47 protein-coding genes (2 of these 47 running past the window's edge) are annotated in these 57,207 nt (G+C 71.9%); 20 read left to right on the top strand and 27 right to left on the bottom strand.

Translation table 11 applies throughout. The features are described 5' to 3' along the window. From ACWCPF_RS14665 to ACWCPF_RS14640, 6 genes are all read right to left on the bottom strand, one after another. On the bottom strand, positions 1 to 366 hold the beginning of the coding sequence (locus ACWCPF_RS14665; protein ID WP_451045371.1) for a glucarate dehydratase family protein. 891 nt of this gene lie to the left of the window's left edge; 366 of the gene's 1,257 nt are visible here — the first part of the coding sequence; the start codon lies at positions 364 to 366; the stop codon falls past the left edge of the window. Beyond that, positions 363 to 1,268: a 5-dehydro-4-deoxyglucarate dehydratase gene (locus ACWCPF_RS14660; RefSeq protein WP_451045370.1), complete on the bottom strand. Its 906-nt coding sequence runs from the start codon at positions 1,266 to 1,268 to the stop codon at positions 363 to 365. The genes ACWCPF_RS14665 and ACWCPF_RS14660 overlap by 4 nt, the downstream gene beginning before the upstream one ends. Positions 1,269 to 1,305: 37 nt before the next feature. Continuing rightward, positions 1,306 to 2,253, bottom strand: a complete 948-nt coding sequence (locus ACWCPF_RS14655) for a carbohydrate ABC transporter permease (RefSeq protein WP_451045369.1) — start codon at positions 2,251 to 2,253, stop codon at positions 1,306 to 1,308. Beyond that, positions 2,250 to 3,158 (bottom strand): carbohydrate ABC transporter permease, encoded by a 909-nt coding sequence (locus ACWCPF_RS14650; protein WP_451045368.1) that lies wholly within the window; start codon positions 3,156 to 3,158, stop codon positions 2,250 to 2,252. The genes ACWCPF_RS14655 and ACWCPF_RS14650 overlap by 4 nt, the downstream gene beginning before the upstream one ends. Then, on the bottom strand, positions 3,155 to 4,486 hold the full coding sequence (locus tag ACWCPF_RS14645; protein ID WP_451045367.1) for an ABC transporter substrate-binding protein: 1,332 nt from the start codon (positions 4,484 to 4,486) through the stop codon (positions 3,155 to 3,157). Before ACWCPF_RS14645 ends, ACWCPF_RS14650 begins: the two co-directional genes overlap by 4 nt. A 210-nt stretch (positions 4,487 to 4,696) precedes the next feature. Continuing rightward, the gene (locus tag ACWCPF_RS14640) at positions 4,697 to 5,875 is read right to left on the bottom strand and encodes a MalY/PatB family protein (RefSeq protein ID WP_451045366.1); all 1,179 of its coding nucleotides are present in this window, start codon (positions 5,873 to 5,875) and stop codon (positions 4,697 to 4,699) included. Between the two features lie 40 nt (positions 5,876 to 5,915). Here ACWCPF_RS14640 and ACWCPF_RS14635 point away from each other — a divergent pair, with 40 nt between their 5' ends. The 3 genes from ACWCPF_RS14635 to ACWCPF_RS14625 all read left to right on the top strand — a co-directional run bounded on the left by ACWCPF_RS14635 (position 5,916) and on the right by ACWCPF_RS14625 (position 9,329). After that, positions 5,916 to 6,917, top strand: a complete 1,002-nt coding sequence (locus ACWCPF_RS14635; RefSeq protein ID WP_451045365.1) for a hypothetical protein — start codon at positions 5,916 to 5,918, stop codon at positions 6,915 to 6,917. Between the two features lie 89 nt (positions 6,918 to 7,006). After that, a complete protein-coding gene (locus ACWCPF_RS14630; RefSeq protein WP_451045364.1) occupies positions 7,007 to 7,804 on the top strand; it encodes an SAM-dependent methyltransferase in 798 nt (265 codons plus the stop codon). A 118-nt stretch (positions 7,805 to 7,922) separates the two neighbouring features. Then, positions 7,923 to 9,329, top strand: a complete 1,407-nt coding sequence (locus ACWCPF_RS14625) for a S1 family peptidase (protein ID WP_451045363.1) — start codon at positions 7,923 to 7,925, stop codon at positions 9,327 to 9,329. Between the two features lie 63 nt (positions 9,330 to 9,392). On the opposite strand, the gene ACWCPF_RS14620 is transcribed toward ACWCPF_RS14625, so the two are convergent. Both ACWCPF_RS14620 and ACWCPF_RS14615 read right to left on the bottom strand, forming a co-directional pair. After that, entirely contained in the window at positions 9,393 to 9,563 is a 171-nt protein-coding gene (locus ACWCPF_RS14620) for a hypothetical protein (RefSeq protein WP_451045362.1), read from the bottom strand. Positions 9,564 to 9,674: 111 nt separating this feature from the next. Next, the gene (locus ACWCPF_RS14615; protein WP_451045361.1) at positions 9,675 to 10,847 is read right to left on the bottom strand and encodes an ROK family protein; all 1,173 of its coding nucleotides are present in this window, start codon (positions 10,845 to 10,847) and stop codon (positions 9,675 to 9,677) included. 206 nt (positions 10,848 to 11,053) lie between these two features. Between ACWCPF_RS14615 and ACWCPF_RS14610 the strand changes: the two genes are divergently transcribed. The 4 genes from ACWCPF_RS14610 (at position 11,054) to ACWCPF_RS14595 (ending at position 15,570) form a co-directional block, all read left to right on the top strand. Then, a complete protein-coding gene (locus ACWCPF_RS14610; protein WP_451045360.1) occupies positions 11,054 to 11,959 on the top strand; it encodes a carbohydrate ABC transporter permease in 906 nt (301 codons plus the stop codon). 14 nt (positions 11,960 to 11,973) lie between these two features. Then, positions 11,974 to 12,915 carry a carbohydrate ABC transporter permease gene (locus tag ACWCPF_RS14605; RefSeq protein ID WP_451045359.1) on the top strand — a complete coding sequence of 314 codons (942 nt, stop codon included), beginning with the start codon at positions 11,974 to 11,976 and terminating at the stop codon, positions 12,913 to 12,915. A 10-nt stretch (positions 12,916 to 12,925) separates the two neighbouring features. Continuing rightward, complete coding sequence (locus ACWCPF_RS14600; RefSeq protein ID WP_451045358.1) at positions 12,926 to 14,281, top strand: ABC transporter substrate-binding protein; 1,356 nt, start codon at positions 12,926 to 12,928, stop codon at positions 14,279 to 14,281. Between the two features lie 86 nt (positions 14,282 to 14,367). After that, positions 14,368 to 15,570, top strand: coding sequence for a Gfo/Idh/MocA family protein (locus tag ACWCPF_RS14595; RefSeq protein WP_451045357.1), 1,203 nt, complete (start codon positions 14,368 to 14,370; stop codon positions 15,568 to 15,570). Between the two features lie 60 nt (positions 15,571 to 15,630). On the opposite strand, the gene ACWCPF_RS14590 is transcribed toward ACWCPF_RS14595, so the two are convergent. The 7 genes from ACWCPF_RS14590 to ACWCPF_RS14560 form a co-directional block, all read right to left on the bottom strand. After that, positions 15,631 to 16,326: a L,D-transpeptidase family protein gene (locus ACWCPF_RS14590; RefSeq protein ID WP_451045356.1), complete on the bottom strand. Its 696-nt coding sequence runs from the start codon at positions 16,324 to 16,326 to the stop codon at positions 15,631 to 15,633. 103 nt (positions 16,327 to 16,429) lie between these two features. Further along, entirely contained in the window at positions 16,430 to 17,737 is a 1,308-nt protein-coding gene (locus tag ACWCPF_RS14585) for an MFS transporter (RefSeq protein ID WP_451045355.1), read from the bottom strand. A 105-nt stretch (positions 17,738 to 17,842) separates the two neighbouring features. Continuing rightward, positions 17,843 to 18,805, bottom strand: a complete 963-nt coding sequence (locus ACWCPF_RS14580; protein WP_451045354.1) for an SDR family oxidoreductase — start codon at positions 18,803 to 18,805, stop codon at positions 17,843 to 17,845. A gap of 89 nt (positions 18,806 to 18,894) precedes the next feature. Beyond that, on the bottom strand, positions 18,895 to 19,266 hold the full coding sequence (locus ACWCPF_RS14575; protein ID WP_451045353.1) for a DUF4180 domain-containing protein: 372 nt from the start codon (positions 19,264 to 19,266) through the stop codon (positions 18,895 to 18,897). Between the two features lie 72 nt (positions 19,267 to 19,338). After that, on the bottom strand, positions 19,339 to 19,968 hold the full coding sequence (locus ACWCPF_RS14570; protein ID WP_451045352.1) for an MBL fold metallo-hydrolase: 630 nt from the start codon (positions 19,966 to 19,968) through the stop codon (positions 19,339 to 19,341). Beyond that, positions 19,968 to 21,053, bottom strand: coding sequence for an S-(hydroxymethyl)mycothiol dehydrogenase (locus ACWCPF_RS14565; RefSeq protein WP_451045351.1), 1,086 nt, complete (start codon positions 21,051 to 21,053; stop codon positions 19,968 to 19,970). Before ACWCPF_RS14565 ends, ACWCPF_RS14570 begins: the two co-directional genes overlap by 1 nt. Positions 21,054 to 21,196: 143 nt before the next feature. Continuing rightward, the gene (locus ACWCPF_RS14560) at positions 21,197 to 21,493 is read right to left on the bottom strand and encodes a hypothetical protein (RefSeq protein WP_451045350.1); all 297 of its coding nucleotides are present in this window, start codon (positions 21,491 to 21,493) and stop codon (positions 21,197 to 21,199) included. A 171-nt stretch (positions 21,494 to 21,664) separates the two neighbouring features. Between ACWCPF_RS14560 and ACWCPF_RS14555 the strand changes: the two genes are divergently transcribed. Beyond that, positions 21,665 to 22,030 (top strand): nuclear transport factor 2 family protein, encoded by a 366-nt coding sequence (locus ACWCPF_RS14555; protein ID WP_451045349.1) that lies wholly within the window; start codon positions 21,665 to 21,667, stop codon positions 22,028 to 22,030. 324 nt (positions 22,031 to 22,354) lie between these two features. Here ACWCPF_RS14555 and ACWCPF_RS14550 read toward each other — a convergent pair whose 3' ends face one another. Beyond that, the gene (locus tag ACWCPF_RS14550; protein WP_451045348.1) at positions 22,355 to 24,313 is read right to left on the bottom strand and encodes a ricin-type beta-trefoil lectin domain protein; all 1,959 of its coding nucleotides are present in this window, start codon (positions 24,311 to 24,313) and stop codon (positions 22,355 to 22,357) included. Positions 24,314 to 24,567: 254 nt separating this feature from the next. On the opposite strand from ACWCPF_RS14550, the gene ACWCPF_RS14545 reads away from it, so the two are divergent. Continuing rightward, positions 24,568 to 25,812, top strand: coding sequence for a glycosyltransferase (locus ACWCPF_RS14545; RefSeq protein ID WP_451045452.1), 1,245 nt, complete (start codon positions 24,568 to 24,570; stop codon positions 25,810 to 25,812). A 236-nt stretch (positions 25,813 to 26,048) separates the two neighbouring features. On the opposite strand, the gene ACWCPF_RS14540 is transcribed toward ACWCPF_RS14545, so the two are convergent. Continuing rightward, positions 26,049 to 26,762 carry a TetR/AcrR family transcriptional regulator gene (locus tag ACWCPF_RS14540; RefSeq protein WP_451045347.1) on the bottom strand — a complete coding sequence of 238 codons (714 nt, stop codon included), beginning with the start codon at positions 26,760 to 26,762 and terminating at the stop codon, positions 26,049 to 26,051. Positions 26,763 to 26,915: 153 nt separating this feature from the next. Further along, positions 26,916 to 28,778: a cellulase family glycosylhydrolase gene (locus ACWCPF_RS14535; protein ID WP_451045346.1), complete on the bottom strand. Its 1,863-nt coding sequence runs from the start codon at positions 28,776 to 28,778 to the stop codon at positions 26,916 to 26,918. Positions 28,779 to 29,015: 237 nt separating this feature from the next. On the opposite strand from ACWCPF_RS14535, the gene ACWCPF_RS14530 reads away from it, so the two are divergent. Further along, on the top strand, positions 29,016 to 30,110 hold the full coding sequence (locus ACWCPF_RS14530; protein ID WP_451045345.1) for an XdhC family protein: 1,095 nt from the start codon (positions 29,016 to 29,018) through the stop codon (positions 30,108 to 30,110). Positions 30,111 to 30,359: 249 nt separating this feature from the next. Here the strand turns inward: ACWCPF_RS14530 and ACWCPF_RS14525 are convergent, their stop codons facing one another. Then, positions 30,360 to 30,854 carry a metallophosphoesterase family protein gene (locus ACWCPF_RS14525; RefSeq protein WP_451045344.1) on the bottom strand — a complete coding sequence of 165 codons (495 nt, stop codon included), beginning with the start codon at positions 30,852 to 30,854 and terminating at the stop codon, positions 30,360 to 30,362. Positions 30,855 to 30,964: 110 nt separating this feature from the next. Here ACWCPF_RS14525 and ACWCPF_RS14520 point away from each other — a divergent pair, with 110 nt between their 5' ends. Then, positions 30,965 to 32,902 (top strand): glycosyltransferase family 2 protein, encoded by a 1,938-nt coding sequence (locus tag ACWCPF_RS14520; protein WP_451045343.1) that lies wholly within the window; start codon positions 30,965 to 30,967, stop codon positions 32,900 to 32,902. A gap of 39 nt (positions 32,903 to 32,941) precedes the next feature. On the opposite strand, the gene ACWCPF_RS14515 is transcribed toward ACWCPF_RS14520, so the two are convergent. Continuing rightward, a complete protein-coding gene (locus ACWCPF_RS14515) occupies positions 32,942 to 35,404 on the bottom strand; it encodes a SpoIIE family protein phosphatase (protein ID WP_451045342.1) in 2,463 nt (820 codons plus the stop codon). A gap of 182 nt (positions 35,405 to 35,586) precedes the next feature. On the opposite strand from ACWCPF_RS14515, the gene ACWCPF_RS14510 reads away from it, so the two are divergent. Then, entirely contained in the window at positions 35,587 to 37,725 is a 2,139-nt protein-coding gene (locus ACWCPF_RS14510; protein WP_451045341.1) for a SpoIIE family protein phosphatase, read from the top strand. 122 nt (positions 37,726 to 37,847) lie between these two features. Here ACWCPF_RS14510 and ACWCPF_RS14505 read toward each other — a convergent pair whose 3' ends face one another. Next, positions 37,848 to 39,353: a S1 family peptidase gene (locus tag ACWCPF_RS14505; RefSeq protein ID WP_451045340.1), complete on the bottom strand. Its 1,506-nt coding sequence runs from the start codon at positions 39,351 to 39,353 to the stop codon at positions 37,848 to 37,850. An 833-nt stretch (positions 39,354 to 40,186) separates the two neighbouring features. Between ACWCPF_RS14505 and ACWCPF_RS14500 the strand changes: the two genes are divergently transcribed. From ACWCPF_RS14500 to ACWCPF_RS14485, 4 genes are all read left to right on the top strand, one after another. Continuing rightward, complete coding sequence (locus tag ACWCPF_RS14500; protein WP_451045339.1) at positions 40,187 to 40,402, top strand: type A2 lantipeptide; 216 nt, start codon at positions 40,187 to 40,189, stop codon at positions 40,400 to 40,402. An 89-nt stretch (positions 40,403 to 40,491) separates the two neighbouring features. Further along, positions 40,492 to 41,298, top strand: coding sequence for an HlyD family efflux transporter periplasmic adaptor subunit (locus tag ACWCPF_RS14495; protein ID WP_451045338.1), 807 nt, complete (start codon positions 40,492 to 40,494; stop codon positions 41,296 to 41,298). After that, positions 41,295 to 43,517 carry an NHLP family bacteriocin export ABC transporter peptidase/permease/ATPase subunit gene (locus tag ACWCPF_RS14490; protein WP_451045337.1) on the top strand — a complete coding sequence of 741 codons (2,223 nt, stop codon included), beginning with the start codon at positions 41,295 to 41,297 and terminating at the stop codon, positions 43,515 to 43,517. Before ACWCPF_RS14495 ends, ACWCPF_RS14490 begins: the two co-directional genes overlap by 4 nt. Position 43,518: 1 nt before the next feature. After that, positions 43,519 to 46,377 carry an NHLP bacteriocin export ABC transporter permease/ATPase subunit gene (locus ACWCPF_RS14485; RefSeq protein ID WP_451045336.1) on the top strand — a complete coding sequence of 953 codons (2,859 nt, stop codon included), beginning with the start codon at positions 43,519 to 43,521 and terminating at the stop codon, positions 46,375 to 46,377. A gap of 101 nt (positions 46,378 to 46,478) precedes the next feature. Here the strand turns inward: ACWCPF_RS14485 and ACWCPF_RS14480 are convergent, their stop codons facing one another. Next, a complete protein-coding gene (locus ACWCPF_RS14480; protein ID WP_451045335.1) occupies positions 46,479 to 47,327 on the bottom strand; it encodes an alpha/beta fold hydrolase in 849 nt (282 codons plus the stop codon). 129 nt (positions 47,328 to 47,456) lie between these two features. Between ACWCPF_RS14480 and ACWCPF_RS14475 the strand changes: the two genes are divergently transcribed. After that, positions 47,457 to 48,959, top strand: a complete 1,503-nt coding sequence (locus tag ACWCPF_RS14475; RefSeq protein WP_451045334.1) for an MFS transporter — start codon at positions 47,457 to 47,459, stop codon at positions 48,957 to 48,959. A 210-nt stretch (positions 48,960 to 49,169) separates the two neighbouring features. Here ACWCPF_RS14475 and ACWCPF_RS14470 read toward each other — a convergent pair whose 3' ends face one another. Beyond that, positions 49,170 to 49,604, bottom strand: a complete 435-nt coding sequence (locus tag ACWCPF_RS14470; protein ID WP_451045333.1) for a protease inhibitor — start codon at positions 49,602 to 49,604, stop codon at positions 49,170 to 49,172. Positions 49,605 to 49,889: 285 nt separating this feature from the next. Between ACWCPF_RS14470 and ACWCPF_RS14465 the strand changes: the two genes are divergently transcribed. From ACWCPF_RS14465 to ACWCPF_RS14455, 3 genes are all read left to right on the top strand, one after another. Beyond that, positions 49,890 to 50,495, top strand: coding sequence for a hypothetical protein (locus tag ACWCPF_RS14465; protein ID WP_451045332.1), 606 nt, complete (start codon positions 49,890 to 49,892; stop codon positions 50,493 to 50,495). Between the two features lie 159 nt (positions 50,496 to 50,654). Then, on the top strand, positions 50,655 to 52,244 hold the full coding sequence (locus ACWCPF_RS14460) for a purine-cytosine permease family protein (protein WP_451045331.1): 1,590 nt from the start codon (positions 50,655 to 50,657) through the stop codon (positions 52,242 to 52,244). 89 nt (positions 52,245 to 52,333) lie between these two features. Then, a complete protein-coding gene (locus tag ACWCPF_RS14455) occupies positions 52,334 to 53,503 on the top strand; it encodes a lactate 2-monooxygenase (RefSeq protein WP_451045330.1) in 1,170 nt (389 codons plus the stop codon). Between the two features lie 27 nt (positions 53,504 to 53,530). Here the strand turns inward: ACWCPF_RS14455 and ACWCPF_RS14450 are convergent, their stop codons facing one another. The 4 genes from ACWCPF_RS14450 to ACWCPF_RS14435 form a co-directional block, all read right to left on the bottom strand. Beyond that, on the bottom strand, positions 53,531 to 55,186 hold the full coding sequence (locus ACWCPF_RS14450; RefSeq protein WP_451045329.1) for an RICIN domain-containing protein: 1,656 nt from the start codon (positions 55,184 to 55,186) through the stop codon (positions 53,531 to 53,533). Between the two features lie 440 nt (positions 55,187 to 55,626). Next, on the bottom strand, positions 55,627 to 56,004 hold the full coding sequence (locus ACWCPF_RS14445) for a toxin Doc (protein WP_319339066.1): 378 nt from the start codon (positions 56,002 to 56,004) through the stop codon (positions 55,627 to 55,629). A gap of 3 nt (positions 56,005 to 56,007) precedes the next feature. After that, positions 56,008 to 56,253, bottom strand: coding sequence for a hypothetical protein (locus ACWCPF_RS14440; protein ID WP_351917470.1), 246 nt, complete (start codon positions 56,251 to 56,253; stop codon positions 56,008 to 56,010). 116 nt (positions 56,254 to 56,369) lie between these two features. Then, positions 56,370 to 57,207 carry the end of a glycoside hydrolase family 9 protein gene (locus tag ACWCPF_RS14435; RefSeq protein ID WP_451045328.1) on the bottom strand. It continues 1,403 nt past the right edge of the window, so only the last 838 of its 2,241 coding nucleotides appear in the window; the start codon falls outside the window, past its right edge; the stop codon is at positions 56,370 to 56,372.

Here is a 57,207-nt window from a genome sequence, read left to right as displayed (position 1 = left end):
GACCGGGCGGCCGAGCAGCTTGCCCTGGGCGTCGAGGCAGGCGACCTCGACGGCGGAGACGGTCCAGCCGCGTTCGTGGGAGCTGGGCACGGTCGGCAGCAGGGCGTCGTCGATCGCGGCGCAGACGGCCGTCGAGTCGAAGACGTCCAGGCCGACGACGGTCCGGGCGGCGATCTCGAGTCGTTCGAGTCGCACCGCGCCGCCGGTCGACTCGCCGAGGCCCACCGTGCCGTCCTCCAGGACGAGTTGGAGGATCACGCGCAGCGCGAGGGGTTCGTGGACGCCGTTGGAGTTGAGCAGCGGCGGGTCGGAGAAGGCGATGGGGGTGACGACGAGTTCGCGGATGCGGGTGGCGGGGGTGTTCATGCGGCGACCGCCTCCAGTCCGCGGTCGATGAGCTCGGCCAGCCGGGCGAGGTGCTCGGGCGTGGGGTCGAGCAGGGGCGCCCGGACGCCGCCCACGTCCAGGCCGCGGATTCTCACCCCGGCCTTGACCAGGGCGACGGCGTATCCGGGCACCTCGTCGCGGAGTTCGACGAGCGGGCCGTAGAACGTGTCGAGGAGCCGGGTGACGAGGGCGTCGTCGCCGTCCGCCAGGGCGCGGTGGAAGGCGACGGCGATCTCGGGGGCGAAGGCGAAGACGGCCGAGGAGTAGAGGTCGACGCCGATGCCCTGGTAGGCGGGGGCGGTCAGCTCGGCGGTGGGCAGGCCGTTGAAGAACTGGAAGTCCTCCCCGGACCCGGCCCGTACGGCTCGCACGATGCGGTGCATCCGCTCCAGGTCGCCGAGGCCGTCCTTGAGGCCGACGACCTTGGGCAGGGCGGCGATCCGCGCGGCCGTCGCCGCGCTGAGGCGGGCGGTGCCGCGCTGGTAGAAGACGACGGGCAGGTCGGTGGCGGCGGTGACCTCCTCGACGTAGCGGACCAGGCCCTGCTGGGGCGCGGTCACCAGGTACGGCGGCAGCAGCAGGAGGCCGTCGGCGCCGGCGCGGGCGACCCGTACGGCGTGGTCGCGGGCGACGGGCACCGGGCCGCCGGCGGCCGCCAGGACGGGTACGCGTCCGGCGGTCGTCTCGACGGCGACCCGGGTGGCGCGTTCGAGCTCGTCCGGGGCGAGGGCGTGGAACTCGCCCGTCCCGCAGGCGACGAACACCCCGCCCGCGCCGGCGTCGACGCCCGCCGCGATGTGCTGAGCGAGTAGTTCCTCGTCCAGTGAGCCGTCCGCAGCGAACGGCGTGACCGGGAAGAACAGCACTCCTTGGAACTTCATGTCTCCCTCGTAACTACGGTGTGGGGGTCGGCCGGGGTCAGCCCTTGGTGGCGCCGGCGGCGATGCCGGTGACCAGCGAGCGCTGGAGGAGCAGGTAGACGATCAGACTGGGGACGAGGGCGATGACGGCGCCGGCCAGGACCACCCCGGAGCCGACCTCGGGGTCGGTGCGCAGGATGGACAGGGCGACGGTGACCGTGTAGTCGGTGGGGTCTTTGGAGGCGATCAGGGGCAGCAGGTACTGGTCCCAGATCATCACGAAGCCGAGGACGCCGGCCACGCCGAGCGCGGGCTTGCACAGCGGCAGGACGATCTGCCACAGCATGCGGAACTCGCCGACGCCGTCCAGCCGGGCGGCCTCCTCGATCTCGACGGGGATGTCCTTCATGAACTCGGTCAGCAGCATGACGGAGAAGCCCCACGCGCCGAGCGGCAGGATGACGCCCCACGCGGTGCCCTTGAGGTCGACGCCGACGACCGGCACATCGCCGAGGACCAGGGACAGCGGGATCGCGATGACCTCCTCGGGGAGCATCATCGTCAGCATGAACAGGGTCATGACGAGGGCCTGGCCGCGGAACCGGTGCCGGGCCAGCGCGTACGCGGCGAGCACGGACACGCTGAGCTGGAGCAGCAGCGCGCCGCCGGCGACGACGAGCGAGTTGGTGAAGTAGTCCCAGATGCCCCGCTCCTTCGCGACCTCGAAGTTGTGCAGGGTGCTGTCGTGCGGGAGGAAGGAGAGCGAGGAGCCGCTGGCGTGGGCGGTGAAGGAGCCGGAGAGGATGGTCAGGAAGGGCGCGGCGAAAATGCCGAGGGCCACCGCGCAGAGCAGGATCCGCAGGGCCCAGGAGACGCCGGGGCGGTCGCTCCAGCCGAGCGCGGTGTCGAACCGGGCCGGGGTGGTCCGTCCGCCCTTGCGGGGACCGCCGGTGGTGGCGGGGGTCGGCAGGGGTGTGCGGACGGGGTCGATGGCGGGTGCGCTCATCGCTGGTCTCCCCTCGTGCGGAAGTAGTTGACCGTGACGGTCAGCAGGAGCGTCACGCAGAGCAGCACCACGGAGGCCGCGGAGGCCCCGCCGATGTCGTTGCGGCTGAAGCCGAGGGTGTAGGCGCGGGTCATCCAGACCTCGGTGGAGCCGGCCGGGCCGCCGCCGGTGAGGACGTAGACCTCGGTGAAGACGCGCAGGCCGCGGATGGCGGCGAGGGTGAGGACGATGGCGACGGCGGGGCGGATCGCGGGGAGGGTGACGTACCGCAGGCGCTGGCGGAGCGAGACGCCGTCCACCGCGGCGGCCTCGTACAGCGTCCGGTCCACGCCGGCGAGGCCGGCGAGCATGATCACCATGTTGTAGGGGGCGGTCATCCAGACGCCCATGACCATGGTGGACCACAGGGCGGTGTCCGGGTTGTCGAGGAACTGGGTGGGGCCGAGGCCGAGGAAGCCGAGCGCGTGGTTGATGACGCCGTCGGAGGTCGGGTAGTACAGCAGCCGCCACATCTCGCCGACGACGGCGGTCGCGGTGACGACCGGCAGGAAGACGGCGGTGCGGACGATCTTCAGGGAGCGGGCCTGACCCTCCAGGAGCAGCGCCAGCGCGAAGCCGACGAGGATGCCGCCGAGGGACTGGCCGATGCCGAGGAGCAGGGTGTGTCCGACGGCGTCCTGGAAGCGGTGGTCGCCGAGGACCCGGGTGTAGTTGTCCGCGCCGACCCACTCGTCGCCGAGGAAGGGGCGCACCTTGAAGAAGCTGAGCCAGACGCCCTTGCCCATGGGGATGAACTTGAAGACGAGGGCGAGCAGCAGTCCGGGGGCGAGGAACAGCCAGGGCAGCAGGTTCTTCTTGTGGAGGACCCGGGCGCGGCGCACCGGGGCTGGGGTGAGCGCGGTCATTTCAGCAGGTCCTGGTCCTTGAGGTCGCCGGCGAGGGTGTCGTTGAGTTCCTTGAGGCTGGAGCGGACGTCGCTGCCGCAGTAGGTGAAGATCGCGTTGAGCGCGTCGGCGGTGTCCTGCTTGACGGGGGCGAAGTCGGGCGCGTTGGGGAACTGCACGGAGGCGTCCTCGTAGGCCTTCTGGACGACGCCCCAGCGCGGGTCGTCGCGCACGGTCGCCGCGTCGAGGGTGGAGTTGACGGGGATGCGGACGACGGGCTGGTTCTTGCCGGTCATCGCCAGGCGCTGGCCCTCGGGCGAGACGAGGAAGGCGGCGAGCGCCTGTTCCTGCTTCGTCTTGCCGGTCTTCGCGCCGAAGTAGACGTTCTCGCCGTCGGCCAGGACGTCGTTCCCGGCCGGCCCGGCGGGGGCCTGGACCACCTCGTACTTGTCCTTGCCGACGGTCTGGTCGAAGGTGGCGATGTTGTAGGGGCCGGTGAGGTACATCCCGGCGTTGCCGTCCTGGAAGTTGGTGGCGGTGCCGGTGACCGCGGTGACGGCGCCGGGCTGGATGACACCGTTGTCAGAGGAGCAGAACAGATTGTCCTTCATCCAGCTGACGGCGTGGACGGCCGCGTCGGAGTCGACGACGGGCCGGTAGCCGCCGTCCTGGGTGGGCTCGATGATGCGTGCGCCGCCCTGCCACAGGAAGCTGGAGCCCCACCAGGCGGCGTAGCCGTTCTGCGCGCTGCCCGGGACGACCATCCCGTAGGTGTCCTTCTCGCCGTCGCCGTCCGGGTCGTCGGCGGCGAAGGCCTTGGCGAGGGTGAGCAGGTCCGCCCAGGTCCTGGGCTGCGGCAGCCCGAGTTTCTCGCGCCAGTCCTTCCTGATCATCAGGGTCTGGGCCTGGCGGGAGTAGGGGATCCCGTAGTGGGCGCCGTCGATGCCGACGGTGGAGGCCCAGGTCTTCGCGGAGATCTGGTCGCCGCCGGCGATGTCGGCGGGGTCGATGGGCTTGAGCAGTCCCTGGGACTGGTAGCTGCCCATCAGCGCGGTGTCGTTGATCATGACGTCCGGCAGGTCCTTGGTGGACGCGCGGGCCTGGAGTTGCTGGTCGAAGTTGACGACCGGCTGGTAGTCGATCTTGATGCCGGTCTTCTCGGTGAACGCGGCGAACACCCGCTCGTAGGTGGCCGCGGGATCCGGGTTGCTCCGGGTCCAGACCTCCAGCGTGTTCGGGTCACCGCTCCCGGCGCTGTCCGAACCGGAGCCGCAGGCGGCCGTTCCGAACAGCAGTCCCGCGACGGCAAGCGTGGCGGCCAGGCGGCGACGTCGTCGGCGATCCCCCATGGGCACACTCCGTTCATATTCGTGAACCTGCTTCACGAATCTAAATTGAGGCGCCCAAGCTACGAATCGTTTCGGACGTATGTCAAGACATGGCCGATACATTGCGAGACCGTGACCGACGGCCGGGCGGCCCGTCGCGCCCGCGCGGAACGCCGTCGCCCCACCGGCGCAGGTCCGGTGGGGCGACGGCAGGGCCGAAGGAGCCGGGGTTCAGCGGACGGCGGCCGCCATGCGCCGTACGGCCTCGGTGAGGATCTCCGGCGAGGTGGCCAGATTCAGCCGCACATGCCCGGCCCCGCCGGTGCCGAAGTCGAGCCCGGAGTTGAGCGCCACCCGGCCGCGCTCCAGGAAGACCGCGGCCGGATCGTCCCCGAGGCCCAGCGCCCGGCAGTCGAGCCAGGCGAGGAAGGTGGCGTCGCCCGGCCGGTACCGGACACCGGGCAGCCGCTCGGCGAGGAGGGCGGCGAGCAGCCCGCGGTTGTCGTCGAGGCCGCCGAGCAGGGCGTCCAGCCAGGCCGTGCCCTCGCGCAGGGCGGCGGTGTGGGCGAGGACCCCGACATGGCTCGGTCCATGGCTCACCTCCTCGGGCAGCCGGGCCAGATCGGCGGCGGCCCCGGGACCGGCGACGGCCAGCGCCGCCTTGAGCCCGGCCAGGTTCCAGGCCTTGGAGGCCGACATCAGCGACAACCCGCTCTCGGCGCCCGGGACGGCGAGGTACGGCACGAAATCGGCGCCCGCGCCGGTGAGCGGCGCGTGGATCTCGTCGGCCACGACCCGGACGCCGTAGCGCCCGGCGAGCGCGGCGACGGCCGACAGCTCCCGGGCCGTGTGCACCGTGCCGGTCGGGTTGTGCGGGCTGCACAGCAGATGCGCGGCCCGCCCACCGCCCGCGACGGCCCGCCGGTAGGCCTCCTCCAGCGCATCGAGGTCGAGCCGTCCGTCCGCGCCGAGCGGCGCCTCGGCGATCCGCCGGTCCAGATGCTCGACGAACGGGAAGAACGGCGGATACACCGGCGGGTTGACGACCACCGGATCACCGGGCCCGGTCACCAGTTTCAGCATCTCGACGACGCCCAGCATCACATCGGGCACGATCGCCGTCCGCTCGACCGCGAGCCCGTCCCAGCCCCACCGCTTCGCCGCGAACGCGGCCAGCGCCTCGGCGTAGGCCGTGCCCGCCGGATATCCGGTGTCGCCGAGCGCGAGGGCCTCCGTCACCGCGCGGACGATCGGCTCGGCGAGGGGTACGTCCATCTCCGCGACCCACAGCGGCAGGACGTCGGCGGGATAGGCGCGCCACTTCATGCTCGTCCGACATCGAAGCTCGTCGAGACCGAGGGCGTGCAGCGGGTTCGGTTCACCCGGCGTCTCGTGCGGGATGCTGGTCATGGGGCACAAGATAGGGGGCTGTGGTGTGACCTGGGATCATATGAACGGGACATTCCTGGAAGTGGCGTGCGACGAATCGGGATCCGACGGGGAGAACCTCACCGGCGGGAACACGGATGTCTTCGCACACGCCAGTGTGCGGCTGCCCACGGAATACGCGGTCGCGCAGGTCCGGAGAATCCGCGAGCGCATCCGTTCGCCCGCCGAGGAGTACAAGGCGAACCACCTGCTGCGGGAGAAACACCGGCCGGTCCTGGAATGGCTGCTCGCACCGTCGGGCCCGCTCCACGGGCACGCTCATGTGCACCTCGTCGAGAAGGCGTTCTTCGTCGTGGACCGGGTCGTCGACCTGCTGCTGGACGATCCGGCGGCGGCCGTCTCCCTCTTCCGGCAAGGCAGCCGGACCTTCACCGAGGCGGAGTGGCGGACCTTCCTGGAGGCGGCCAACCGATTGCTGTGGGTGCGGCCCGAAGACGCTCCGGAAAACCCCGTCGAGTTCTTCTTCCGGACGGTCGAGGAACTGCGCCAGCGGTATGCGGGAACACCCGCGGCGAAAACACTCGCACGGCTCTCGGAAGAACGCTCCCGCGCACTCGCCTATCGCACCGGAATTCAGGCCGGGCCCTTCGTGCTCGCCCCGGTCCTCAATCCGCTGCTCCCCTCGATCCTGCGCACGGCCGCCCACTGGAGCGACGGCGGACACCCGGTCCGGCTCGTGCACGACCGGCAGAACATGCTCACCCCCGAACGGATCGCCTGGATCGAGGACACCGCCCGGCGCCGGGGCATCCGGCTCACCGGACTGCGGCTCGTCGTCGCACGGGACGACGCGCGGGTGCAGCTCGCCGACTTCCTCGCCGGCATCGCCCGCAGCATCGCCTCCGACGAGTTGGGCGGCCGCGGCGACCCCGCGCTCACCGCGCTGCTGCGCCCGTACACCGGCACGTCGGCGGTGTGGGGCGACGCCCGCAGCGGGGCGCGACTCGGCCAACCGGCGGCTCAATCCGGCGGTCCGGCACCTGACGTCAACTCCCCTGTCTAGATTGCCTGTTGACAGCGCATGACCGCGCACCGACCGCGCTCTCAGCGATCCGTCGTCCGCCCTGCCCCTGATTCCGCCGGAGCCGACCCATGACAGACACCACCCGTATCGACACCACTCAGCCGCACACCGCCCGCATCTGGAACTACTGGCTGGGCGGCAAGGACAACTACGAGGTCGACCGGACGGCCGGCGACCGCATCCGTGAGTTACACCCCGGCATCGGCGAGTACGCCCGCGCCGACCGGCTCTTCCTGGGCCGTGCGGTGGAGCATCTGGTGACCGAGGTCGGCATCCGCCAGTTCCTCGACATCGGGACCGGTCTGCCGACCGCGGACAACACGCACGAGGTCGCCCAGCGGCTCGATCCGCAGGCCCGGATCGTCTACGTCGACAACGACCCGCTGGTCCTGGCCCATGCCCGCGCCCTGCTCACCAGCACGCCCGAGGGCCGCACCGACTATCTCGACGAGGACCTGCGCAACGTCGACGCGATCCTCGAACACGCCGCGAAGACGCTGGACTTCGACGAGCCCGTCGCATTGATCCTGCTGGGCGTGGTCATCTTCATCGGCGCCGACGAGGACCCGTACGGGCTGGTCCGGCGGCTGGTCGAGCGGCTGCCGGCGGGCAGTCATCTGGTGCTGTCGCACACCATCACCAGCCCGGCGATGCCCGATGTGGACGAGGCCGTGGAGTTCTGGAACGAGCACGGCACGCCGAAGCTGACCCAGCGCACCCCCGAGGCCCTGGCGGGGTTCTTCGAGGGTCTGGAGCTGCTGGAACCGGGCGTGGTGTCCTGCTCCCGCTGGCGTCCCCAGGACACCGGGGACGGGGCCGAGCCGGCCGAGGTCGCGATGTTCGGCGGGGTGGCCCGCAGACCCTGAGGGGATCGCTCCCGCGCTGAACGCCGGCGGGCCGTCGCACGTATGAAGGTCAGGGCGCTCAACGACCGGAGAGCCCCGCGGTGTTGAGTCCGCGCGTTGAGGGTTTCGGGAGCCATGCATGAGGCACGTACGACGACGGACCGTCCGGCGAGTGACGCGGCTGGCGGCGGTCGGCGGACTCCTCCTGGGAGGGGCCATGGTCACGCAGGCGGCCATGGCGAGCGAATCACCCGGCACGTCCGCGCTGCCGCGCACCACGGCGGACTCCGCGGACTCCGTCGTCACGAACCCGGGGGCCGCTCTCGTCGACAAGCTCGGCACCGCGCGCACGGCGGGCACCTGGCTCGACTCCGAGGGGCGTCCGGTCGTCGCGGTCACGGACGAGAAGACGGCCGCCGCCGTCCAGGCGGCGGGCGCCGTGGCGAAGGTCGTCCCGCACAGCATGAACGAGTTCAAGTCGGCCGCGGCTGCGCTGCGTTCGGCGCCCAAGGTGCCCGGCACGGCGTGGGTGATGGACTACCGGAAGAACCAGGTGGTCGTGCAGGGCGACAGCACCGTGTCGGCCTCGGACTGGGCGCGGCTGACGGACACCGCCGCCGGCATCGGCAGCTTCGTGCGCATGGAGCGCACCACCGGCGAGTTCACCACCCGGATCAACGGCGCGCTGCCGATCCTGTCCACCGCCGGGCGCTGCTCGGCCGGCTTCAACGTGACCAACGGGACGAACGACTTCATCCTCACCGCCGGGCACTGCGGGCCGAACGGTTCGACCTGGTTCTCCGACAACCAGGCCAAGCAGCAGGTGGGCCAGACGGTCAACCAGAGCTTCCCCGTCAACGACTTCTCGCTGGTGCAGTACGCGAGCGGCAAGGCGGGCGCGGGCGCCGATGTGGTGGCGGTCGGCGACGGCAACGGGGTGCGCATCACGGGCACCGGTGACGCGGCCGTCGGCCAGCGGGTGTTCCGCAGCGGCAGCACCACCGGGCTGCGCGACGGCGAGGTCACCGGGCTGGACGCGACGGTGAACTATCCGGAGGGCACGGTCAGCGGGCTCATCGAGACGACCGTGTGCGCCGAACCGGGCGACAGCGGCGGCCCGATGTTCTCCGAGGGGATCGCCCTCGGCATCACCTCGGGCGGCAGCGGTGACTGCACCACGGGGGGCACGACGTTCTTCCAGCCGGTGACGAAGGCGCTGACCCAGCTCGGTGTGCAGCTGATCGTGGCGGCGCCCTCCGACAACGCCGGGGGCGGCGCGGGCACCTCGTCGACCGGCCCGAGGCCGTCCTCCTCCCCCACCCAGGCGGCCGCCGCCCCGGGCTCGACCTCGCCGGGTTCGACCACGCCGGCGACAGGTGTGGGCAGCGGTGTGGACCTCGCCGCCCGGCTCACCGACCCCAAGAACATCGGCCCCGGTCTGCTGGTCATCGCGGGCAGCATGGTCGCCCTGGTCGCGACCCGGTACATCCGGGCCGAACAGGACCGCAAGGCCTACCAGCAGTACTACTCGGCGACGTGGAGCTGAGCCGGACAGCAAGAAGGGCACCCGGTCGGGGTGCCCTTTTCGGCGGGGGAGGCTCGGCGAGCGTCAGGCCGCTTCGACCGACTGCGGGGCGGCGGCCCACTCCAGGACCAGCCGCCGGTACTCCTCGCGCTGCTCGACGCTCAGTGTCCCGCCCGACCGGAGCCACAGGGCCCTGATCTGGTCGTTCACCTCTGCGGCCGATCGCCCGGAGAGGGATTCAACAGTGGTGGACATGGTGTGAAGCTTACGGTGTCGGGGGTGAAGGCCGCGTGAGTCATCACGAACGAACCGGACATAGCGGACGTGTTGCTGGTCACGTCCAATTACCTCCCCCCGCGGGCCGGTTCAGCCCTCCGTGATCCCGCCCACAGCCCCCAGGACCAGCACCTGGATCGCCAGCACGGCGGCCCCGCGCGCCCAGTCGTGGAAGTCGGACACCTTGGTCTCCAGGGCCACGGGGGCGGCCAGCGGATGCCGATGGGCCCGGACGGTCGCCTCCACCGTCGCCCCGCCGACGTCCATCAGTCCGACGCCTTCACCGGCCAGCAGGATCTTCTGCGGCATGACGAAGTTGGCGATCTGCGCGACCAGCGTGCCGAGCGCGCGGGCCGCCTCGTCGACGACCCGGGCGGGCATGGGCTCCCCGGCGGCGGCGAGGGCGAGGATCTCCTCGTAGGTCCGCTCCCGGCCGGTGGCGGCCTGGACCTGGTAGCGGATGTTGGGGATGGTCAGCAGCGAGACGGCGCTGCCGCGTTCGCCGTCCGGGGTGAGCGGGCCGTAGGGGTTCAGGATCCAGTGCCGGCCGAAGTCGCGGTCCTCCTCCGCGCAGGGCACGCGTTTGCCGGCCAGGACCAGTCCGTAGCCGATGCCCGCGCCGATGGTGAGGACGACGAAGCGGTCGAGGCCGCGGCCAGCCCCGAACCAGGTCTCGGCCTCGACGAGCGCGGCGACGTCGTTCTCGACCACCACCGGCAGTCCCGTGCGCTCCTCGACCAGGGCGGCGAGCGGAACGTCGCGCCATCCCAGGAAGGCCGACTCCCCCACGACGGCCCGATCCTGGACCAGCCCGCCCACGCCGATGCCGATCCCCGCGAGGCGGGGGTGGGCGCCGGCCAGCTCGTCCGCCATCTCCCCCAGCACGGCGACGACCGCCTCGGGGTCGTGCGAGGCGAGCGGACGGTCATGGCGGGCGACGACCTCACTCCTGAGAGTGGTGACGACGCCGTACACCATGTCCGCGGTGATCTTGAAGCCGATGAACGAGCGGGACTCGGCGACCACATCGAGCGGCTGCGAGGGGCGCCCCTGCCGGGCCTCCGACGCGGCGCCGCCCTCGGGCGCCTCGATCAGCAGGCCCGACTCGATCAGCGGCTTGGTCAGCCGGGTGAGACTGCCCGCGGAGAGGTTCAGCCGCCGTGACAGGTCGGTGCGCGAGAGCGGGCCGTGGACGAGCACCTCGATCGCGACGGAGCGCTCCCCCGCGCTCAGCGGCAGCCAGCTGGCGGTACCTGTGGTCATGAGGGTCAGACTCCCACACGATGTCTTCTGCCCGATTTCTTTTGCCGTGAAAGTATCAAGGTCACTATAGGCAGCACCTTGGACACTCGGAAGCCCGAAGAGCCCATGGAAAAGAAAGTTCCCCTACCTCTTGACGTCTGGATTCTTTCGGCTCAAAAGTAAGTGACGCCGAGAACCAGCCGCCGAAGAGACGAGGGAGTCTCCCGATGACCATCGCGTCCAGCAGTCCCCCGTCGCGTCGAGAGGGCGGGGGCGACGGATGGCTCGCCGCACTGTTCCTGGCCCCGGCCATGCTGGGGTTCCTGGTCTTCCTGCTGTGGCCGACGCTGCGGGGGATCTACCTGAGCTTCACCCGCTTCAACCTGCTGACGCCGCCGGAGTGGGTCGGCCTCGACAACTACGACCGGATGGTCCACGACCCCATCTTCTGGGACTCGCTCAAGGTCACCGTCGAGTACGTCTTCATCAACATCGGCATCCAGACCGTCGCGGCCCTCGCCATCGCGGTGCTGCTCCAGCGGCTCACGCAGTCGGCCCTGCTGCGCGGCATCGTCCTCACCCCGTATCTGATGTCGAACGTCGTCGCCGGTCTCGTCTGGCTGTGGATCCTCGACACCCAGCTCGGCATCGGCAACGAGATCATCAGCGGGCTGGGCCTCGACCGCATCCCGTTCCTGGCCGACGAGACCTGGGCGATCCCCACCATCGCGCTGATCAACGTCTGGCGGCACGTCGGCTACACCGCGCTGCTGCTGTTCGCCGGGCTCCAGGCGATCCCGGGCGACATGTACGAGGCCGCCAAGGTCGACGGCGCGAGCGAGTGGCGGATGTTCTGGCGGATCACCATGCCGCTGCTGCGGCCGGTCCTGGCGGTGGTGCTGATCATGACCGTGATCGGTTCGTTCCAGGTCTTCGACACCGTCGCGGTGACCACCGCGGGCGGTCCGGCGAACGCCACCAACGTCCTGCAGTTCTACATCTACGGCTCCGCCTTCGGCCGCTTCCAGTTCGGCTACGCCTCGGCGATGTCCGTCGCCCTGCTGGTCGTGCTGAGCGCGATCACCATCCTCCAGTACCGGCTCACCCGGGCCGGCCGGACCGACCTCGGATGACGAAAGGAGTCACCGTGGCTGCCGTGACGACAGCGCCGACCGCACCGCCGACCACCACGACCGGCACACCGCCGGCCCGGCGCAGGCTCACCCTCGGGCGGGCCGCCGCCTGGACCGCGATGGGCGCGATCACCCTCATCACCCTGCTGCCGTTCTACTGGATCCTGCGCACCGCGCTGTCCACCAACGCGGGACTGAGCACCGACCCCACCAGCCCGCTGCCGGTGGGCCTGACCACCAGCGGCTTCGAGCGGGCCTTCGGGCTCCAGTCCGCCGAGGAGGCGATCGCGCAGGGCGGCGCGGGCGGCGGACTGGACTTCTGGCGCTATCTGCTCAACTCGGTGATCGTCTCCACGCTGATCACCGGCTGCCAGATCTTCTTCTCCGCGATGGCCGCCTACGCCTTCGCCCGGCTGCGCTGGCGCGGCCGGGACCAGGTCTTCGGCCTGTTCCTGGCCGGGCTGATGGTGCCGACCCTCTTCACCCTGCTGCCGAACTTCGTGCTCATCAAGCAACTCCACCTGGTGGACTCGCTGTTGGGCATCGCGCTGCCGAGCCTCTTCATGACCCCGTTCGCGGTCTTCTTCCTGCGCCAGTTCTTCATGAACATCCCCCGCGAGGTGGAGGAGGCGGCGCTGCTCGACGGCGCCGGAAAGATCAAGATCTTCTTCCGGGTGATCCTGCCGATGGCGTCCACGCCGGTCGTCACGCTGTCCGTGCTGACGTACATCACCTCCTGGAACGACTACTTCTGGCCGCTGATGGTCTCCTACAGCGACAGCTCGCGGGTGCTGACGGTGGCGCTGGCGGTGTTCCGCGCGCAGACCCCGGCGACCGGCACCGACTGGTCGGGGCTGATGGCGGCCACCCTGATCGCCGCGCTCCCGATGCTGGTGCTCTTCGGACTCTTCGCGCGCCGCATCGTCAGCTCCATCGGCTTCACCGGGATCAAGTGAGGGAAACCTGATGCGACTTCGTACGCTGACCGCACCGGCCGGAGCGCTGGCGCTGTCCCTGTCCTTGTCCCTGGTGAGCGGCTGCGCGAACGGCGACTCCGGCGGATCGTCCTCGGACACGGTGACGTACTGGCTGTGGGACGCCAACCAGCTGCCCGCCTACCAGGCCTGCGCCAAGGGATTCGAGAAGGCGAACCCCGGACTGAAGGTGAAGATCACCCAGTTGGGCTGGAACGACTACTGGACCAAGCTCACCGCCGGTTTCATCGCCGGCACCCAGCCGGACGTGTTCACCGACCACATCCAGAAGTTCGGCCAGTTCGTCGATCTGAAGGTGCTGGAACCGCTCGACGACCTCGGCATCGACGACTCCGCCTACCAACCGGGGCTCGCCGCCAACTGGCTGGGCCAGGACGGCCGCCGCTACGGCGCGCCCAAGGACTGGGACACCGTCGCGCTGTTCTACAACCAGAAGATGACCACGGCGGCCGGTCTCAGCGCCGAGCAGCTCAACAGCCTGTCGTGGAACCCCGAGGACGGCGGCACCTTCGAGAAGGCGATCGCCCATCTGACCGTCGACAACAACGGCAGGCGCGGCGACGAGCCCGGCTTCGACAAGGACGACGTCAAGGTCTACGGGCTGGCCACCAACGGCGGCGGCGACGCCGACGGCCAGACCCAGTGGAGCCCCTTCACCGGCTCGGCCGGCTGGAACTACACGGAGAAGGCGCGCTGGGGCACCGACTACCAGTTCGACAGCACGACCTTCCAGTCCGTCCTGAAGTGGTACTTCGGCCTGGCGGAGAAGGGGTACATGGCGCCCTTCACCGACTACAACATCCAGTCGAACCAATCGAACGCCCAGGTCGCCTCCGGCAAGGCCGCGGCCTCCTTCGACGGCGCCTGGATGATCTCCACGTACAGCGGCATGAAGGGCCGGGACGTCGCCACGGCGCTCACCCCGACCGGGCCGACCGGCAAGCGGGCCACCATGATGAACGGCCTCGCCGACTCCGTCACCAAGGGCGCCCACAACAAGGCCGGCGCCAAGAAGTGGGTGGCGTACCTCGCCTCGGACGCCTGCCAGACGGTCGTCGGGAAGTACGGCATCGTCTTCCCCGCCACCCCGGCCGGCACCCGGGCCGCCGTCGCCGCCTACCAGAAGAAGGGCCTCGACGTCTCGGCGTTCACCGAGCCCGTCGCGGACAAAAAGGCCTCTCGGACCTTCTCGTATCCGATCACCGACTACGCGGCCGACGTCTACGCCCTCATGCATCCCGCGATGGAGGACGTCTACGGCAACGGCGCGCCCGTGAGCGACCTCGACGAGGTCAACGACCAGATCAACTTCATTCTCGACCAGTGACGACACATTCCGCGACGACACATTCCGCGACGACACCTTCCATGACGACTCACCCGCTCACACCAGTAAGAAGGGGCTCCACCCACATGACGTTCTCCCTCGGCATCGTCGGCGCCGGGCAGTTCTCCGGCCAGTTCGCCAAGCTGTTCCTCGCCCACCCGGGCGTCGGCGATGTCTTCGTCACCGATCTCCTCCCGGAGCGCGCCGAACAACTCGCGGCGGCCGAGGGTCTGTCGGGGACCTTCCCCTCGTACGAGGCCATGCTGGAGTCGAAGGCGGTCGACGCGGTCGCGATCTTCACCCAGCGCTGGACCCACGGCCCGCTGGTGGTCCAGGGGCTGAACGCCGGCAAGCACGTCTACTCGGCGGTGCCCATGGCGATCACCCGGGACGAGATCGCGGCGATCATCGACGCGGTACGGGCCACCGGACTGACGTACATGATGGGCGAGACCAGCCAGTACAACCCGGCAACCGTGCACGCCCGCAACCAGATCGCCGAGGGCGCCTTCGGACGGCTCTTCTACGCCGAGGGCGACTACGTCCACGACATGGACCTGGGGTTCTACGAGGCGTACCGGTACAGCGGCGGCGAGAACTGGAAGGCGACCGCCAGCTATCCCCCGCTGCTCTACCCCACGCACTCGGTGGGCGGGGTCCTCGGCGCCTGGCAGACGCACGCGGTGAGCGTGTCCGCGATCGGGGTGAAGGACGAGCGCGGGGACGGGGTCTTCGACCGGGACGTCAGCCAGTTCGGCAACGACTTCTCGAACGCGACCGCGCTGTTCGAGGTGGCGGGCGGCGGCTCGTTCCGGACCAACGAGTTCCGGCGGGTGGGCTATCCGTCACACATCCGGGAGTCGCGGTTCCGGTTCTTCGGGACGGAGGCCAGCATGGAGCAGCTCGCCACGGTGGCGTTCTGGCAGGACAAGAAGGGGGTGCAGGACATCAGCGAACTGCTGGAGCCCAAGCCCACGATGTCGCCGGACGACCCGTCGCTCCAGCACATCGCGCCGGAACTGCGGGCCGCCTTCACCTCCGGCTCGGCCCCGGTGCACGACCGGGCGCGGCTGCCGCGCGAGTTCGACCACCTGCACAACGGGCACGAGGGCAGCCACCACTTCCTGGTGGACGACTTCGTCACCGCGGTGAACACGCGCACGCTGCCGTCGGTGAACGCCTGGGTGGCCACCCGCTACACCCTGCCGGGGATCGTCGCGCACGAATCCGCGCGGCAGGGTGGGGCCAGGCTCGCGATCCCGGACTTCGGGGACGCGCCGCAGGGCTGAGCCCGACCGGGCCTGGCCGTCGGGCCGGGCGTCGGGGCTGGACGTCGGGGCCGGGTGCCGTCAGGTGCCCGGCTTGCGGCCGTAGACGAAGACGTCGTCGCCGTTCTTCAGCAGCGACCAGTACTTCTTGGCGGCCGTCGAGGTCATGTTGACGCAGCCGTGCGAGCCCGGCGGGTTCCACATGCTGACACCGACCGAGTGGAAGGCCTGACCGCCGTCGAAGAACTGGCTGTAGGGCATCGGCACGTTGTAGATGGTCGAGACGTGGTTCAGGTTGCGCCAGTAGATCTTCTTCAGCCCGGTGCGGGTCTCGTACCCGTTGCGGCCGGTGCGGACCGGGACGGGGCCGTAGACGAGCTTGCTGCCGTCCTGGATCCAGCTCAGCTGGAGGGTGAGGTTGACGCAGGCGATACGGCCCTTGTTGGTCGGGCACGTGCCCGCCTTGTTGGGCTTGTTGCCCACCGCCTTCTGCTTGTTCATCAGGTCCATCACCCCCCAGGTGACGGGCCCGGCGTAGCCGATGTTCGGGGTGATGCCGTGCTTGGTCTGGAAGGCCTTGATGGCCTTGCAGTCGGCGCTCGACTGCTTGCCGTCGACGGGCCGGCCGAGGAACTTCTCGACCTGCTTCTGGTACGGCCCGGCCGCCGTGGTACAGCTCGCGGCCTGCGCCGGTCCCGCACCCAGCGCGAGCGTCAGCGGCGCGACCAGTCCGGTGACGCCGAGCAGAACGGCTCCTCGTCTGCGTATGTCCCCCATGGGGCTGCCCTCTCCCTGGCACAGTGGTAACGATCTCGTCCTTCTAGACCGTCCTGTACGGGCTGCGGTTGTAGACAGACTCAAGCTGTGACAGAACAGTGAACTATTTGCTCGTCCGGCCGTCGGCGGCGGTCCGGATCGCGGCAGGTCCGGTCAGATCGTGGAACTCCTGGGGCGGGAGTTCGCGCCGGGTGCGCACCGGCGAGAGGAAGACGGGCAGGAAGTTCGCCGCCAGCAGCGCGCCGCCCACCCAGAGGGCGACCCGGACGCCCGCCAGTTCGCCGATGACGCCGGAGACGGCGGCGCCGACGGCGAGCGCCCCGGTCAGCAGGAAACGGAACGTGGCGTTCATCCGGCCCAGAAGGGCGTCCGGCGTCATCCGCTGGCGCAGGCTCACGCCGAGGACGTTGTCCACGCCGGTCTTGAACAGGATCAGCACCCAGGCCGCCCCGGCGAGCCACAGCCAAGGCCCCCGGTCGATCAGGGGCACGAGCAGCGCGGCAGGCGCGAGGACCGGGCCGACGAGGCCGAGCGCCCGCCCGTGCCCGAGGCGCCCGGCCAGCGGGCGGGCGCACCAGGCGCCGAGCAGCAGACCGAGCCCGCCCGCTCCCCAGAACAGGCCCAACACGCCTGCGGACAGGTCGAGTTCACGGACGAAGAGGATCGGCAGCATGGTGGTGACGATCTGCGAGCCGAAGTTGGTGAGGGCGGCGGTCAGCGCGAGCGCGCGCAGTTCCGCGTTGCCCAGGACGTGCCGGACGCCCTCCGCGATCTGGGTGTGCAGCCGGGCCCCGGGCGACGGGTGGGGCGGGTCGTCGCCCCGTCGCAGTGCGAAGAGCTGGAGCGCCGAGACGAGGTACGCGCCGGCCGCGCACACCACGGCCACGGGCGCGGTGAGCAGTTGGACGAGTCCGCCGCCCGCCCCGCGTCCGGCGATGTTGCCCACCGCCTGGAGGCCGACGACGGCCGAGTTGGCCCGTACGAGGGCGGCAGGGCCGACGAGTTGGGGCAGCGCGCTCTGCGAGCCGACGTCGAAGAACACGGTCGCGCACCCGTTGAGCAGGACCACCGCGTACAGGTGGACGAGGGTGAGCGCGTCGAGCTGCCAGGCGACGGGCACCGAGAAGAAGAGCGCGGCCCGGGTCAGGTCGGCGACGGTCAGGATGCGGCGGTGCCGCAGCCGGTCCACCCAGACCCCGGCCGGCAGCCCGATGAACAGGAACGCCACCGTGCTCAGCGTGGCCAGGGCGCCGATCTGCCCGGGGCTCGCGTCGAGCGCGCTCACCGCGACGAGCGGCACCGCGACATAGCTCACGTTGGTGCCGAGCTGGCTCAGTGCGGTGGCCGAGAACAGGACGCGGAAGTCGCGGACGCGCCAGGGCGAGGCGGTCGGCTCGGTGGGGGTCTGCACGGTTGAACGCTGCCCGACGCGCTCCCGGTACGACAAGTGAAAAGATCTGCACGCACTGTTAAGCGCCGCTACGCCGACGGCTACGCGTACGGCTGCGCCTAAGCCTCAGCGATAGCCGGTGGTGTTCGCCGGCTTCCCCGGGTCCTGGACCTCGACCATGTAGCGCCAGGCGTCCGGGCGGCTGCCGTCGACGTCGGTGAAGCCGTAGACCTGGGCGAGGCCGCCGCTGGAGAGGGACTGCCCGTTGTAGCGGGCCACTTCGGGGTCGGCGGCGAGCGCGGCGACGGCCCGGCCGACATAGCGGGGCGTCTCGGAGATGGCGAAGTGCGGGATGCGTGCGATGGCGTCGCGCCAGTTGTCCTCGCGGACGCCGAAATGTTCGAGCATCATCTCCGAGCGCAGCCAGCCCGGGGTGAGCGCCACGGCGGTGGCCCCGCGCGGGCCGAGTTCATGGCCGAGGGCGAAGGCCATCCGCAGCACGGAGGACTTGGCGAGGTCGTAGAAGAAGTTCACGCGGTAGGTGTCGCGGTTGTAGTCGCCGGTGCCGTCGGTCATCTCGACGACCAGGCCGCCCGGCCGGCGCATCAGGAGCGGGAGGGCGTGATGGCTGGTGACGGCGTGGGTCTCCACGGCGAGCCGGAGCAGCCGCAGCCCGTTGTCGAGGTCGTGCTCCCAGAGGGGGGTGTCCCATTCGAAGAGGTTCTCGCCGCCCCAGACGTCGTTGACCAGGACGTCGAGGCGGCCCTGTTCGGCGGCGATGCGGTCGACGAGGGCGCGGACCTGGGCGGGGTCGAGATGGTCGGTGGGCACGGCGACACCGCGGCCGCCCGCCTCGGTGACGAGGTCCGCGGTGTCCTCGATCGTCTCGGGACGGTCGTACTCGGAGCGCCGTTCGCGGGTGCTGCGTCCGGTCGCGTAGACGGTCGCGCCGGCCGCGCCCAGTTCCACGGCGATGCCCCGGCCCGCTCCCCGGGTCGCCCCCGCGACCAGTGCGACCTTGCCTTCAAGACTGACTTGCGGACTGCCTTGCGGACTGACTTGCGGACTGCCTTGCAGCGGTGCCGACATGTCCGGCCTCCTTCGCGTGATCCCTCGGTGTCCGTTCTCACCGAGGGTCGCGCGCAAGCCGGACATCTACTGTCGCCATTCCCGGGAAGTCACCCGGTGGGGCGCAGCCGGGCGTCGAGTTCGCCGTCGTCGGCCACGAACCAGAGCTGGCGGCCGTGGTTCGACTCGCGCACGAAGTCCTGGAGGGCGGAGCTCTCGGCGAGGTGCCCGGAGATGTCTCCGACGACGGCCAGCCGGATGCGGTAGTTCGCGAACTTCTGCACGACCGCGCCCGCGACCCCGGAGCGGAGCCGGAAGAACTCCGTCCCGCAGCGCTCCGCGGGGATCACGACGAGTCCCGCGTCGTGTCCCATGGCGTCGCCGATGAGATCGAGCGCGGCGCGCTCGCCGTCGAGCGCCGGCCCCTCGGGGGCGCAGCGCAGGACGCGGGTGTCGTGCAGGGTCACGAGTGTGGTGGTCATGCCGGTGAGACTACGGTCGGCCGAAGGCGCGGTGCCTCCCGGTTTTCCGCCCCCGTGCCCACCGGTTTCAGGTCAGTGCCCCCGGGCGATCCATTCCTCCAAGTGGGGCGCCTCCGCGCCGATGGTCGTGCTTTCGCCGTGTCCGGTGAGCACCTTGGTCTCGGGCGGCAGGGCGAGCAGCCGGTCCTTGATGGAGGTGATGATCGTCGGGAAGTGGGAGTAGGAGCGGCCGGTGGCGCCGGGGCCGCCGTGGAAGAGGGTGTCGCCGGTGAAGAGCACCCCGAGTCCGGGCTCGTACAGGCAGACCGCGCCGGGCGCGTGCCCGGGGGTGTGCAGGACGGTGAGGTCGGCGCCGGCGGCCTCGATGACCTGGCCGTCGGCCAGATGGGCGTCGGGCTCGCGGTGCGGGTGGGTGAGCTTCCACAGCGGCAGGTCGTCGGGGTGCAGCCAGATCGTGGCGCCGGTCGCGTCGGCGAGGGCCGGCGCGGCGGAAACATGGTCGTTGTGGGCGTGGGTGCAGATGATGCCGGTCAGTCGGCGGTCGCCCACGGCGGCGAGGATGGCGTCGGCGTCGTGGGCGGCGTCGATGACGATCGCCTCGTGGTCGTCGCCGACGATCCACACGTTGTTGTCGACGTCCCAGGTGCCGCCGTCGAGGCTGAACTGACCGGAGGTGACGAGGTGTTCGATGCGCGCGGTCATCACAGCACCACCACCGAACGCAGCACGTCCCCGTGGTGCATCCGCTCGAACGCCTGCTCCACCTGGTCCAGTTGGATGGTCTCGGTCACGAACGCCCCGAGGTCCAGGCGGCCTTGGAGGTGCAGGTCGATGAGCATCGGGAAGTCGCGGGAGGGCAGGCAGTCGCCGTACCAGGACGACTTGAGCGCGCCGCCGCGGCCGAAGACGTCCAGGAGGGGCAGTTCGAGCTTCATCTCCGGCGTCGGGACGCCGACCAGGACGACCGTGCCGGCCAGGTCACGGCCGTAGAAGGCCTGCCGGTAGGTCTCCGGGCGGCCGACGGCCTCGATGACGACGTCCGCGCCGAACCCTCCGGTCAGTTCACGGATCGCCTCGACGGCGTCCGTGTCCTTGGAGTTGACGGTGTGCGTGGCGCCCATCGTCTTCGCCGTCTGCAGCTTGCGGTCGTCGATGTCGACGGCGATGATCTTCGCCGCGCCGGCCAGGCGCGAGCCCGCGATCGCCGCGTCGCCGACCCCGCCGCAGCCGATGACCGCGACCGTGTCGCCGCGGCCCACGTTGCCGGTGTTGATCGCCGCGCCGATGCCGGCCATCACCCCGCAGCCCAGCAGCCCGGCCACCGACGCCGACACCGACGGGTCGACCTTCGTGCACTGTCCGGCCGCCACCAGCGTCTTCTCCGCGAAGGCTCCGATGCCCAGCGCCGGGGACAGCTCGGTGCCGTCGGTCAGGGTCATCCGCTGCTTGGCGTTGTGGGTGTCGAAGCAGTACCAGGGGCGGCCGCGCAGACATGCCCGGCACTGCCCGCACACCGCACGCCAGTTCAGGATCACGAAGTCACCGGGAGCGACGTCGGTGACGCCCTCGCCGACCGACTCCACCACGCCCGCCGCCTCGTGCCCGAGCAGGAAGGGGAACTCGTCGTTGATCCCGCCCTGCTGGTAGTGCAGGTCGGTGTGGCAGACACCGCAGGCCTGCACCTGCACCACGGCCTCGCCGGGACCGGGGTCGGGGATCACGATGGTCTCCACCCGCACCGGCTCGTTCTTCCCCGGCGCGATCACTCCGCGCACTTCCTGCGGCATGGGCTGCCCCTTTCATCGGCGTCGTCCGTCGTCCCAGGTCCCGACCCTACGCGACCCGACGGGACGGGTGCGGCCGGTGTGACCGGACGTGCGTGGGGGCCGCCCGGTCGTCCGGACGGCCCCCACGGGCAGTGGCGCCAAGCTCACTGGATCTCGGGCAGCAGCCCGGTGACGGGAGCGGCGAGGTCGGTGACCTGGTGCAGCTCGTTCAGCTTTTCCAGCTGGCTCACGTTCTTGAGCTCGCGCAGCTGCTGGGAGACCGGCGGCAGGTCGGCCCGGTGCTCTGCGGGAATCTGGCTCGCGGCGAGTGTGTCCAGCGTGGTGATCGGGTTGAACCGGCCGGCGTCCGGGGCGTCGGCCGCGTTCGCCATGGGCGCCGCGAGGCCGGTGACCCCGGCGGCGAGAGCGGCGATGGCGGCGATGCGTCGAGTGGAGATCATGCCCTCAGCAACGCGGCGGGCGCTGTCGTGGACACGGGCGGGCGGCGGCGCTCACCCGACGGGTGGAGCGGGTCGTCTGCGCTTGCCGAGCGCGGCGGGCCGGAGGAGCCTCGAAGGTGAGGGGCCGGCGGCCCGTCCTCCCCTGGGCCGCGCCTCTCCAAGGAGGTCACCATGGGCACCGCGGCAGGCTCCGCCTTCGACACCGAGACCCTGCGCAGGGGCGTCGAGGGACAGACCGCGACGACACTGCTGTCGCTCTACGCCGACGACGCCGAACTGCGCGTCATCGACCACAACACCCAGCCCAGCCGCCCCAGGGTGCTGCACGGCCGGGACGAGATCGCCCAGTTGCTCGACGACGTCTACAGCCGGGACATGACCCACAAACTGGAGGAGTGCATCGTCCAGGGCGACCGTGCCGCGTACAGCGAGTCCTGCCAGTACGCGGACGGTGTGCGGGTCCTCGCCGAGTCGATGATCACGCTGCGTGACGGCAAGATCGTCGAACAGACGTTGATCCAGGCATGGGACGAGTAGGCAGGAAGACCGCGAGGTTCCAGGTCAGCTCCCGGCTGACCTGGACCTTCGCGGTGCGGGCGGGGCTGGGACGGTCGCGTCCGGCCCGCGCTCCGCTGCCGGCGCCAGTGTTCGCGGCAGGTCGGCGAGTGTCTCTCGCTCTGCTGCGGACAGCGCTGAGAGCAGCGCGCTCGCACCCGCCCCCTCCGAGGCCGCGTGCCGTTCGAGCGCGGCACGGTCGGCGTCGGTGAGCCGGACCCGTACCCGCGGTTCAGCTCTCCCAGGCGATCCGGGTGGGCACGCGCGTGCGTGCCCACCCGGACGACGGAGCGGACCGGAGGACTGTCAGGTCAGCGTCCACTTCTGGTTGTCGGCGGTGCCGCAGGTCCACAGCACGATCGGGGTGCGGTTGGCCGTGCCCGCGCCGTTGGCGTCGAGGCAGAGGCCCGCGTGGACGTTGGTGATCGTGCCGTCGCTGTTGATGTTCCACTTCTGGTTGTTCTGGCCGTTGCAGTCCCAGATCACGACCTTGGTGCCGTTGGTCGTGCCGAGGTTGTAGGCGTCCAGGCACTTGTTGCCGTACACCACGAGTTCCTTGCGGGAGGTGTACGTCCAGGCCTGGTTGGAGCCGCCGTTGCAGTCCCACAGCTCGGCCTGGGTGCCGTTGGAAATGGTGCTGTTGTACATGTCGAGGCAGCGGCCGGACTGGGTGCCGACGACGAGGCTGCCGTTCGCGCCGGGCAGAGGTCTGACCGTGATGTCCGCCAGGGTCGGGGCGTTCGTGAAGGTCAGCGTGTTGGCCGAGCCCTTCGACAGGGCGACCTGGAGGGTGATCGTGCCCTGCGCGGAGCCGGTCGGCGGGAAGGAGACGGTCGTCGTGGTCTGGCCGTTGACCTTCAGCGTCGCGGTGCGGGCGGTGGAGCCGGTGTGGGTGTAGGCGACGTCGACGACCTTCAGGCCGGTGCTGCCGGCGACCACGCCGGAGAAGCTCGACGTGCCGGTGTACGTGCTGCCCGAGGCCTCGGTGCCGCCGCTGACGGTGAGCATGACCGAGCCGCCCGCCGGAACGCTCGCGGTGTAGCTCGTGGAGTACGTGCCGACGTCGGCGCGCGCCCACAGGTCGCGGACGGTCGCGGAGGCGTTGGTGAGGCCCAGGTCCGACCAGCGCACGGTGATGTTCTGGGCGGCGGAGGTGCGGTTGAGCAGGACGACGGCGCGCTTGCCGGAGCCGGCGAGGACCTTGCCGTAGACCTGTGCGCCGGTGGCGTCCTCGGCGACCTTGACGCCCTGGAGGCCGCGCGCGTCCTGGTCGACGGCGATGACCTCGGGGTTCTTGAGGATGTTCGCCGTCTCGGTCGTCATCGTGGTCAGGTCGTTGCCGGCCAGGAGCGGCGCGCCGGAGACGGCCCACAGGTTCATATGGGTGCGGTTCTGGGCGGCGGTGAAGCCGCTCATGCCGACCATCAGCATGTCCGGGTCGTTGTAGTAGCCGGTGTGCTGGGCGGTGGGGTGCAGGCCCTGGTCGAAGTTGGACAGCAGGTTCGTCATCGAGGGCGCGTTGCCGTAGTAGATGATGTCGGTGCTGGTCCGGAACATCGGGGCGAGGCCGGGGGCCCAGTTCCAGGTGTTCTGGTAGCCCCAGTTGCAGAGGGAGAGGGTGAGCGGGCGGCCCGTGGTGGCCGTCGCCTTCGCCACCGCCGCGCTGATCGCGGTGTACGTGGTCGGCGCGTCGAGGCCCTCGGCGTCGCCGCCGCACCAGTCGACCTTCACGAAGTCGAAGCCCCACTGCGAGAACTGGAGCATGTCCTGTTCGTAGTGGCCCTCGCTGCCGCTGCCCGGGGCGGCGGGGCGCCCGGTCGGGTAGTAGTAGCCGCAGCCGTCCTTGCCGGCGTCGGTGTAGATGCCGGCCTTGAGGCCCTTGCTGTGGATGTAGTCGGCGATGGCGCTCATGCCGCCCGGCCACTCGGACTCGTCGACGGTGATGTTGCCCGCGCTGTCGCGGGTGCCCTGCCACCAGCCCTCGTCGATGTTGATGTACTGGTATCCGGCCGCCGGCAGGCCCGCGGCGACGAACGCGTCGACCTGCTGCTTGATGACGTTGTAGTCGATCTTCGCGGCGAAGCTGTTCCAGGAGGCCCAGCCCATCGGGGCGGTGGGCACGGACATCTGACGCGAGGTCGCGGCCTGGGCCGGGCCCGGCTGGACGAAGAGCAGGGCGGCGGTCGCCGTCAGCAGGAGGGCGAGGGCGCGGGCGGCGGCTGATCTCCAGCGCCGGGCGAGGCCAGAACGGGGTGGGGGTTGCATGCGGCGGCTCCGAGTGCGAAATCTCGAACGAGGGTCGGTGAACCGAACGTATTGCGCGCTGAAAGTAGAGCCGCCGCGCGGTGAAGTCAACGGCTGCGACAGAAGTGGTGTGATGGCCCTCAGAAGCGACTTCGGCCGTGCCGTCACGAGTGACTCGGACACAGCGCCCGGCAGTGAAGTGGCTGCTTTTGCAGGGTCGTTCGCCCCGCGCGGGGCCGGCGGCCCCCATACTGTCCGTCGTGCGAGTCGCGATCATGACGGCGGGTTCCCGGGGCGATGTCGCCCCCTTCACCGGGCTGGGGCACGCGCTCGTGCGCGCGGGCCACGAGGTCACCCTGGTCACGCACGAGCGGTTCGCGCCGCTGGTGACGGGCTCCGGGGTGGGCTTCCACCCGCTGCCCGTCGACCCACGGGCCGAACTGGAGTCCGAGCAGGGCCGCGGGCTGCATCGCAGCAGCACCGGCCCGGGCAAGCTGCTGCGGGTGGCCCGGATGGCGCGGGCGCTCGTCGGGCACATGACCGACGACCTCCTGATCGCCGCCCGCGCGGCCGACGCGCTCCTGCTGTCGGCCTCGGTGGCGCCGCTGGGCCATGTCATCGCCGAGGGGCTGTCCCTGCCGAGCCTCGACCTCGCCCTCCAACCGGTCGCCCCCACGCGGGAGTTCGCGCCGCCGCTGCTGGGCGGCGGCTCCTGGGGAGCCGTCGGCAACCGGCTCGCCGGGCACGGCGTCGAGCGGGCCGTCGAGCAGGTCTTCGCCCCCGTCCTGCCGACCGTACGGGCCCGGCTGGGCCTGCCCGCCGGGCGCCGCCCGGCCCTCGGCCCGCGAGCCGGGAACCGGCGCGGCCGACCGGTCCTGCACGGCTTCAGCCCCCTGGTGGTGCCCCGGCCCCGGGACTGGCGGGCGGAACTGGGCGTCACCGGGTACTGGTGGCCCTACGACCGCGAGACCCGACTCCCGTCCGCCCTGCGGGAGTTCCTCGACGCGGGGCCGCCGCCGGTCTTCGTGGGCCTGGGCAGCGCGACCGTGCCGGACCCGCAGCGGCTGAGCGCCGAGGTCGTCCGGGCGCTGCGGCGGGCGGGGCTGCGCGGGGTGATCCAGCGCGGCTGGGCGGGCCTCGCGGCCGACGGGGACGACATGCTGACCGTCGACGACGTGCCGCACGCGCTGCTCTTCCCGGAGACGGCTGCGGTGGTCCACCACTGCGGGGCGGGCACCACGGCGGCCGGCGTGCGGGCCGGGGTCCCCGCGGTGCCGGTGCCGATCCAGTTCGACGAGGCGTTCTGGGCGGACCGCCTGGTCACCCTCGGAGTCGCCCCGACCTCGATCCCCCTGCGCCACCTCACCGCCGACACCCTCACCGACGCCCTCGCCCGCGCCACGGGCGACCCCGGCTACCGCGACCGCGCGCGAAAGCTGGCAGCGGGCGTACGCAAGGAGGACGGGGTCACCCGGGTGGTGGAGGCGGTGGCCCGCCTAAGCGGCTCGTCAGCGCCCTGAAGGGGCGCGGGGAACTGCGCGACCAGCCACGACGGTGCCGCACCGGAACAACGGCACATCGCGCCACTTCCGGCGGAGCGCTCAGGCCTGACGACCGGCCGGGGCTGCGCCGGCCGGGGCCCCGGCGTCGACGCCAGCCCTAAGGGCGGGGTGCGCCAGGAGGACGGGTGACGCGGGTCGCGAACGCGGTGGGGCGCCTCGCCTGACGACCGCCCAGGTCTGACCACCGGTCGGGGCTACGACGCCCCGGAACCCGGCGTCGACGCCGCGGAATCCTCCCCCGCCCCCGGCGTCCGCGTCGGCGTCCAGCCAGGGGGGCGGAGGATTCCCAGGAGTTGGCGGACCAGTTCTTCGACGGCCTCGTCCAGGGTGGCTTCGACCCAGCCGGCGGTCCAGTCGTGCAGGAGGCCGTTGATGCTGCCGATGAACGCCGTCGCCGGGAGGCGGTAGTCGCGGACTGCCGCCTCGCCGCGGTTCGCCAAGGCCATCGCCTCGCCGCAGATCAGCTCGATCCAGCGGGCACGGCGGGCCAGACGCTGCTCCTCCAGCCGGGAGCTGACGCCGACGATCTCGACGAACGTGATACGGATGCGGCGGGGATCGCCGGTGACATTGGCGGCGTAGGCGCGGAAGATCGCGGTGACGCGTTCGACCAGCGGCAGACCCTCCGCGCCCGCGATGCCGGCCACGACCGCCGCCTCCGCCCAGTCGTTGACCTGGAGGTGCAGCGCCGCCAGGACGTCCTCCAGGCCGCGGAACTCCTCGTAGAACTGGCGGGTCGACAGGCCGGCCGCCTCGCTCAGCGAGGCGACCGTGGTGCCGCGGTAGCCGGGGGCGCCGCCGAACATCTCCAGCGCCGCGTCCAGGAACCTCGCCCGGCGCTCGGCCTGCCGCTGCTCGGCGGTCTTGCCGCCGTACCGGCCGGTCGGCGCCTTGAGCCTGCCCGTCACTGACCCTCCCTCGTCGCGCTCCGTGCTCCCCCACCACCGATTCTGTCGTGTCCGAAAAAACCCCGTCGCGCAGGGTACCCCTTCCCTGTCGGAGCGTAGGGAAGGGGTATCCTGCGCGCGCGACGTCGGGGGGGGAGGGTCAGTGGCGGCGTCCTACCCCACCTTCTGGGCCACCCAGGACGCCAGCTCGGTGCGGGCCGCCGCGAGCAGGGTCGCGGACGGGGCGGTCGCGCCGTTGGTGACCAGGGCGTAGTGCACGGCGCCCGTGTCGGACGTGCTCAGCAGCAGACGTCGGCTGCCGGTGCCGCCCGGTTCGACGGCGGCGGCGATCTTCGTGGTGGACGAGTAGGCAGGCGGGCCGTACACCGTGCCCAGGTCGGAGACGACCGTGGTGGCAGCGGTCGGGAAGGACGCGGGCAGGTGCAGCTCGGTGGGCGCCGTCCCGCCGCCCGAGCGCCACACCAGCACGCTGTACTGCCCGGAGCCGACCAGCGAGGCCACGTTCGGCAGGCTGCTGGGGACGGGGTTCCAGGTGAGCGTGGTGGAGCCGTCGCGGGAGCGGTCCTCGTAGGTGAAGGCGACGGTCGTGCCGGAGGTCGCGCTCGGGTAGACCCGGTCGAGCAGACGGGCGTCCTGACGGAGGGTCGCCGTGCCGCTGTCGTCCAGGCGGACGGCCGACAGGTCCTCGTCGTTCCAGGCGTCGCCCGTGGTGAGCAGCTTGTCGGGGTTGTCGTTCATCAGCTCGTGGTGGCGGCCGTTGTAGATGTCCCACTGCCACTGCGAACCGGACAGCACCGGGCCGGAGGTGGCGGGGGTGGTCCACCAACTGGCGCCCTTCACCCGGGAGTCGAGGGCCTGGTACATCGCCTTCAGGACGGTCGGGGCCTTGCCGGCGGTGCTGCCGTTCAGCGGGTGGCCGAACTCGCTGACGATCGCCGTCGTCCCGAGCGCCGAGGCGCGGTCGCGGACCGTGGCGAAGTCGGTGACGTACTGGCCGTCGGCCGCGTTGCCCCACATCAGGATGCCGGAGATGGCCTTCTGGTCGTAGAAGTGGGTGTTGAAGACATAGCGGGAGCCGAGCGTGCCCGCGTCGAGGAGGCCGCCCTCCTCCTTGCTGACGTTGCCGTTCCAGAAGAGGTTCGGCTCGACGAGGGCGGGCTTGTCGGTCCAGCCGGCCGCGTCCATCCGGGCCCGGAACTTCACGTAGAAGGGCCACAGCACATCGCGTTCCCAGGCGCGGCTGGCCTGGCCGGAGTCGTAGGTGCCGGCGTAGGGCTCGTTGTAGGGGTCGAAGCCGAGGACGCCGGCGAACTGCTCGGCGCTGAGGTTCGCCTTGAGGTACGCCATGGTCTTCTGGGCGGTGGTGAGGAAGGAGTCCTGGAGGCCGTGGTTGTTGTGCCAGAAGTCGTACTGGGCGGCCTTCACCGCGCCGTTGTTGGTGATGTTCTGGCCCCAGAGGAAGCAGATGCCGCAGGACTCGGCGGGGTAGCCGCCGAGTGCCACCGCCCACGCGGGGGCGCCGTCGCCGGTGTACCAGCTGCCCGAGTTGAACAGGTAGCGGGAGTACAGGTCCTGGTGGAAGTCGGGGTAGACCCGGATGCCGGCGTCCAGGAAGGCGCCCAGCTGGGCGGTGACGGCGGCCAGATAAGCCGTGTCGACCTGGCCGCGCACCGGTTCGGCGTAGGCCCAGGAGAGCAGGAAGCGCACGGAGTTGCCGCCGCCGAGGGCGCGCAGGGCCGTCGCCGACTTCTTGGCGTCCGCGACCGAGGCGAAGGGGAGCCCGTCGTTCTCGGCGAGTTTGGTCTCGCCGGAGACGTTGTAGCCGCGCAGCACGACCTCGCGGCCGTTGCCGTCGACGAAGCGGCCGCCGGACACGGTGAGCGCCGTGCCGTCGAAGGCGAGGGAGCCGGGGAGCGTGGCGGCGGTGGCGGCCGGGGAACCCGCCGCGGTGAGGAAGCCACAGAGTCCGCAGAGGACCACCAGAACAGCGAGCAGACGGGCCCGGATATTCGACATGTCCACTACAGTCCGGTGGTTTCCAGACACCGTCAATACCTTCTGACCCACGAGTAAGTTCATTCCCCGTCAGCCCGGTCGGCGCAGTCGGCACAACTCGCCCGGTCGGTACGAAACACCCGGTCGGCGCAGTCTCCCGGGCCGGCGCGGTCGGCCGCCCGGCGAGCCGCGCCGCGTCGGACTACCGTTCAGGGAAAGCGACCGAGCCGGTCGTTCGCGGCCGGAAGGGAACCGATCGTGCGGGAGATTCTGCCGACGCTGAAGCGGTGGTATGCGGCCGGTGAGCCGTTCGGGCTCGCCACCGTCGTCGCCGTCAGCCGCAGCGCGCCGCGCGATCCGGGCGCGGCGATGGCGGTGGGTCCGGCCGACGAGGTGGTGGGCGGGGTCTCCGGTGGCTGTGTGGAGAGCGCGGTGTTCGAACTCGCCCAGGAGGTGGTGGCCGACCGCGCGGCCCGGCTGGAGACCTTCGGCTACAGCGCCGAGGACGCCTTCGCCGTCGGGCTGACCTGCGGCGGCGAGATCACCGTGCTCGTGCGTCCCGTCACCGCGGGCCTGGACCCGTCGTTCGGCGCGGTCGCGGAGTCGGTGGCCGCGGGCGAGCCGGTGACCGTGGCCACGGTCACCGACGGTCCCGCGCCGCGCGGGGCCGCCCTCGCCGTCTGGCCGGACCGGACCTCGGGCACCCTGGGCGCGGACGGGCTGGACGCCGCCGTCACGGCCGACGCGCGCGGCGAACTCGCCCTCGGCGTCACCGGCGTACGGCACTACGGGCCGCGCGGTGAGCGACGGGAGGACGCCGTGTCGGTGTTCCTGCACTCCTTCGCGCCGCCGCCGCGCATGCTGGTGTTCGGCGCGATCGACTACGCGGCCGCCGTGGCCCGCATCGGCGACTTCCTCGGCTACCGGGTCACGGTGTGCGACGCCCGCCCGGTCTTCGCCACGCCCGCGCGCTTCCCGGCCGGCGTCGAGGTGGTCGTGGACTGGCCGCACCGGTATCTGCGGGGCACGGACACGGACGGGCGCACGGTGATCTGCGTGCTGACCCACGACCCGAAGTTCGACGTGCCGCTGCTGGAGGTGGCGCTGCGCGGGCCCGCCGCGTACATCGGGGCGATGGGCAGCCGCCGCACCCATGACGAACGGCGGGCGCGGCTCGTGGAGGCCGGGCTCACCGACCGTGAGCTGTCCCGGCTGCGCTCACCGGTCGGGCTGGACCTGGGGGCCCGCACGCCCGAGGAGGTCGCCGTGTCGGTGGCCGCCGAGATCGTCGCGCTGCGCTGGGGCGGCAGCGGCGCCCCGCTGACGGCCACGGCGGGGACCATCCACCGCTGATCGGCCGCTCTCGGCCGCTGTCGGCCGCTGTCGGCCGCTGTCGGCAGTCCACCGGATCGGGTGTGTGTAGGACGCGTGGAGCGGGGTACGCGGGCGCCAGGACAGGCATGCATGTCCTCCCTTTGTCTCGTGTCGGAAGGAGGTCCGTGGAAGCAACGCACACTCGCAAGTTCCGGGCCGCCTCCGAGCCCGTTCGGCCGGGGCGGCCCGGTCCTGTGTCCGCGGGCCTGTGTCCGCGGGCCTGGAGTCCTATGTCAGCCGGTGCAGGACCACGTCGGTGAGTCGGCCGTCGGCCGCGGTGGCGGTCATGAAGGTGCGGTGCGGCTGACGTCGGCGGTCGGTCGGGGAGCCCGGGTTGAGCAGCCGCAGTCCGCCGGGGGCCGTGGTGTCCCAGGGGATGTGGCTGTGGCCGAAGACGAGGACGTCCAGGTCGGGGAAGCGGGCGGCGCAGCGGGCCTCCCGGCCCTGGGCGGGGCCCGTCTCGTGGACGACGCCGAAGCGCAGTCCGCCCAGTTCGGCGTAGGCGGTCTCGGGCAGCCGGGCGCGCAGCTCGGGCCCGTCGTTGTTGCCGTACACGCCGACGACGGCCCGGCTGCGGCTCTCCAGCAGGTCGAGGGTGGCCGTGTCCACCCAGTCCCCGGCGTGGATCACCACGTCGGCGCGCGGGAGCTCGTCGAGCAGCGGGGCGGGGAGCGCCTTGGCGCGCCGGGGGAGGTGGGTGTCGGACATCAGAAGGAGGCGCACGGCGTCAGACTACGGACAGGTGAGGGGCGGTCGGCGGGGTTAGCATCGGGCCACGCGCACCCGCCGTCCCGCGCACGGCAGAGCGATCCAGCAAGGGGGCCAGGAGCCCGATGCCGGTCAAGGTCAGCGTCATCGTCCCCGTCTACAACCCCGGTCCCTACCTGGAGGCGTGCGTAGCCTCGCTGCTGCGGCAGTCGCTCGCGCCGGACGCGTACGAGGTGATCTTCGTCGACGACGGCTCGACCGACGCCACCCCGGGCGTGCTCGACGCGCTGGCCGCCGAGCACCGCCGGGTGCGGGTGATCCACGAGGAGAACTCGGGCTGGGCGGGCAAGCCGCGCAACGTCGGCATCGACGCCGCCCGCGGCGAGTACGTCATGTTCGTCGACGGCGACGACTATCTCGGGGACGAGGCCCTGGAGCGGATGTACGGCTACGGGGTCGCCCACGACGCGGACGTGGTCGTCGGCAAGACGGCCGGCCGGGGGCGCCGGGTGCCGGTGGAGCTGTTCCGGACGAACCGGCCGCACGCCACCGTCGAGAACGCGCCGCTCATCGACAGCCTCACCCCGCACAAGATGGTCCGCCGGGCGTTCCTGGAGCGCATCGGGTTGCGCTTCCCCGAGGGGCGGCGCCGGCTGGAGGACCATGTCTTCGTCACCGAGGCCTATCTGCGCGCGGACAACGTCTGCGTGCTCGCCGACTACGTCTGCTACTACCACGTCCGACGGGACGACGGCGGGAACGCGAGCCTGCAGCCGTTCGACCCGGCGGGGTACTTCAAGAACCTGCGGGAGGCCCTGGACGTCGTCGAGCGGTACACCGAACCGGGTCCGCTGCGCGACCGGCTGTTCCGGCGCTGGCTGCGGGTGGAGATGGTGGAGCGGCTGCGCGGCCGGCGCTTCCTGGACCTGCCCGAGGACTACCGCAGGGAGCTGTTCGAGGAGATCCACGCGGTGGTCGTCGAGCGGTTCGGGCCGGGGGTCGCGGCGCCGTTGCAGCCGACCCGGCGGGTGGTGGCCGCGCTGGCCGCCGAGGCGCGCTACGACGACGTCGTCGCGTTCGCGCAGTGGGAGACGGGCGTCGCGCTCGCCGTCGACCCGGAGGACGTGGAGTGGCGCAGCGGCGTGCTGCGGATCTCCTTCACCGCCGAGCTGACGCACGACGGCGGGCCGATGACGTTCCCGTCGGCCGGGGGCTCCCCGCGGTGGCCGCCGCACGATGTCGCCGAGGCGGTGCGCTGGCTCGGCGCGGATACCGTGGGCCGGTTCGACCGGGCGGTGCCCGATCTGCTGCTGCGCGAGCGGGCCAGCTCGGCGCAGTACTTCCAGCCGGCGGCGGTGGTCCGGGAGACGGTTCCGGCCGGCGACGGCAGCCGGGTGCGGCTGGTGCTGCGGGCGACGGCCACCGTCGATCCCGCCACCGCGGTCAGCGGCAGCCCGGCCGGCGAGGGTCTGTGGGACGTGTGGGTCCGGGGGGACCTGGGCGGCTGGACCAAGGAGCTGCGGCTGGGCCCGGCGCCCCGCCACGGCCACGGCCGTCCCGCGCCGCCCGCCGGGGTCGTCGGAGGCCGCGTGGTGCTCCCCTACTGGACCGACCGGCACGCGAGCCTCGCGCTGGACGTCGGTCACGCGAGCGGGCGGCTGGGCCTGGGCCGGGTCTCGGCCGGGGACGTCACCGTCGCGGAGGATCAGCTCCGGATCGTGCTGCCCCTGCATGTGCCCGAGGCCGGCGCCGCGCTGCTGCGGCTGACGGGGGCCCGGTCCGGCGGCTCCCACGAGGTCTCCGGGACGCTCTCGCCGGGCGGCCGGCTGACGGCCGTCCTGCCGCTGGACGAGCTGACCGGCGGGACCTGGCTGACGTCCGTGTGCCTCACCCCCGAGGCGCCCGCGGCCCGCTTCCACCCGCTGCCCTTCGCGCTGCACATCGTCGCGGACGGGGTCCTGGTGGTGCCGGCGCCCCAGCCCGGCGGCGCACGGCGCACGGCCCGCAAGGTGCGCCGGGCGCTGTACCGGGCGGTCGACCGGATCACGGCCCGACGGCGGTGACGGGGCGGTTCACGACCGGCCGGTTCACGACGGACCGGTTCACGACGGACCGGTTCCGCGCTCCAGCGGCAGTTCGCTCCACACCTGTTTGCCGCCGCTGACCGGCACCGTCCCCCAGGTGTCGGACATGGCCTCGACAAGGAGGATGCCGCGGCCGCCGGTGGCCTCCCAGCCGAGGGCGGTCGGCTTCACGGGGCTGCGGGGCGAGGCGTCCGTGACGGCGACGCGCAGCCGGTGGCCGAACAGGGTGAGGTCGAGGCGGACCGGTCCTTCGGTGTGCATGAGGGCGTTGGTGACCAGTTCGGAGACGACGAGCAGCGCCGCGTCCATCGCCGTGTCGGTGACGCCCCACTCGCGCAGGGTGCGGCGGGTGAAGCGGCGGGCCTGGCGGGACGCCTCGGGCACCCGCCACACCGTCCAGCCCTCGCGCAGGGGTTTGACGGCCATGCCGTCGTAGCGGATCAGGAGCAGGGCGACGTCGTCGCCGCGGTGGGCGTGGCCGAGGAGGGTGTCCGCGACGACGCCGAGGCGGGCGGGGTCGGCGGCGGACAGGGCGCGGGCGAGGCGGTCCAGGCCCGTGTCGATGTCCAGGTCGGCGGATTCCACGAGGCCGTCCGTGGTCAGCGCGATGACGGTGCCGGGCGCCAGCCGCAGCGGGGTCATCGGGAACTCGGCCCGGCTCAGGACGCCGAGCGGCGGGCCGCCGTCCGTCTCGGCGATGTCGGTCGAGCCGTCGGGGTGGCGCAGCACGGGCGGCGGATGACCGGCCCGTACGCACCAGGCGGTGCCCTCCTCCATGTCGAGGTCGACGAAGCAGCAGGTGACGAACAGGTCGGTCTCCAGTTCGAGCAGGAGCCGGTTGGCGTGGGAGACGACGACGTCCGGCGGGTGGCCCTCGGCGGCGTAGGCGCGCAGGGCCGTGCGCATCTGGCCCATGAGGGTGGCGGCGGCCGTGCTGTGCCCCTGGACGTCGCCGATGACGAGCCCCACATGGTGGTCGGGCAGCGGGATCACGTCGTACCAGTCGCCGCCCACGTCGAGGCCGGCGGTGGCCGGCAGATAGCGGGCGACCGCGACCGCGCCGGCGAGTCTGGGCAGCCGGCGCGGCAGCAGCTGGCGCTGGAGCATGCCGACGAGTTCGTGCTCGGCGTCGAAGGCGTGGGCCCGCATCAGGGCCTGTCCGGCGAGTCCGGCGGAGGCGGTGAGCAGGGCGCGTTCGTCGGGGCCGAACTCGTGCGGCTCGTCCCAGCCGATGAGACACGCGCCCGCCATACGGCCGCCCGCGGACAGCGGGAGCACCGCCAGGCCGCCGGGTCCGACCTCGGCCAGGGCCGGTTCCAGGGCGGTGCCGGCGGGCCAGATCCGGGCGCGGCCCTCGCGCAGGGCGGCGGCGAGGGTGGGCATGGCCCGCACGGGCGCGTCGGGCCACTCGGAGCGCCACTCCTGCTGCCACAGCTCGGGCCAGGACTCGGGTTCGGGCGGGTCGAGGACGGTGACCACGAGCCGCTCGTTCTCCAGTTCGGCGAGCGCGATCCGATCGGCCCCCAGCGGCCCCCGCAGCGAGGCCACGACGGCCTGGCTGACGTCGCGGACCGTGCCGGCGGTGGCGAGCGCGGCGGCCAGCCGCTGCACCCGGGCCACGTCGGTGACCTCGTCGCGCAGGGTGGAGGCGTCGGCGACGGTGCCGACGAGCCGGGCGGAGCGCCCGTCGCGGCCGGGCAGCAGCCGGCCGCGCAGCCTGAGCCACTTCGGCGGCCCGGTGGGCTGGAGCACCCGGAACTCCAGTTCGCGTTCGCCGATCGACATGTGGTCGGCCTCGACGACGGACATCAGCGAGGGCAGGTCCTCGGGCACGGCGAGCCCGAGCAGGGTCTCCACTCGGCCGTCGAACTCGGCCCGGCTCAGCGGGAACAGTTCCAGGATCTCGTCGCCGACCTCGATGCGGCCGGTGTCCATGGCCAGGCTGAAGGCGTTGGCGCGCAGTTCCTCGCCCTCCACGGGGGCGGCGGCCGGGGCGGGCAGGACCACGGCCTCGGCGACGAGTTCCAGACAGGCGCGGTCGTCGGCGTCGAATCCGCCGGGACGCTCGCCGACCGCGAGCAGACAGCCGCTCGCGCCGCCCTGGACGGGCAGCGCGGCGAGGTGGACGTCCCGCGCGGGCATCCGCCGCGACTCCGCGCAGTCGGCGAGCTCGGCCGGGCCCAGCCACACCGGCCGCCCGGTGCGATGGGCGTCGGCGGCGGGCGAACGGCCGTCGAGCGGATAGCTCTCGCGCAACCCGTACAGGGACCTGGGGACGCCCGCCGACTCCACGAGGCGAAGCAGTTCGCCGTCCTCGCCGGGCGCGTAGACGGCGACGAGGGCCGCGCCCGCGAAGACGAGCGCCTGTTCGAGGGTGCGCCGCACCCGTTCGGGCGAGGCGGGATCGGCGGTGATCGTCTTGAGGGCGATCTCGGCACGCCGAGGTCCCGCTCCGCGCTCCCCGGCACCCTCACTGACCACGTCCGCAATTACAGCGCCAAAGGGGCCTGTGCGCAGCCCCTGCGCAGGTTTCGCGAAGGTCGGCGGCGGGCGGCGCACGGCCGTTTCCGCGCGGGCGGGCCGCTCGCCGTGCGCACTGGGCCGCAAAGGGGCAGATTTGGAGCCCCGGGACCCGCGCTGCGCCGGGCGAGGAGGTGGTCGCCGTGCCGGAGGAGACGCCCGGCCGGACTCCGGCGACCGATTGGGCGGCCGTCGGCCGGCCACTGCTCTCCCTGGCGCTGACGTCGATGATGGACGACGTCGGCGCGCACTCCGGCGCCGTCTACCTGCGGCGGGGCGACGAGCCGGTGCTGGAGATGGCGGTGGTCGCGGGGCTGCCCCGGTCCTTCGCGGCGCCCTGGGAGCGGGTGGGGCTCAGCGCGCCGATCCCGGTCGCCGAGGCGGCGCGCGAACGGCGGCTGGTGTGGGTGGGCGGCGAGGAGGACATGGCCCGCCGCTATCCGCGGATCGCCGTCGTCCTGCCGTATCCGTTCGCGCTGGCCGCGCTGCCGGTGGCGACCGCGTCCCGGGTGTACGGGGCGGTCTTCGTCACCTGGCCGGGCTCGCACCCGACGGAGCTGTCCGACCGCGAGCGTCAGGAGCTGACGGCGGCCTGCGAACGGCTCGCGCTGCGGCTGGAGCGCGCGGCGGCACAGAACCAGTCGCTGCGCCCCGAGGCCGATGTGGTGGACGCGGGGCCGCTGAGCGGGGTCGCCGACACGCTCGGCACGCTGGAGGCGGCGCGGATGGTGGCCCGGCTGCCGTACGGGCTGTGCTCGCTGGATCTGAGCGGGCGGGTGGGCTTCGCCAACCCCGCCGCCGGCGAGCTGCTGGGCGTCCCGGTGAGCGGGCTGCTGGGCTCGCAGCTGTGGGCGACCGTGCCGTGGCTCAACGATCCCATGTACGAGGAGCGCTACCGGGCCGCGCTGATCAGCCAGAACGCCACCTCGTTCGTGGCGCTGCGCCCGCCGTCGCAGTGGCTGTCGTTCCGGATGTATCCGAGCACCACCGGGCTGAGCGTGCGGATCAGCCTGGCGCGGGCCGTGTCGGAGACGGGCCCGGCCGAGTCCAGGCCGGGGGACGCGCCGACCCGGCTGGTGTCGATGTCGCAGGCGCTGAGCCTGGCCGGGGCGCTCACCGAGACGGTGAGCGTGCAGGACGTGGTGGGGCTGGTCGCGGACGAGATCGCGCCGGCGGTGGGCAGTCAGGCCCTGGCGCTGCTCGGCGCGCGGGCCGGGCGGCTGCATGTGCTCGGCCACCACGGGTATCCCGACCCGCACACGGTGGAGCGGTTCGACGGGATGCCGCTGAGCGAGCCGAACCCGGGCGGGCACGCCGTCACCCGCGGCGTCCCGTCGTTCTTCGAGTCCTGGCAGCAGCTGAGGCAGCTCTATCCGGCCCGGCACGCTAGCCCGGACGGCTTCTCCGCCTGGGCCTTCCTGCCGCTGATCGCCTCCGGCCGGCCGGTCGGCGCCTGTGTGCTGGCCTACACCGAGCCGCACACGTTCTCCACGCACGAGCGGGCGGTGCTCACCAGCCTGGCCGGGCTGATCGCGCAGGCCCTGGACCGGGCCCAGCTGTACGACGTCAAGCACCGGCTGGCGCACGGGCTCCAGGCGGCGCTGCTGCCGCACTCGCTGCCGTCGCTGCCCGGCATCGAGGCGACCGCCCGCTATCTGCCGGCCACCCGGGGCATGGAGATCGGCGGGGACTTCTACGACCTCGTGCCCTCGCAGCCGCTGCCGGTGGCCGTGATCGGCGACGTACAGGGGCACAACGTGACCGCGGCCGGGCTGATGGGGCAGATCCGCACGGCGGTGCGCGCCTACACGACGGTGGGCCAGGAGCCCGCGGAGGTCATGCGCAGCACCAACCAACTGCTGATCGACCTCGGCTCGGAGCTGTTCGCCAGCTGTCTCTATCTGCAGCTCGACCCGGCCCGCGGGCGGGCGGTCATGGCCCGCGCGGGGCATCCGCCGCCGCTGCTGCGCCGGGCGGACGGCCGGGTGCGCGTCCTGGATCTGGCGGGCGGCCCGCTGCTGGGCATCGACAGCTCGGCGTCGTATCCGACGACGGAGGTCGAGCTCTCCCCCGGCTGCGTCCTCGCCCTCTACACGGACGGGCTCGTCGAGACGCCGGGGGTGGACATCGAGGACGCGATCGCCGAACTGGGGACGCGGCTCGGGGAGGCCGGGGACCATCCGCTGGAGGAACTGGCCGACGAACTGGTGGGGCACTACGCGACGGCGGAGGAGCGGATCGACGACGTCGCACTGCTGTTGCTGCGGGCGTCGCCGCCATAGCCGTGCGGCGCAGCGCACGACGGTCCGGCCCTCCCGCCGGAGGGCCGGACCGTTCGGCCGTGCGTGTGATCAGTCGCCGATCAGTGGGGTGATCGGCCGGTGATCAGTGGGGTGATCAGTGATCAGTGCTTCTGGTTGCCCTCGGCGCCCTCTTCGACGCCGGCCTGGTCCTCGTTGCCGACGCCCTGCTCCTCGGCGCCCGCGTCCTCGCCGCCGACGTCCTGACCGTTGTCGTGGCCGGCCGCGCCGGCTTCGTCGCCTGCGCCCGCTTCCTCACCGGCGCCGGCTTCCTCGCCCCCGCCCTCGATGGCCTCGCCCGTGTTGTCGTCGATGCCATCGGCGTTCTCGTCCACCGCGCCGGCGCCCGCGTCCTCGCCGCCGCCCTGGATGGCCTCGCCCGTGTTGTCGTCGATGCCATCGGCGTTCTCGTCCACGGCGCCGGCGCCCGCCTCTTCGCCGCCGACCTCGTCACCGGCGCCGAGTCCGCCGTCGCCGAGGGTCGCGCCGACCGCCTCCAGGGCGGTGGTCACCGGCTGGAAGAAGGTCTCGCCGCCGACGGTGCAGTCGCCGCTGCCGCCCGAGGTCAGACCGATCGCCTGGCCGTCCTGGGTGAACAGCGAGCCGCCGCTGTCGCCGGGCTCGGCGCAGACGTCCGTCTGAATCAAGCCGGTGACGGTGCCCTCGGGGTAGTTGACGGTGGCGTCGAGGGCCAGGACCTGACCGTCGTTGAGACCGGTGGTGCTGCCCATCCGGAAGACCTGGGTGCCGACGGTCGCCTCGGCGGCCTCGGTGATCTGGAGGGTCTGGTCGCCGAGGTTGACCTCGCTCGCGGCCACCGTCGCCGCGTCGTTGTACTTCACAAGCGCGAAGTCGCCGTCGCCGGGGAAGGTCGCCTGGTCGACGGTGCCGATGGGCTCGCCGTTCTCGGCGTCGGACCATTCCTCGGCCGCGACACCGCAGTGACCGGCCGTCAGGAAGGCCGGGGAACCGTCGCCCGCCGTCACGTTGAAGCCGAGGGAGCAGCGCGCTCCGCCGCCGAATATCGCGTCGCCGCCGGCCACCTTGGTGGAGAGTGTGCCGGCCGACTTCTGGATCGTCGCCATGCTCGAACCGAGGGTCTTGACGGTCGTCTCCAGCTGGTCCCACTTGGTGCCGGTGACCGTGGAGTCGGCGGTGACGAGGATCTTGTTCGTCTTGGGATCGACACCCCAGGCGGTGCCCGGAATGGTCGCTTCCTTCTTCAGCGTCGCCGCGGCCGCCTCGAGTTCGGCCGTGCTGTTGGAGACCTGGCGGATCTTGGCGCCGGCCTTCTTGGCCTGCACGATGACCTGGTTCTCGTCACCGTCGATGTTGATGTCGTCGCCCTCGACATTGATGACGTTGACGATCAGCTGCTGACCCTCGCTGTCGTAGTACGAACCGGCGAAGGCTTCACCGAGCAGCTCGGCGAGCTGCGAGGCCAGGTCCGAGGCGTCGCCTGCCTTCAGGGTCTTCACCGCGGTGGCGTCGTTGGAGCCGCCGTCCTGGGAGGCGTTGGCCTGGGGAAGCAGGATGGCCGCTGCTCCGAGCGCCGCGACTGCGCCTGCCGCGATGATGACCTTGCGCTTCGTGACTCGCTTGTGACTCAAAAAACTCGACCTCCTGGGGGACGGGGTCTGCTGCCGGTGTCCGGCAGCTCCGTACAGCGGCGCCTGGTTGGTCATGGGTACGCAGGGGGCGCGTGATGCGTTCAATCGCGTTTGCCAACTTCCTTTGCGAAACGCTGAATCGGCCATGACCCGCACCCGACCCGGCCGCCGGGCGGACAACCGCCCAAATGGCGATGACGGCTCCCTAAACCTCTCGCCTGCGAGGCTTCGAACTGACGAAGACGGTCCGGCCGCCGACTTCGTTCCGGCGCGCGGTGATCGATTCGGATGGCTGAAACTCGTCGGTGATCCCTCGCCGCTCGCCCGCTCGCCGCTCACTCAAGGCCCACCCACCGTCCGCTGGGCACACCCCCGAACCGGCACCTTCCGTAGCCGGTCGGCGACGGTCCGTTCAGATCGCGGTGTCGAATCCGTGTTTCAGAGAATCTGCACATCGAATGCCCAAGCGGGCCACCGGACGCAGGGGTTCTGCACAACTCGGCGGGGCCGGCCATGCCATTGGGGCGGGAGTGTCGGATTCGCCGCGAGAGCGCAGCGCGCTCATCCGAGCAATTCCCTCGCGAGGTGTGAAGAAGTCGCCGACAAGCCGTGGTCGGGCCTGCACGGTTCCACCCTCCTGTGACGCAAGTGCCCAGGTGGGACGGGGGTTTGATTGGAAGCCCCGGCGACGAACCTGCTTTGATCCATCGCACCGCAGGGCCGTCGGGGCCTCCCGGAAACGGGTGTCCGGCGCTCTCGGCCGCGGCCGTCGTCTGTCCCCAGAGGGGGCCGCTCCCCCCTGATGAGCTATCCATGTGAAGGGAAGTTCCACCATGAACTCCACCCCCCAGGTTGAGACCGTCGAGATCTCCGACGCCGAGCTGGACAACGTCTCCGGCGGTCTGTCCCTGAACGCCCTCGGCACCGTCACCGGCCTGGTGGACGGCATCGCCCCGGTCTCCGGCCTGGTCGACACGGTCGTCGGCACCGTCGAGGGCGCCACCGGCCTGAACACGGGCGCGGTCACCAACCTGGTCGCCGGTCTCTGATCGCACCCTTTTTGTGACCCCTTGAGTCCCGGAGCCGTCACCCGGCTCCGGGACTCATCGGTGCGCTGAACACTCCCGAGGGAAGTCCCGTGCAGTTCCGCCAACAGGCCCTCGCCAAGCTCCAGTCGCCGGAGGAGCTCGACCTGCCGGTGCGTTTCGCGCGCCCGCAGGGCTGGCTGGTGCTGTCCGTGACCGTGGTGGTCGTCGCGGCCGCGTCCGTGTGGGCGGTGACCGGTTCGGTCGCGTCCACGGTGAGCGCGCCCGCCGTCCTCACCCACGGCGAGGGCAGTTACATCCTCCAGAGCCCCGCCGCCGGCCAGGTCACGGCGGTCCTCGTGAAGGAGGGCGAGCGGCTGCCCGCCGACTCCCCCGTGCTGAAGGTGCGCACCGCCGACGGCGACGCCGTGGTGCGGACGGTCGCCGCGGGCCGGATCACCGCGCTCGCCGCCACGATCGGGCAGATCATCGCCACCGGCGCGAACGTCGCCGCCGTGGAGAAGGTCGCCGACGCCGACGACCCGCTGTACGCGACGGTGTACGTCCCCGCGGAGAACGCCGCGTCGATCCCCGAGGACGCGCCCGTCGATCTGACCGTGCAGACCGTGCCGTCCCAGGAGTACGGCGTGCTGCGCGGCCATGTGAAGTCCGTGGACCGTACGGCCCAGTCGGCGCAGCAGATCGCCTCGTTCCTCGGCGACAGCCAGCTGGGCGGGCAGTTCACGAAGGAGGGCCGCCCGGTGGCGGTCCTGGTCCGCCTGGACAAGTCGGCCGCGACGAAGAGCGGCTACCGGTGGTCCTCGGCGGACGGGCCGCCGTTCGCGCTCACCTCCATGACCATGGCGACCGGGTCGATCCGGCTGGCCGATCAGCGCCCCGTCGACTGGCTGCTCCCGTGACCGCCACCGAGCAGAGCCGCGGTCGCCGCAAGGCCGCGCCGCCCCGGCGCACGGTGCCCAAGAGCCGGGTGAAGACCGTCCGCACGCCCACCGTGCTCCAGATGGAGGCCGTGGAGTGCGGGGCCGCGTCCCTCGCCATGGTCCTCGGCCACTACGGACGGCACATCCCGCTGGAGGAGCTGCGCATCGCGTGCGGTGTCTCCCGCGACGGCTCGCGCGCCGGCAACCTGCTCAAGGCGGCCCGTGGTTACGGCCTGACGGCCAAGGGCATGCAGATGGACCTGGCGGCCCTCGCCCAGGTGAAGTCGCCCGCGATCCTGTTCTGGGAGTTCAACCACTACGTCGTCTACGAGGGCCTCGGCCGGCGCTTCGGCCGCCGGGGCGTGTACATCAACGACCCCGGCAAGGGCCGGCGGTTCGTGCCGATGGAGGACTTCGACAGCAGCTTCACCGGGGTCGTGCTGGTGCTGGAGCCGGGCGCGGACTTCGAGCGCGGCGGGCGCAAGCCGGGTGTGCTGGGCGCGATGCCGGCCCGGCTGCGCGGCACCGCGGGCACCATGCCGGCGGCCGTGCTGGCGAGCCTGCTGCTGGTCCTGGTGGGCGCGGCCGTGCCGGCGCTGAGCCGCACCTACATCGACATGTTCCTGATCGGCGGACAGACCTCGCTGCTGGACGTGCTGTTCGCGTCGATGGGCGCCTGTGTGGCGCTCACGGTCGCCCTGACCTGGCTCCAGCAGGCCAATCTGCACCACGGCCGGATCATCTCGTCGACCCTGTCCAGCGCCCGCTTCCTGCGGCATCTGCTGCGGCTGCCGGTGACCTTCTTCTCCCAGCGCAGCCCGGCCGACCTGGTCCAGCGGCTCCAGTCGAACGACGCGGTCGCCGAGACGCTCTCCCGCGACCTCGCCTCGGCGGGCGTGGACGCGGTGGTCGTCGTCCTGTACGCGGTCCTCCTCTACACCTACGACCCGCAGCTGACGTATGTCGGCATCGGCGTGGCCCTGCTCAACATCGTCGCCATGCGGATCGTCGTCCGGCTGCGTGCGACGCGTACGGCGAAGCTGCGCGCGGACAACGCGCGGCTCACCAACACGGCCTACACCGGGCTGCAGTTGATCGAGACGATGAAGGCGACCGGCGGCGAGGACGGCTACTTCCGCAAGTGGGCCGGGCAGCACGCCACCACGCTGGAGGAGCAGCAGCGGCTCGGGGTGCCGAGCGCCTGGCTGGGCGTGGTCGCGCCGACGCTCGCCACGCTGAACAGCGCGCTGATCCTGTGGATCGGCGGCATGCGGGCGATCGAGGGGCATATCTCGGTCGGCCTGCTGGTCGCCTTCCAGGCGCTGGTCACCCGCTTCACCGCGCCGCTGACCCGGCTCAACGGCGTCGCGGGCCGGATCCAGGACTTCGCGGCGGACGTGGCCCGGCTGAAGGACGTGGAGAACTTCCGCGCCGACCCGCTGTACGACCGGCCGGGCGGCGCCGACTCCACGCGCCGGCTGCAGGGTCACGTCGAGCTGGAGAACATCAGCTTCGGCTACAGCCCGCTGGACAAGCCTTTGCTGACCGGCTTCGACCTGAGCGTCGGACCGGGGCGGCAGGTCGCGCTGGTCGGCGGCTCCGGCAGCGGCAAGTCGACGGTGTCCCGGCTGATCTCGGGCCTGTACGCGCCCTGGGAGGGCGTGATCCGCATCGACGGTCAGCGGCTGGAGGACATCCCGCGCGGGGCGCTCGCCTCCTCGGTCTCCTTCGTCGACCAGGAGGTGTTCCTCTTCGAGGGCTCGGTCCGCGACAACGTGGCGCTGTGGGACCCGTCGATCCCGGACGACGCGGTCGTCGAGGCGCTGCGGGACGCGGCGCTCTACGACGTCGTCCTGCGGCGGCCCGGCGGCATCCACAGCAAGGTCGAGCAGGACGGCCGCAACTTCTCCGGCGGGCAGCGCCAACGCCTGGAGATCGCCCGGGCGTTGGTGCGCCGGCCCAGCATCCTGGTGCTGGACGAGGTGACCAGCGCGCTGGACGCGGAGACCGAGCAGACGGTGATGGACAATCTGCGCCGGCGCGGCTGCGCGTGCGTGGTGATCGCCCATCGGCTCAGCACGGTGCGCGACAGCGACGAGATCGTCGTGCTCCAGCACGGCACGGTCGTGGAGCGCGGACGGCACGAGGAACTGGTGGCGCGCGGCGGCTCGTACGCGGCCCTGGTCAGGGAGCGTTGAGATGACGGTCGTGGACGAAGGCGGCGTCGACGTCGTGCTCGGCGCGCTGGGCCCGATGGGCTCGCGGATCGACTGTGAGGGCCTCGGCCGCCTCGATCTGGAGGGTCCGCAGGTGCTGTGGCTGGTCGCGTCGGGCGCCTTGGACCTGTTCGCGGTGGACGCCGAACAGCAGGGCCACTGGCACCACTTGGGCCGTCTGGAGGCGGGCGCGCTGCTGCTCGGCCCGGTCAGCGGCCCGCAACACACGCTGGTGGCCCGCCCGTTGCGGGACTGCGTCGTGCACCGCATCGGTCTGCGCGAGCTGTACCAGCCCGCGCAGACCCAGACCTGGTCCTACGACGAGTACGGCAACCCCCAGTACGTGCCGCCGACTTCGAGCCCCCTGGAGTACGCGCTCGCCCTCGGCGTCGGCCGCGGGCTGTCCGTCCTCTTCCAGGCGCCGATGGCCACCGAGCGGACGGCTGAGGATGGGGGTGCCCCCGCGCGAGTTCGTTCGAGCGTGGGGGACGACGACGACGTGTTCTGGATGCAGGTGCCGCCGGGCAGCGTGCAGTACGGCTCGCTGTACGGGGCCGAGGCGGCCGCCGACCTGCTGATGGACCCCGCGGTGTGGCAGAGCATGGTCGACCAGCAGTACCGGCTGCTGACCACGCTGGACCGCTGGATCGAGCAGGTGGAGCGCACCCACGAGTCGCGCACGGCGGCCGGCATCAAGGCGGGCGAGGCGATCCGCGCCCAGGCCGACCGGACGCTGCTGGCGTCGATCGGCAAGAAGTCGGGGCAGCGCACCACGGCCGCCGATGCCGACGCCACCTTCGCCGCCTGCAAGCTCGTCGCCCGGGCCGCCGGGATCACCCTCGCCGAGCCCTCTCACATGGGCGCCGACAGCGACCGGCTGGACCCGGTCGAGCGGGTCGCGCTGGCCTCCCGGGTGCGCGCCCGGGCCGTACGACTGGACGGCCGCTGGTGGCGGGACGACGTGGGCCCGCTGGTCGGGCACCGGGCGCTGTCCGGGGCGCCGGTCGCGCTGCTGTGGCGGCGCGGCGGCTATGTCGCCGTGCACCCCGCGACCGGGCGGGAGACGCCGGTGGAGAAGGCCAACGCGGCGGAGTTCGAGCCGCGGGCCGTCATGTTCTACCGGCCGCTGCCGGAACGGCGGCTGAGCCCGCTCGGGCTGCTGCGGTTCAGCATGCGGGGCACCGGCGGCGACCTGACGAACCTGCTGCTCAGCGGGCTGGTGACGGTGGCGATCGGGGCGCTGGTGCCGATCGCCACCGGCAAGGTGCTCGGCGAGTATGTGCCGAGGGCCCAGCAGGGGCTGATCGTGCAGGTGTGTCTGGCGGTGATGGTGAGCAGCGTGGTCGCGGCGGCGTTCATGCTGCTGCAGAACCTGACCATCCTGCGTCTGGAGGGCCGGATCGAGGCGGCGCTCCAACCGGCCGTCTGGGACCGGCTGTTGCGGCTGCCCACCACGTTCTTCGCCGAGCGGTCGACGGGCGAACTGGCCAGCGCCGCGATGGGCATCAGCGCGATCCGGCGGCTGCTGGCGGGACTCGGTCCGTCGGTGGCGCAGTCCGTCACCGTCGGCGCCATGAACCTGGGGCTGCTGCTCTGGTACAGCGTGCCGATGGCGCTGGCGGCGATCGGCATGCTGGTCGTGATCGCCGCCGTGTTCCTGGGCCTCGGGCTGTGGCAGGTGCGCTGGCAGCGGCGGCTGGTGGTGCTCTCCAACAAGCTCAACAACCAGGCGTTCCAGACGCTTCGGGGGCTGCCGAAGCTGCGGGTGGCGGCGGCCGAGAACTACGCGTACGCGGCCTGGGCGGCGCAGTTCGCGCGCAGCCGCGAGCTCCAGCAGGGCCTGGGCCGGATCAAGAACCTCAACACGGTGCTGGGCGCGGTGTATCTGCCGCTGTGCTCGCTGCTGATGTTCATGCTGCTGGCGGGTCCGGCGCGGGGCGCGCTGTCGGCGGCCGACTTCCTCACCTTCAACACCTCGATGACGATGCTGCTCACCTCGGTGACCTCGCTGACCGGCGCGTTCGTCTCGGCCGTGGCCGCGCTGCCGCTGTTCGAGGAGATCCGGCCGGTGCTGGAGGCGACGCCCGAGGTCCGCGCGGGCAGCACCCGCCCCGGCCCGCTGACCGGCGCGCTGGAGGCCCGCCGCGTCTCCTTCCGCTACTCCGACGACGGTCCGCTCGTCCTCGACGACGTCTCCTTCGAGGTGCGGCCGGGCGAGTTCGTGGCGATCGTCGGCCCGAGCGGCTGCGGCAAGTCGACGCTGCTGCGGCTCCTCATCGGCTTCGACCGGCCGGTGTCCGGCAGTGTGCTGTACGACGGCCAGGACCTCGCGGCCCTCGACCAGTCGGCGGTGCGCCGCCAGTGCGGGGTGGTGCTCCAGCACGCCCAGCCGTTCACCGGCTCCCTGCTGGACGTCATCTGCGGCACCGAGGCCTACACGCCGGAGGAGGCGATGGCCGCCGCCGAGCTGGCGGGCCTCGCGGAGGACATCAAGCGCATGCCGATGGGGCTGCACACGATCGTCTCGGGCAGCGGGTCGGTCTCGGGCGGTCAGCGGCAGCGTCTGATGATCGCGCAGGCGCTGATCCGGCGGCCGCGCATCCTGTTCTTCGACGAGGCGACCAGCGCCCTCGACAACGACACGCAGCGCACGGTCATCGAGAGCACCCGCAAGCTCCACGCCACCCGGGTCGTCATCGCGCACCGGCTGTCGACGGTGCTGGACGCGGACCGGGTGGTGGTGATGGAGAACGGCAAGGTCGCTCAGCAGGGCCCGCCCGCACAGCTCCTCGCCGACACGAACGGCCGGCTGCACGAGTTGGTGCGGCGACAGCTGAGTTAGCGCTCCGCTGGACGTGCCGCGATGTGCCGTCGTTCGGCTGCGGCGCCGTCGTGGCTGGTCGCGCAGTTCCCCGCGCCCCTTAAGGGGCGCTGCCGACACGCTCAGGCCATGCGGGTGCCTGCCCACAGCCCAGGTACCCGGCCGGCCGCGCAGGTCAGCTGCTGGGTCGCCGTGACCCGCAGGGCCGCCGCGAAGCGGGCCGGGTCGCGCAGGAACTCCATGTGGATGCCGGGGAACTCCGCCCAGGGCGCCCCGATCCGTCGGGCGATCTCGATCGAGGGGCGGGCGTAGTAGGCGCCGCGGTCCTCCGCGCCGGCGGCCAGCAGGATGGGGAACGGGGCCGCCCGCAGGGCCTCCTCGTCGGGGCGGAAGGCGCCGAAGCCCGCCCATTCCGCGCCGAAGAGGTGATCCTGGTTGGCCAGGAAGCGCTGCCAGAGGTCGGCGGGCCAGCGGTAGGAGCCCTCGCCGCGGGTCGTCTCGGCGAACCGCCGCCCGGCCGCGGGCCCGCCGCCGACGGTGTACAGCGCGGCCAGTTCGATGAAGAAGCCGCGCTCGGGGTCGCCGTCCGGCAGGACGTTCACGGCGGGCGGTTCATGGGCGATCAGGCCCGCGACCGCCTCCGGGTGCGCCGCGGCCAGGGTGAGTCCGATGATCGCGCCCGCGCTGTTGCCGAAGACCAGGGCCCGGCCGCCGGCCAGGCCGTCGATCAGCGCCCGGGCGTCGGAGGCCTGCTGGGCGAGCCGCATCGGCCCGTCGCCCGCGCCGCCGCTGCGGGAGTTGCCCCGGCGGTCGTAGGTGATCACCGTGAAGGCGTCGGCGAGATCCTCGGCCACGGCCGTGTAGTAGCCGGCGTCTCCCCCGGCCCCGCTGATCATCAGCAGCGCCGGGCCGCTGCCGCGCACCTCGTGGTACAGGCCGGTGCCGTCGATGTCGAACACCGCGCTGCGCATGTCCGGGCTCCCCTCGCCGCCGCCCCGCTAACGAAACTTTGCCGTTTCGCTGCGCCTGGTCTAGCCTCTATGTGTACGAAACCGTTTCGTTTACGAGTTCTTTGCCTTCACGTCCCTGGAGTGGTTCCCATGTCTGCGAAGACCCTCACGGACGGCACCCGCACGGGTGCCGAACCGGGGCCGTCCGCGGCGTCCGCCAAGAAGTGGTGGATCCTCGCGGTCGTCGCCCTGGCCCAGCTGATGGTGGTGCTGGACGCCACGATCGTGAACATCGCCCTGCCCTCCGCCCAGGCCGACCTCGGCTTCTCCGACGGCAGCCGGCAGTGGATCGTCACCGCGTACGCCCTGGCGTTCGCCTCCCTGCTGTTGCTCGGCGGCCGGATAGCGGACCTCTTCGGCCGCAAGACGGCCTTCCTCGTCGGCGTCGTCGGCTTCGCCGCCGTCTCCGCGCTGGGCGGCGCGGCGACCAACTTCGAGATGCTGGTGACCGCCCGCGCGCTGCAGGGCGCCTTCGGCGCGCTCCTCGCGCCGGCCGCGCTCTCGCTGCTCAACACCACGTTCACCGACGCCAAGGAGCGCGCCAAGGCGTTCAGCGTCTACGGCGCCATCGCCGGCGCGGGCGGCGCCGTCGGCCTGCTGCTCGGCGGCATCCTGACCGACGCGCTCGACTGGCGCTGGACGCTGTACGTCAACGTGGCCATCGCCGTGGTCGCCTTCGCGGGCGGCTGGGTGCTGCTGTCCAACCACCGCGACGCCCAGAACTCCAAGCTGGACGTGCCCGGCACCGTCCTGGTCGCCGCGGGCCTGTTCGCCGTCGTGTACGGCTTCTCCAACGCGGAGACGCACGACTGGAGCTCGCCGCAGACCTGGGGCTTCCTGCTCGCGGGCGGGCTGCTGCTGGCGGCCTTCGCCTGGTGGCAGACGCGCGCCGCGCATCCGCTGCTGCCGCTGCGCATCCTGTTCGACCGCAACCGCGCGGCCTCGTTCTTCGCCGTGCTGATCTCCGGCGCGGGCATGTTCGGCGTCTTCCTCTTCCTCACCTACTACCTGCAGCTCAACCTCGGCTTCAGCCCGACGAAGACAGGCGTGGCGTTCCTGCCGATGGTCGCGGCGCTGATGGTGGCGGCGCAGCTCGGCACCACGGCCCTGGTGCCGAAGCTGGGCCCGAAGACGGTCATCCCGCTGGGCTTCGCGATCGCCGCGGTCGGCATGGGCTGGCTGACCGGGATCGGCGTCGGCTCCGACTACATGAGCGCGGTGCTGCCGCAGCTGATCGTCATCGGCCTCGGCCTCGGCCTGGTCATGCCGCCCGCCATGCAACTGGCCACCGGCGGGGTCGCCGCCGAGGACGCGGGCGTGGCCTCCGCCACGGTCAACGCCATGCAGCAGGTGGGCGGTTCGATCGGTACGGCCCTGCTGAACACCCTCGCCGCGAGCGCCGCGACCGACTACCTGGCCGGGAAGGACCGGACGAACAAGCTGGTCCAGGCGCAGGCCACCATCGAGAGCTACACGACCGCGTTCTGGTGGTCGGCCGGCTTCTTCGCCGCGGGCGCGGCCATCGCGTTCGCGCTCTTCCGCCGCGGGGTGCCGCAGGTGGACGCGGACGCGGCGCCGGTGGTCCATATGTGACGGGCCTTCGGGGAGAGCCGCATCAGGGAGAGGGGCCGCCGTCCGGGATGGACGGCGGCCCCTCTGTGCCGTGCCGGGGGCCGGCGGGCGGCCCCACACCGCCCGCCGGCCCCTTGGTGCGGGATCGCCGTGGTCCCGGGCCGGCGGCTCGCACTCCCCACGTCACGAGCCTGACTCGACCGTCCCCACAAGGACCGGCGATCCCGGCTCTCAGAACGCGAAGAGGCTGCTCGCGGCAGCGTTCCTCACGCACTCGTTGGCGAAGGCGCGCTCGAAGGAGACGCGCTTGCCCTGCCACACGCCGTCGACGGTGACGACCACCGGGTCGTACTGCTTGGTGCACACGCCGCCGCCCGGACCGGCGAGGGCGTCGAGGTCGCCGCCGGCGGTGCGCAGTTCGGCGCAGGCGAGGGCGGCGGCGGGGTGGGTGCCGGAGGGCCTCGGCGCGCAGTTCAGGGTCACGGCCCGGGCCGCGTCGACGGTGGCGGCGCTCTCTCCGTGGCCGACGGTCAGCACGAGTGCCGACGGGGCGTAGAGGGAGGTCGGCGCGGCGGCCGGGGCGGCGAGCGCGGACCCGGTGAGGGGTCCGCAGACGGTGGCGGCCGTGAGGCCCAGGGTCACTGCCCAGCGCGCGGTGTTCCGCATTGTGTGCATCCTTCCGCTCGATTCGGGGGTGTGTCGCTCCGGCCGGCGATGGGTGCCGGACGCGACGAGCGCGAGTCTGCCGAGTCCGCCGCCGAATCTCATATCGACCCCATGGATTTCAGTAACCTTGCGTATTGAATCAGTGGCGTGAAGTTACGTAATTCGAACGTTCCAACGCCGAAAGCAAGCGCTTCATGATCCCTTCGGTCGACTCGATGACCGGATTTCATAGCTCCGTTAATCGGCCTGAAACATTCCGCTCCCGAGCGCAGTAATGTTGATTACATGATTACGTCAGAGCAGAACGAGAAATTGAGAGGCTGGTTCGCAGGCCGGCTCCCCGACGACCTCTTCGACGAGCTGACCGAGGTGACGGTCGATCGCGAGGAGATCACCGTCGTCGGCCGCATCCCCGCGCCCCGGCTCGCCGAGGACGCCCCGGCCGCCGAACGCGAGGCCGCCGTCGCCGCCCGGATCCAGGAGTTCCGCGAGCGCACCCGCGAGGCCCGCATGGCCGTGGCCCGCGACGCGGAGCACCGGTTCCGGCGGAAGGTGTCCTGGGGCGTGGTGTGCGACGGGGAACGCGCCCTGTTCACCCATGTGGCCGCGCCGGTGATGACCCGGCTGCGGCAGCCCGAGCGCGAGGTGCTCGACACCCTGATCGCCGCGGGCGTGGCCCGCAGCCGCAGCGACGCGCTCGCCTGGTGCGTGCGGCTGGTCCAGCGCCACACCGACGACTGGCTCACCGAGCTGCGCGACTCCCTCGAACACGTCCAGCGGGTACGCGCCCAGGGACCGGACGCCGACAGGGACACGGGCAAGGACACGGACACGGACACGGTGTCGGAGGAGGTGGTCGATTCCTCCACTCGTGACACCGAGGAAGGATGATTCGTCCTCTGGCCGGGGTCTGTTCCAGCGCCGTACCTTCGGCAGACCCCGATCAGGACGCCATTCCCCCGCGTCGCCCACCCCCGCGACGAGACGGCCGTCCCCCCGTACCGCGCCACCCCGCGCTCCGCCGTCGACCGCCCCGTTGCTGGAGCCCCTGTGACCCCGCCGTCCCCCGAACACGCCCCGTCCACGCCGCCGCCCTCCCTGACCGAGGTCGAGTCCCACGGGGTGGACCGCATCCCCGACGCCGAGCGCACCGCGACCCCGCTCGACCTGTTCCGGCTCGCCTTCGGCGGCGCGAACACCTTCTCCACCTGCGTCCTCGGGTCGTTCCCGATCCTCTTCGGCCTCTCCTTCTGGCAGGGGCTCGCCGCCACCCTCCTCGGGGTCGTCGTCGGCGCGCTGATCCTGTGCCCGATGGCGGTGTTCGGCCCGGTCAACGGCACCAACAACGCGGTCTCGTCCTCCGCGCACCTCGGTGTGCACGGCCGGGTGGTCGGCTCGTTCCTCTCCCTGCTGACCGCGATCGCCTTCTTCTCCATCTCGGTGTGGAGCTCCGGCGACGCCCTGGTCGGCGGCGCCCACCGGCTCTTCGGCCTCTCCCGCAGCGATCTGACCTACGCCGTCGCCTACGCCCTGTTCGCCGGGCTGGTCCTCGCGGTGTGCGTGTACGGCTTCCGGTTCATGCTGTTCGTCAACAAGGTCGCCGTGGCCTCGGCGACCCTGCTGTTCCTGCTCGGCGCGATCGCCTTCGCCGGCGACTTCGACCCGTCGTACGCGGGTGTCTTCACGGACTCGGCGGACGCGGCGACCGACGCGCTGTTCTGGCCGTCGTTCTTCGGCGCGGCCCTGATCGTGCTGTCCAACCCGGTGTCGTTCGGGGCGTTCCTCGGCGACTGGTCGCGCTACATCCCCGCCACGACCCCGCGCCGCCGGGTGATCGGGGCCGCGTTCCTGTCCCAGATCGCGACCCTGCTGCCGTTCCTCTTCGGTCTGGCGACCGCCAGCATCATCGCGACGAAGGTCCCCGAGTACGTCGATCCGGCCGCCCCCGACTTCGTGGGCGGGCTGCTGGCGATCTCGCCGACGTGGTTCTTCCTGCCGGTGTGCCTGCTCGCCCTGATCGGCGGCATGTCCACCGGCACGACCTCCCTCTACGGCACCGGCCTGGACTTCTCCTCGGTGTTCCCGCGGCTGTCGCGGGTGCAGGCCACGGTGCTGGTCGGCGTGCTGTCCACCGGCTTCATCTTCGTCGGCCGGTTCGGCCTGGACCTCGTCCAGTCCATCTCGACGTTCGCCACGATGATCATCACCTGCACCACGCCGTGGATGGTCGTCATGATGCTCGGCTACTACACCCGCCGCGGCTGGTACGACCCGGAGGCGCTGCAGGTCTTCAACCGGCGGCAGCGCGGCGGCCGTTACTGGTTCGCGCACGGCTGGAACTGGCGGGGCATGACCGCGTGGTGGGTGTCGGCCGTCCTCGGGGTGCTGTTCACGAACATCCCGGGCCAGTTCGTCGGCCCGCTCGGCGATCTGGCGAACGGCATCGACATCGGCCTGCCGCTGTCCCTCGCCGTCTCCGCCGTGCTCTATCTGACGCTGCTGCGGATCTTCCCCGAACCCCGGGCGGTGTACGGCCCGCAGGGCCCCCGGCTGGCCCGGACCGCGGACGTGCCGGTGCCGCCGATCACCGGGCCGGGCGCACCGGCCGACGACCGCGCGACCGGCCTGTCACACCGCTGAACCGCTGAACTCCCCCGCGCCGGCCCGCCGGTATGGTCGCCCTGCGACGCACGCTCGACCATGGGACTACGAGAGGCGGGACGGACGGGATGGCCAAGCACTGGGGAGACTTCCAGTACGAGATCTACCTCGACGGGACGACGGGCGCGGTGCCCCGGCTGCCCACCGACCTCACCCGGCTGGAGGAACTCACCGAGCAGCGCCTCGGGCCGGGTCCGGTCGGCTACGTGGCGGGCAGCGCGGGCGACGGCAGCACCGCGCGGGCGAACCGGGCGGCCCTGGAACGCCGCCGGATCGTGCCGCGCATGCTGCGGGACGTGCACGAGCGGGATCTGTCCGTCGAGGTGCTGGGCCGGGCCCTGCCCGCCCCGCTGGCCCTCGCGCCGGTCGGCGTGCTGTCGATCATGCACCCGGAGGCGGAGTCCGCGGCGGCCCGGGCCGCGGCCGCCCAGGGGGTGCCGTACATCCTGTCGTCGGCGTCCAGCACACCGATCGAGCAGGTCGCCGAGGCGATGGGCGACGCCGAGCGCTGGTTCCAGCTGTACTGGTCGAAAGACCGGGAGGTGACGTCGAGTCTCCTGGGCCGGGCGAGGGCGAGCGGGTACACGGTGCTCGTCGTCACCCTGGACACCCCGCTGCTGGCGTGGCGGCCGCGCGATCTGGACCAGGCCTACCTGCCGTTCCTGCACGGGGTGGGCACCGCCAACTACTTCACCGACCCCGCCTTTCTGGCGGGCCTGGCCAAGCCGGTGCACGAGGACCCGAACGCGGCCGTCCTGCACTTCGTCGGCCTGTTCGCGGACCCCGCCAAGACCTGGCCGGACCTGGCGTTCCTGCGGGAGCACTGGGACGGGCCCATCGTCCTCAAGGGCGTGCTGCACCCCGACGACGCCCGACTGGCCGCCGACGCCGGGATGGACGGGGTGGTGGTCTCCAACCACGGCGGCCGACAGGTGGCCGGTGCGGTCGCGGCCGCCGACGCGCTGCCCCGGGTCGCGGCGGCGGTGGGCGACCGGCTGACCGTCCTGTTCGACAGCGGGATCCGCACCGGCGACGACGTCTTCAAGGCACTGGCCCTGGGCGCGCGGGCGGTGCTGCTGGGCCGGCCCTACGTCTACGGACTCGGCCTGGACGGCCGGCCCGGCGTCGAGCATGTGATCCGCTGTCTGCTCGCCGAGTTCGACCTCACCCTGGCCCTCTCCGGCCACGCCGGTCCGTCGACCGTCGGCCCGGCCGACCTGGAGGAGGAGCCGCGGTGAGATCCGGCCGACGCCGCACGGGCGCGGTCAGGCCGTCCCCTCCGCCAGGTCGATCGGCTGGGCCGACGGTGGTGCGTCCGTGCCGGTGACCGCGAGGGAGCCGGGCGTGGCGTTGGGGATGTCGGTCAGCCAGCGCTGGCCCGTGGAGTGGTCGCGGACCTTGACGACGACGTCGGAGCCCGCGACCTCGCCTGCGGTCGCCAGGGCGAGCGCGTCGTCCCAGCGGGGCAGCAACTCGCCCTGGACGGTGAGGTCGTAGCGGACGTCGTCGCCGCGGGCGTCGGTGGCGTCCGCGCACGCGCCGAGCATGACGACGCCGGCGTCGACGTGGGAGTCCACGCACAGGTCGGACTGGGCCGCGCTGCGCAGTTGTCCGTCGTCGCTGTACGACCACAGCTGCGTCTCGTCGGAGGAGCAGGCGGCCAGTTCGACGGCGGCGCCCGCCCGTGCCGTGCCGCTGATGTCGAGGCACAGGTCGGCGGCGGCGTTGCGCAGTCGCGTCCGCTGCGGTGCGGTGGGCAGTTGGGCGGTGTCGGGGGACGTCGGCCCGGCGGCCGGCGAGTCGGCGCCGGGGACGCTGCCGCTGGTGGAGGCGGCCGGGTCGGCGCCGCCGTCGTCCGACCACATGCCGGCCGCGAGCAGGGTCGTCAGCAGGCCGGCCGAGGCCAGGCCGACGCCGGTGAACAGCGTGCGCGGCGAACGCGGCGCACGCGCCTCCCCGGAGGCCCGGCGGCGGGGCGAGGGAATGCGCGCGAGCAGGGTGCCGCCGCGCTTTCCGCGCCTTCCGCGCGTGCCGCCACCGCCGCCGCCGTGCCGGGCGGAGCCCTTGAGCCGTACGGTCTGCTGCTTGGTGCGGCCCGGGCGGGTGTCGTAGTAGCGGCGGGCGCCCCAGCCGAGCACCGCCTCGGCGAGCAGCAGACCGAGGTCGCTCTCGAAGTGGCCGAGCTGTTCGGCGGCGGAACGGCAGTAGCGGCAGTCGTCCAGGTGCTTGCGGACATCCGGCAGGAGATCGCCGCCGCGCCGGATGGGCACGTCGAGGAGCCGGTTGTAGAAGCGGCAGTCCTTGCTCGGCGCGAGTTCCGCGTGCGCGCGGACGACGCCCTCGCGGAGCTTGTCCCGGGTCTGTTCGAGGGCGGCGGTCACGGTGTCGGTGTCCATGCCGAGCAGCCCGGCGGCGACGGTGATCTGCTCGCCCTCGACCTCCACGTGCCACAGGACGCAGCGGGCGACCGCGGGCAGGCTCTGGAACGAGCGTTCCGCGAGCACCCGGTTCTCCGGCGTCATGGACTTCGCGGCCCGCATCCCCCGGGCGCCGGCCGGCTTGCGCAGCACCGGCAGCACGCCGGACAGCCCCTCGTCGGCGGACCACAGCCCGGCCATGTCCCGCACGGTCACCAGCAGGCGCGGGCGCAGCGCGGTGCCGGGCTCGCCCAGTTTGAGCCGGTCGAGGACCTGGTGGAAGGCGCCCGCGGTGAGCATGGACGCCGTGTTCCCGGAGGAGGCGAGGCAGATGGCCGCGTACTCGTGCACCGGCCGCCAGTGCCGGGCGATCAGCAGGGCGGTGGACTGGGCGACCTCGCTGTCCGCGCCGCCGCGTATTCCGGCGGCGAGGGACTCGTCGGACTCTCCGGGGCCCGCGCCCGGCGGCGGATACGGCGGCAGAGGAGGTTGAGCGGTGGGCACTGAGAGAGTTCCTTTGATACGTACCTGTTCGGTGCGGCAGGGAGCGCGAGTTCGCCTCCGCCGACGAACGCAGGGACCCGGCACTCGACCCCCCGCACGGGTGCTTCACCTTTACACAACTAAGTCGTGCACAACAAGGCGGCGGCTGAAGCTGCGCTTTGTTGAGGAAAAGTCGATAGCCGGATCCAACTCCCACCGGTCGGCGCGCCTTTCGGCGGCGCCGGGAATGCGGCGCGGCGTCCCGGCCGGAAATCCGCCCTTGCGCCCCGTGTGAAACACGCGCACACAACGGACCGCCTCGCACGGTCCCGGCACACCGGCCCACGTAGTTGGCTGGAACCGGCCACTTCCTCGGAGGCCCCGCGCAGGACGGCGGCTCTCCTGCGCGAAACGGCCGCCGGCCCTGCTCCTCCCGCCCGGGGCCGGCGGCCCGAGGAGGCCTATATCTGCCAGGACCTCAACCGGTCGGCGGCCCCGTAGACGTCGGTCTTGCCGTCGATCAGGTCCCGGGCGAGGTCGACGAGCGCGCCGTAGGGCGGATCGATGCCGACGCCGCTGGTGAACATGTAGGCCACCGCCGTCGCGCAGGCGAACCGGGCGTTGGCCGAGGGCAGCGGCTTGAGCAGGGTGAGCGTGTGCAGCAGCGCGGCGGCCCGCCAGGCCGGATCCGAGTCCACGCCGAGCTTCGGCGGATCGACCCGGTGCCGGGCGACGGCGGCGACCAGCGCCGAGAAGTCGTTGATGGTGGGCTGCTCGGGCAGGACCTCTTCATGGCGCTGGAGCAGCCAGGGCACGTCGATGTGGATGACGGCTGTCATCGGTCAGGCGACCCGCCCCTCGCCCTGGGCGGAACGTTCGTCGTCGGGGAAGGCGGCGGCGAATTCGTCGGCGTGGGACGCGAAGAACCTGCGGAACGCCTCCGCGCCCTCCTGCAGCGCCCGGTGCCGCGCGATGTCGGCCGCGGCCGCCTCGCGCACGAGTGCCTTCATCGAGGTACCGCGTTCCTTGGCGATCTGCCGCAGATCCTCCAGCTCGCGATCGCTGAACTCCACATTGAGGGCTGGCATGTCCTTCACGGTACCGCGCGGGTACTTACTCGTAAATATCCCCAGGTCATGGTGATGACCGCGCGGTACCGGAAGTGCTCGACCCGGCACACTCCCGATCGGGCCGGCCGGTCCTGCTATCCCTGGTCCGCCACGAAGGACGCCATCCGGGCCAGCGCCGCGTTCCAGTTGATCGCGGTCTCGTTCGTCGACCAGGACTGGATGTCGTCGATGTAGCAGAACTGGCCCACGCAACCCTGCAGCTTGCTCTGCGCATAGGGGTCCTGGATGCTCGAGTTCGCCCCGCCCGCGAGGGTCCCGGTCGGCGGGTTCGGCAGGGCCGGGTCGAGCTGGTGCGCGTACCAGCGGCTGTGCTGGCGGTGGGAGTCGACGTCGCCGTAGCCGGTCACGTACGAGATGTTCAGCGCGTTGCGGCCGAGGACGTAGTCCATGCTCTGGACGGCCGCGTCCCGGTACTTCGCGGCGCCGGTGAGGTCGTAGGCGGTGGCGATGACCACGGCGTTGTTGAGGACCTGATGGCTGGAGCCCCAGTCGTAGCGGTTGCCGACGGGCGCGTAGGGCATCCCGTACGGCTGTGCGGCCAGCGTGGCGAGGTAGGCGTCGGCGCCCCGCACCACCGACCGGCGCACCTTGTCCCGGCCGGGCAGCTTGTTCGGGACGGTGGCGAGGTCGAGCCGGCCGGCGGCGGCCGTACGGGACCAGTCGAAGCCGTTGGGGACGAAGATGTCGGCGGTGTGCGCCGGGGAGTTCAGCACGTGGTCGGCGAACCGCTGCTCCCCGGTGGTGAGATACAGCTCGGCGGCCGCCCAGTAGAACTCGTCGGTCGTGTCGTCGTCGTTGTAGGCGCCGCCGCCGTTGCCGTCGGCCGGGTCGGCGTGGACGGCCGGGTGGGCGAGGGCCGCCGTCCAGGCCTTGCGCGCCGTCGCCAGCGCCTGCGCCGCGAACGCCTTGTCG

The organism is Streptomyces sp. NPDC001858 (assembly GCF_053594615.1).
This window is presented reverse-complemented; position numbering and strand designations above follow the sequence as displayed.

Bases quoted from the DNA above. Each gene is read 5' to 3' on its own strand.
- ACWCPF_RS14660 (WP_451045370.1), bottom strand. From the start codon at position 1,268: ATGAAGTTCCAAGGAGTGCTGTTCTTCCCGGTCACGCCGTTCGCTGCG.
- ACWCPF_RS14655 (WP_451045369.1), bottom strand. From the start codon at position 2,253: ATGAGCGCACCCGCCATCGACCCCGTCCGCACACCCCTGCCGACCCCC.
- ACWCPF_RS14650 (WP_451045368.1), bottom strand. From the start codon at position 3,158: ATGACCGCGCTCACCCCAGCCCCGGTGCGCCGCGCCCGGGTCCTCCAC.
- ACWCPF_RS14645 (WP_451045367.1), bottom strand. From the start codon at position 4,486: ATGGGGGATCGCCGACGACGTCGCCGCCTGGCCGCCACGCTTGCCGTC.
- ACWCPF_RS14640 (WP_451045366.1), bottom strand. From the start codon at position 5,875: ATGACCAGCATCCCGCACGAGACGCCGGGTGAACCGAACCCGCTGCAC.
- ACWCPF_RS14635 (WP_451045365.1), top strand. From the start codon at position 5,916: ATGAACGGGACATTCCTGGAAGTGGCGTGCGACGAATCGGGATCCGAC.
- ACWCPF_RS14630 (WP_451045364.1), top strand. From the start codon at position 7,007: ATGACAGACACCACCCGTATCGACACCACTCAGCCGCACACCGCCCGC.
- ACWCPF_RS14625 (WP_451045363.1), top strand. From the start codon at position 7,923: ATGAGGCACGTACGACGACGGACCGTCCGGCGAGTGACGCGGCTGGCG.
- ACWCPF_RS14620 (WP_451045362.1), bottom strand. From the start codon at position 9,563: ATGTCCACCACTGTTGAATCCCTCTCCGGGCGATCGGCCGCAGAGGTG.
- ACWCPF_RS14615 (WP_451045361.1), bottom strand. From the start codon at position 10,847: ATGACCACAGGTACCGCCAGCTGGCTGCCGCTGAGCGCGGGGGAGCGC.
- ACWCPF_RS14610 (WP_451045360.1), top strand. From the start codon at position 11,054: ATGACCATCGCGTCCAGCAGTCCCCCGTCGCGTCGAGAGGGCGGGGGC.
- ACWCPF_RS14600 (WP_451045358.1), top strand. From the start codon at position 12,926: ATGCGACTTCGTACGCTGACCGCACCGGCCGGAGCGCTGGCGCTGTCC.
- ACWCPF_RS14595 (WP_451045357.1), top strand. From the start codon at position 14,368: ATGACGTTCTCCCTCGGCATCGTCGGCGCCGGGCAGTTCTCCGGCCAG.
- ACWCPF_RS14590 (WP_451045356.1), bottom strand. From the start codon at position 16,326: ATGGGGGACATACGCAGACGAGGAGCCGTTCTGCTCGGCGTCACCGGA.
- ACWCPF_RS14580 (WP_451045354.1), bottom strand. From the start codon at position 18,805: ATGTCGGCACCGCTGCAAGGCAGTCCGCAAGTCAGTCCGCAAGGCAGT.
- ACWCPF_RS14575 (WP_451045353.1), bottom strand. From the start codon at position 19,266: ATGACCACCACACTCGTGACCCTGCACGACACCCGCGTCCTGCGCTGC.
- ACWCPF_RS14570 (WP_451045352.1), bottom strand. From the start codon at position 19,968: ATGACCGCGCGCATCGAACACCTCGTCACCTCCGGTCAGTTCAGCCTC.
- ACWCPF_RS14565 (WP_451045351.1), bottom strand. From the start codon at position 21,053: ATGCCGCAGGAAGTGCGCGGAGTGATCGCGCCGGGGAAGAACGAGCCG.
- ACWCPF_RS14560 (WP_451045350.1), bottom strand. From the start codon at position 21,493: ATGATCTCCACTCGACGCATCGCCGCCATCGCCGCTCTCGCCGCCGGG.
- ACWCPF_RS14555 (WP_451045349.1), top strand. From the start codon at position 21,665: ATGGGCACCGCGGCAGGCTCCGCCTTCGACACCGAGACCCTGCGCAGG.
- ACWCPF_RS14550 (WP_451045348.1), bottom strand. From the start codon at position 24,313: ATGCAACCCCCACCCCGTTCTGGCCTCGCCCGGCGCTGGAGATCAGCC.
- ACWCPF_RS14545 (WP_451045452.1), top strand. From the start codon at position 24,568: ATGACGGCGGGTTCCCGGGGCGATGTCGCCCCCTTCACCGGGCTGGGG.
- ACWCPF_RS14535 (WP_451045346.1), bottom strand. From the start codon at position 28,778: ATGTCGAATATCCGGGCCCGTCTGCTCGCTGTTCTGGTGGTCCTCTGC.
- ACWCPF_RS14520 (WP_451045343.1), top strand. From the start codon at position 30,965: ATGCCGGTCAAGGTCAGCGTCATCGTCCCCGTCTACAACCCCGGTCCC.
- ACWCPF_RS14500 (WP_451045339.1), top strand. From the start codon at position 40,187: ATGAACTCCACCCCCCAGGTTGAGACCGTCGAGATCTCCGACGCCGAG.
- ACWCPF_RS14485 (WP_451045336.1), top strand. From the start codon at position 43,519: ATGACGGTCGTGGACGAAGGCGGCGTCGACGTCGTGCTCGGCGCGCTG.
- ACWCPF_RS14480 (WP_451045335.1), bottom strand. From the start codon at position 47,327: ATGCGCAGCGCGGTGTTCGACATCGACGGCACCGGCCTGTACCACGAG.
- ACWCPF_RS14475 (WP_451045334.1), top strand. From the start codon at position 47,457: ATGTCTGCGAAGACCCTCACGGACGGCACCCGCACGGGTGCCGAACCG.
- ACWCPF_RS14470 (WP_451045333.1), bottom strand. From the start codon at position 49,604: ATGCGGAACACCGCGCGCTGGGCAGTGACCCTGGGCCTCACGGCCGCC.
- ACWCPF_RS14465 (WP_451045332.1), top strand. From the start codon at position 49,890: ATGATTACGTCAGAGCAGAACGAGAAATTGAGAGGCTGGTTCGCAGGC.
- ACWCPF_RS14455 (WP_451045330.1), top strand. From the start codon at position 52,334: ATGGCCAAGCACTGGGGAGACTTCCAGTACGAGATCTACCTCGACGGG.
- ACWCPF_RS14445 (WP_319339066.1), bottom strand. From the start codon at position 56,004: ATGACAGCCGTCATCCACATCGACGTGCCCTGGCTGCTCCAGCGCCAT.
- ACWCPF_RS14440 (WP_351917470.1), bottom strand. From the start codon at position 56,253: ATGCCAGCCCTCAATGTGGAGTTCAGCGATCGCGAGCTGGAGGATCTG.